At 34.9% G+C, this 57671-nt stretch carries 49 protein-coding genes (2 of these 49 only partly in view); 30 read left to right on the forward strand and 19 right to left on the reverse strand.

All coding sequences use genetic code 11. The features are described from left to right. The 8 genes from BW983_RS09390 to BW983_RS09425 all read left to right on the forward strand — a co-directional run. Nucleotides 1-604, forward strand: the 3' portion of a protein-coding gene (locus BW983_RS09390; RefSeq protein WP_076551701.1) for a glycosyltransferase family 2 protein. It extends 434 nt beyond the left edge of the window; only the last 604 of its 1038 coding nucleotides appear in the window; its start codon lies off the left edge, out of view; it ends in the stop codon at nt 602-604. Between the two features lie 4 nt (nt 605-608). Beyond that, on the forward strand, nt 609-1589 hold the full coding sequence (locus tag BW983_RS09395) for a WaaS/CpsH family glycosyltransferase (RefSeq protein WP_076551702.1): 981 nt from the start codon (nt 609-611) through the stop codon (nt 1587-1589). 21 nt (nt 1590-1610) lie between these two features. Continuing rightward, entirely contained in the window at nt 1611-2711 is a 1101-nt protein-coding gene (glf, locus tag BW983_RS09400; RefSeq protein ID WP_076551703.1) for a UDP-galactopyranose mutase, read from the forward strand. A gap of 1 nt (nt 2712) precedes the next feature. Further along, nucleotides 2713-3564 (forward strand): glycosyl transferase family 90, encoded by an 852-nt coding sequence (locus BW983_RS09405; protein WP_076551704.1) that lies wholly within the window; start codon nt 2713-2715, stop codon nt 3562-3564. Then, a complete protein-coding gene (locus tag BW983_RS09410) occupies nt 3561-4460 on the forward strand; it encodes a glycosyltransferase family 2 protein (RefSeq protein ID WP_076551705.1) in 900 nt (299 codons plus the stop codon). The genes BW983_RS09405 and BW983_RS09410 overlap by 4 nt, the downstream gene beginning before the upstream one ends. Nucleotides 4461-4472: 12 nt before the next feature. Beyond that, nucleotides 4473-5345, forward strand: coding sequence for a glycosyltransferase family 2 protein (locus tag BW983_RS09415; protein ID WP_076551706.1), 873 nt, complete (start codon nt 4473-4475; stop codon nt 5343-5345). Between the two features lie 198 nt (nt 5346-5543). Continuing rightward, the gene (gene gltX / locus BW983_RS09420) at nt 5544-7052 is read left to right on the forward strand and encodes a glutamate--tRNA ligase (RefSeq protein ID WP_076551707.1); all 1509 of its coding nucleotides are present in this window, start codon (nt 5544-5546) and stop codon (nt 7050-7052) included. Nucleotides 7053-7101: 49 nt separating this feature from the next. Then, nucleotides 7102-8058, forward strand: a complete 957-nt coding sequence (locus BW983_RS09425; protein ID WP_076551708.1) for an acetyl-CoA carboxylase carboxyltransferase subunit alpha — start codon at nt 7102-7104, stop codon at nt 8056-8058. Nucleotides 8059-8115: 57 nt separating this feature from the next. Here BW983_RS09425 and BW983_RS09430 read toward each other — a convergent pair whose 3' ends face one another. Further along, a complete protein-coding gene (locus BW983_RS09430; RefSeq protein ID WP_076551709.1) occupies nt 8116-8880 on the reverse strand; it encodes a DUF6759 domain-containing protein in 765 nt (254 codons plus the stop codon). 143 nt (nt 8881-9023) lie between these two features. Here BW983_RS09430 and tsf point away from each other — a divergent pair, with 143 nt between their 5' ends. The 8 genes from tsf (at nt 9024) to BW983_RS09470 (ending at nt 23053) form a co-directional block, all read left to right on the forward strand. Further along, entirely contained in the window at nt 9024-9848 is an 825-nt protein-coding gene (gene tsf / locus BW983_RS09435) for a translation elongation factor Ts (protein WP_065395353.1), read from the forward strand. Nucleotides 9849-10041: 193 nt separating this feature from the next. Further along, nucleotides 10042-13395 (forward strand): T9SS type B sorting domain-containing protein, encoded by a 3354-nt coding sequence (locus BW983_RS09440; protein ID WP_076551710.1) that lies wholly within the window; start codon nt 10042-10044, stop codon nt 13393-13395. A gap of 78 nt (nt 13396-13473) precedes the next feature. Continuing rightward, nucleotides 13474-16299: a T9SS type B sorting domain-containing protein gene (locus BW983_RS09445; RefSeq protein WP_076551711.1), complete on the forward strand. Its 2826-nt coding sequence runs from the start codon at nt 13474-13476 to the stop codon at nt 16297-16299. A gap of 112 nt (nt 16300-16411) precedes the next feature. Continuing rightward, entirely contained in the window at nt 16412-19807 is a 3396-nt protein-coding gene (locus BW983_RS09450; protein WP_076551712.1) for a T9SS type B sorting domain-containing protein, read from the forward strand. 174 nt (nt 19808-19981) lie between these two features. Beyond that, on the forward strand, nt 19982-20776 hold the full coding sequence (locus tag BW983_RS09455; RefSeq protein ID WP_076551713.1) for a hypothetical protein: 795 nt from the start codon (nt 19982-19984) through the stop codon (nt 20774-20776). A gap of 237 nt (nt 20777-21013) precedes the next feature. Further along, nucleotides 21014-21787 carry a DUF6759 domain-containing protein gene (locus tag BW983_RS09460; protein ID WP_076551714.1) on the forward strand — a complete coding sequence of 258 codons (774 nt, stop codon included), beginning with the start codon at nt 21014-21016 and terminating at the stop codon, nt 21785-21787. 100 nt (nt 21788-21887) lie between these two features. Then, a complete protein-coding gene (gene trmB / locus BW983_RS09465; protein WP_065395359.1) occupies nt 21888-22565 on the forward strand; it encodes a tRNA (guanosine(46)-N7)-methyltransferase TrmB in 678 nt (225 codons plus the stop codon). Between the two features lie 44 nt (nt 22566-22609). Further along, on the forward strand, nt 22610-23053 hold the full coding sequence (locus BW983_RS09470; RefSeq protein WP_076551715.1) for a DUF6759 domain-containing protein: 444 nt from the start codon (nt 22610-22612) through the stop codon (nt 23051-23053). A gap of 199 nt (nt 23054-23252) precedes the next feature. Here the strand turns inward: BW983_RS09470 and rpsB are convergent, their stop codons facing one another. The 3 genes from rpsB to rplM form a co-directional block, all read right to left on the reverse strand. Then, a complete protein-coding gene (rpsB, locus tag BW983_RS09475; RefSeq protein ID WP_045501217.1) occupies nt 23253-24014 on the reverse strand; it encodes a 30S ribosomal protein S2 in 762 nt (253 codons plus the stop codon). Between the two features lie 207 nt (nt 24015-24221). Beyond that, nucleotides 24222-24608, reverse strand: coding sequence for a 30S ribosomal protein S9 (rpsI, locus tag BW983_RS09480; RefSeq protein WP_047373582.1), 387 nt, complete (start codon nt 24606-24608; stop codon nt 24222-24224). A 6-nt stretch (nt 24609-24614) separates the two neighbouring features. Further along, nucleotides 24615-25070 (reverse strand): 50S ribosomal protein L13, encoded by a 456-nt coding sequence (gene rplM, locus BW983_RS09485; protein WP_027375420.1) that lies wholly within the window; start codon nt 25068-25070, stop codon nt 24615-24617. Nucleotides 25071-25485: 415 nt separating this feature from the next. Between rplM and BW983_RS09490 the strand changes: the two genes are divergently transcribed. Beyond that, the gene (locus BW983_RS09490; RefSeq protein WP_076551716.1) at nt 25486-26586 is read left to right on the forward strand and encodes a DUF3667 domain-containing protein; all 1101 of its coding nucleotides are present in this window, start codon (nt 25486-25488) and stop codon (nt 26584-26586) included. 38 nt (nt 26587-26624) lie between these two features. On the opposite strand, the gene BW983_RS09495 is transcribed toward BW983_RS09490, so the two are convergent. After that, nucleotides 26625-26957 (reverse strand): hypothetical protein, encoded by a 333-nt coding sequence (locus tag BW983_RS09495; protein ID WP_076551717.1) that lies wholly within the window; start codon nt 26955-26957, stop codon nt 26625-26627. 256 nt (nt 26958-27213) lie between these two features. Here BW983_RS09495 and BW983_RS09500 point away from each other — a divergent pair, with 256 nt between their 5' ends. The 4 genes from BW983_RS09500 to BW983_RS09515 all read left to right on the forward strand — a co-directional run bounded on the left by BW983_RS09500 (nt 27214) and on the right by BW983_RS09515 (nt 33522). Next, nucleotides 27214-30561 (forward strand): methylmalonyl-CoA mutase family protein, encoded by a 3348-nt coding sequence (locus BW983_RS09500; protein ID WP_076551718.1) that lies wholly within the window; start codon nt 27214-27216, stop codon nt 30559-30561. Between the two features lie 141 nt (nt 30562-30702). Then, a complete protein-coding gene (locus BW983_RS09505) occupies nt 30703-31428 on the forward strand; it encodes a hypothetical protein (protein ID WP_139329251.1) in 726 nt (241 codons plus the stop codon). 55 nt (nt 31429-31483) lie between these two features. Beyond that, nucleotides 31484-32194, forward strand: a complete 711-nt coding sequence (locus tag BW983_RS09510; RefSeq protein ID WP_076551720.1) for a Dph6-related ATP pyrophosphatase — start codon at nt 31484-31486, stop codon at nt 32192-32194. A gap of 218 nt (nt 32195-32412) precedes the next feature. Further along, nucleotides 32413-33522: a serine hydrolase domain-containing protein gene (locus BW983_RS09515; RefSeq protein ID WP_076551721.1), complete on the forward strand. Its 1110-nt coding sequence runs from the start codon at nt 32413-32415 to the stop codon at nt 33520-33522. On the opposite strand, the gene BW983_RS09520 is transcribed toward BW983_RS09515, so the two are convergent. From BW983_RS09520 to BW983_RS09530, 3 genes are read right to left on the reverse strand one after another with little or no spacing between them, the layout of a single operon-like run. Continuing rightward, nucleotides 33506-34120, reverse strand: coding sequence for a hypothetical protein (locus BW983_RS09520; RefSeq protein ID WP_076551722.1), 615 nt, complete (start codon nt 34118-34120; stop codon nt 33506-33508). The genes BW983_RS09515 and BW983_RS09520 overlap by 17 nt on opposite strands. Nucleotides 34121-34175: 55 nt before the next feature. Then, entirely contained in the window at nt 34176-34907 is a 732-nt protein-coding gene (locus tag BW983_RS09525; protein WP_076551723.1) for a hypothetical protein, read from the reverse strand. After that, nucleotides 34904-35227 (reverse strand): PadR family transcriptional regulator, encoded by a 324-nt coding sequence (locus BW983_RS09530; protein ID WP_065395369.1) that lies wholly within the window; start codon nt 35225-35227, stop codon nt 34904-34906. The genes BW983_RS09525 and BW983_RS09530 overlap by 4 nt, the downstream gene beginning before the upstream one ends. 81 nt (nt 35228-35308) lie before the next feature. Here BW983_RS09530 and BW983_RS09535 point away from each other — a divergent pair, with 81 nt between their 5' ends. The 4 genes from BW983_RS09535 to BW983_RS09550 all read left to right on the forward strand — a co-directional run bounded on the left by BW983_RS09535 (nt 35309) and on the right by BW983_RS09550 (nt 39597). Continuing rightward, nucleotides 35309-35833: a 2'-5' RNA ligase family protein gene (locus tag BW983_RS09535; RefSeq protein ID WP_076551724.1), complete on the forward strand. Its 525-nt coding sequence runs from the start codon at nt 35309-35311 to the stop codon at nt 35831-35833. A 78-nt stretch (nt 35834-35911) separates the two neighbouring features. Further along, a complete protein-coding gene (ruvC, locus tag BW983_RS09540; RefSeq protein WP_076551725.1) occupies nt 35912-36466 on the forward strand; it encodes a crossover junction endodeoxyribonuclease RuvC in 555 nt (184 codons plus the stop codon). 183 nt (nt 36467-36649) lie between these two features. Continuing rightward, complete coding sequence (locus BW983_RS09545) at nt 36650-37720, forward strand: DUF4407 domain-containing protein (RefSeq protein WP_076551726.1); 1071 nt, start codon at nt 36650-36652, stop codon at nt 37718-37720. Continuing rightward, the gene (locus tag BW983_RS09550; protein ID WP_228408991.1) at nt 37720-39597 is read left to right on the forward strand and encodes an ATP-dependent metallopeptidase FtsH/Yme1/Tma family protein; all 1878 of its coding nucleotides are present in this window, start codon (nt 37720-37722) and stop codon (nt 39595-39597) included. The genes BW983_RS09545 and BW983_RS09550 overlap by 1 nt, the downstream gene beginning before the upstream one ends. 153 nt (nt 39598-39750) lie before the next feature. Here the strand turns inward: BW983_RS09550 and BW983_RS09555 are convergent, their stop codons facing one another. The 8 genes from BW983_RS09555 to BW983_RS09590 all read right to left on the reverse strand — a co-directional run bounded on the left by BW983_RS09555 (nt 39751) and on the right by BW983_RS09590 (nt 48255). Then, nucleotides 39751-41649 (reverse strand): GEVED domain-containing protein, encoded by a 1899-nt coding sequence (locus BW983_RS09555; RefSeq protein ID WP_076551728.1) that lies wholly within the window; start codon nt 41647-41649, stop codon nt 39751-39753. A 373-nt stretch (nt 41650-42022) separates the two neighbouring features. Next, complete coding sequence (gene guaB, locus BW983_RS09560) at nt 42023-43483, reverse strand: IMP dehydrogenase (RefSeq protein ID WP_076551729.1); 1461 nt, start codon at nt 43481-43483, stop codon at nt 42023-42025. A 170-nt stretch (nt 43484-43653) separates the two neighbouring features. After that, nucleotides 43654-44157 carry a DUF4252 domain-containing protein gene (locus tag BW983_RS09565; RefSeq protein ID WP_076551730.1) on the reverse strand — a complete coding sequence of 168 codons (504 nt, stop codon included), beginning with the start codon at nt 44155-44157 and terminating at the stop codon, nt 43654-43656. A gap of 11 nt (nt 44158-44168) precedes the next feature. Continuing rightward, a complete protein-coding gene (locus BW983_RS09570; protein ID WP_076551783.1) occupies nt 44169-45455 on the reverse strand; it encodes a DUF4252 domain-containing protein in 1287 nt (428 codons plus the stop codon). A gap of 16 nt (nt 45456-45471) precedes the next feature. Further along, nucleotides 45472-46155 (reverse strand): hypothetical protein, encoded by a 684-nt coding sequence (locus BW983_RS09575; RefSeq protein ID WP_076551731.1) that lies wholly within the window; start codon nt 46153-46155, stop codon nt 45472-45474. Further along, entirely contained in the window at nt 46130-46639 is a 510-nt protein-coding gene (locus BW983_RS09580; protein WP_076551732.1) for an RNA polymerase sigma factor, read from the reverse strand. Before BW983_RS09580 ends, BW983_RS09575 begins: the two co-directional genes overlap by 26 nt. A 99-nt stretch (nt 46640-46738) precedes the next feature. Beyond that, nucleotides 46739-47899: a GlmU family protein gene (locus tag BW983_RS09585; RefSeq protein WP_076551733.1), complete on the reverse strand. Its 1161-nt coding sequence runs from the start codon at nt 47897-47899 to the stop codon at nt 46739-46741. Nucleotides 47900-48003: 104 nt separating this feature from the next. Further along, nucleotides 48004-48255, reverse strand: a complete 252-nt coding sequence (locus BW983_RS09590) for a type B 50S ribosomal protein L31 (RefSeq protein WP_076551784.1) — start codon at nt 48253-48255, stop codon at nt 48004-48006. A gap of 184 nt (nt 48256-48439) precedes the next feature. Between BW983_RS09590 and BW983_RS09595 the strand changes: the two genes are divergently transcribed. From BW983_RS09595 to BW983_RS09615, 5 genes are all read left to right on the forward strand, one after another. Next, nucleotides 48440-49849 (forward strand): hypothetical protein, encoded by a 1410-nt coding sequence (locus BW983_RS09595; protein ID WP_076551734.1) that lies wholly within the window; start codon nt 48440-48442, stop codon nt 49847-49849. Beyond that, nucleotides 49849-50175, forward strand: a complete 327-nt coding sequence (locus BW983_RS09600; RefSeq protein ID WP_065395382.1) for a nucleotide pyrophosphohydrolase — start codon at nt 49849-49851, stop codon at nt 50173-50175. Before BW983_RS09595 ends, BW983_RS09600 begins: the two co-directional genes overlap by 1 nt. Before the next feature lie 73 nt (nt 50176-50248). Continuing rightward, nucleotides 50249-51472 carry a 3-phosphoshikimate 1-carboxyvinyltransferase gene (locus BW983_RS09605; RefSeq protein ID WP_076551735.1) on the forward strand — a complete coding sequence of 408 codons (1224 nt, stop codon included), beginning with the start codon at nt 50249-50251 and terminating at the stop codon, nt 51470-51472. 87 nt (nt 51473-51559) lie between these two features. Next, complete coding sequence (locus BW983_RS09610; RefSeq protein WP_076551736.1) at nt 51560-52048, forward strand: hypothetical protein; 489 nt, start codon at nt 51560-51562, stop codon at nt 52046-52048. Between the two features lie 188 nt (nt 52049-52236). Beyond that, on the forward strand, nt 52237-53229 hold the full coding sequence (locus tag BW983_RS09615; protein ID WP_228408992.1) for a phosphatidylinositol-specific phospholipase C: 993 nt from the start codon (nt 52237-52239) through the stop codon (nt 53227-53229). Between the two features lie 196 nt (nt 53230-53425). On the opposite strand, the gene BW983_RS09620 is transcribed toward BW983_RS09615, so the two are convergent. The 3 genes from BW983_RS09620 to BW983_RS09630 all read right to left on the reverse strand — a co-directional run. Next, nucleotides 53426-55252 carry an alkaline phosphatase gene (locus BW983_RS09620; RefSeq protein ID WP_076551737.1) on the reverse strand — a complete coding sequence of 609 codons (1827 nt, stop codon included), beginning with the start codon at nt 55250-55252 and terminating at the stop codon, nt 53426-53428. Between the two features lie 122 nt (nt 55253-55374). Then, nucleotides 55375-56883 (reverse strand): RagB/SusD family nutrient uptake outer membrane protein, encoded by a 1509-nt coding sequence (locus BW983_RS09625; RefSeq protein WP_076551738.1) that lies wholly within the window; start codon nt 56881-56883, stop codon nt 55375-55377. 25 nt (nt 56884-56908) lie between these two features. Continuing rightward, nucleotides 56909-57671, reverse strand: partial view of a SusC/RagA family TonB-linked outer membrane protein gene (locus BW983_RS09630; protein ID WP_076551739.1) — the end only. 2126 nt of this gene lie beyond the right edge of the window; 763 of the gene's 2889 nt are visible here — the last part of the coding sequence; the start codon falls outside the window, past its right edge; its stop codon occupies nt 56909-56911.

Below are 57671 nucleotides of genomic sequence, written 5' to 3' on the forward strand. Positions count from 1 at the left end.
GGAAGTTCTTATTAAAAATATGATTGAAGGCTTAAGTCCTATTGCTCCGAACAAATTATATAAGGCTGATTTCCTTAGAAAAAACAATATTAAATTCTTAAGTGGTATTTATCATGAGGACGAACTTTGGTTCTTTGAAGTCATGCTCACTGCTGAAAAAGTAACGTTCATTCCTGAAATCACTTATCATTACACTAAAGATAACACACAATCTATTACTCAAAAAAACGGTGATAAAAATCTGTTAGGTTATCTGAGTGTACTCAAAACTATTTACGAAAAATATTACCAGAAGTTTCCTGAACGTGGCATTATTGCTTATTATATCGTTTATCTGAAAAAGATCATCATAGGAAATTATAAACACCATGGTAATTATTCTTCAGAAGCTATTGAACAGATGGAAAAAACTTTCAAAGAAGTAAATCCTAAGTTTAATGATCATATTGAGCTTGATAGTACAGCAAAAAAGTACTTTAAGTTCCTTAATAATATTAGCTTAAAAGACGCTCAGGCAATAAAGAACGAATACTTCAATTATCCTGTCAACAGTCTTCGCAAGCATTATAAAATTCTCATGTTCAGTCTTTTAAATTCAAATTAAAACTGTGAAAAAAAAAAGATTTCTTTTAGTAATGCCAAATTACTCGGATTTTCCTAAACTATTTCTGAAAAACCTGGAAATAGAAGGATTTGACACCTATCTGATTACTGACAAAGTATCAAAATTCAAATATAAAGGAACGGAAAGCATTCAGAATTTTTTTATTAAAAACATTCTCAGAAACAAGCAATACAAACAAAATCTAATCAGCAGACATACGCTTGAAGATCTTAATAAAAGTCTTTCGGAAATTGAAGGAGAGCTGGATTATATATTAATAATCCGTCCCGATAACTTCCCTATTCCTTTCGTGAAGAATTTAAAAGCAAGAACAAAAAAATTAATTGCCTATCAATGGGATGGCATGGAAAAATATCCTGAAGTAAGAAATTATATTCCTTTGGTTGATAAATTTTTCTGTTTTGAAAATACGGATGTAGAAAATCATATCTACAAAACCACCAATTTTTATTTTGAGATAGAAAAGCCTGCGTATAAGCAATATAATCTTACTCATCCTCTACTCTATTTTGTAGGGCTAGATTTGGAAAACAGACGAAAAAAAATAGATGGCTTCATTAAAAATATCAGTGATTTCAATATTGATCTTCAGTTTTTCTTGCAGGAATTTACACCTAATGAAAATAAAAACCCTAAAATAAAGTACATAAAAGATAGAATTTCGTTTGCAGAAAACCTGAATTATGTAAAAAATGCTGATCTACTACTTGATTTCGTAGACCCAAGGCAAGATGGTCTTTCCATCAGGTTTTTTGAAGCTTTGTATTATAAGAAAAAGATAATAACGGATAATTTAGTAGTAAAAAATTATGATTTTTACCATCCTGACAATATCTTTGTTCTGGAAAACGAGAATTATAAAAATATTGAACAGTTTATAAGTACACCTTACTTTGAACTTCCGGATGACATTGTAAAAAAATACGGTTTCAGTAACTGGATCAAAGAAATTATCAAGGATTAAACTGCTCTTAAATAAGAATCAATGAAGAAATATTTAATTATAGGAAGTGGCTTCTCAGGAAGTGTTTTGGCTCAACAGCTTTGCGAGAACAATATCGTTCATGTGGTAGAAGAAAGAAGTCATATCGGGGGTAACTGTTATACGGAAAAAGATGCTGAAACAGGTATTACACTGCATCAATACGGTCCGCACATTTTTAATACGGATAATGTAGAGGTATGGAATTATATTCAACAGTTTTGTGAAATGGTTCCATTCATCAACCGTGTAAAATCTATATATCAGAATCAGGTTTATTCCCTCCCTATTAATCTTCATACCATTAATCAGTTTTTCAAAAAAGATTTTTCTCCTAAAGAAGCTAAGTCATTTATTGAATCATTAAGCGATACTTCCATTGATGTTCCTCAGAATTTTGAAGAACAGGCATTGAAATTTGTAGGAAAAGACCTTTATAAGGCTTTCTTCTATGGATATACTAAAAAACAATGGGGCTGTGAACCGTCTGAGCTTCCAGCAAGCATATTGAAAAGACTTCCTGTAAGGTTTAATTATAATGATAATTATTACGCAATGCCTCTTCAGGGAATTCCAAGAAACGGATATACTGAGATCTTTGAAAAGATGCTGAACCATCCTAATATCACTGTAACATTAAATAAAAAATTAACGGCTGAAGAAATTGACTTCTCAGAATATGATCATGTGTTCTATTCAGGACCTATTGATGCTTATTTTGATTATAAATATGGCAGATTAGGCTACAGAACCGTATTTTTTGAGAAATTCACTGATGAAGGTGACTTCCAGGGAAATGCAGTGATCAATTATGCAGATCAGGAAACTCCACATACGAGAATTCACGAGCACAAGCACTTCACACCTTGGGAAGAGCATGATAAAACTGTATACTTCAAAGAATTCAGTAAAGAAACGGATGAAAAAGATATTCCTTATTATCCTAAAAGATTACAAGGTGATATGGAAATGCTTGAAAAGTATTTTGAAGAAAAAGACAAACTTTCCAATATTACTTTCATAGGAAGACTTGCTACATACCGTTATATGGATATGCACCACGTAATTGCAGAAGCACTGGAAACAGCTAAACAATTCCAATAATATGTGGTGGAAAAAGAATAAGGTGCAGGAACCACCAAGGGAATTACTGAATATCACCACTAAAAATGGGCAGATTGCATCTGTAGAAAACTACAATTCCTTTCAAACCAGAGCAGAATCATCCCTTAAGCAAGTTCTGGATGCCATCAAATTAGGCATTCCTCAACATGATATCAAACTGAGTCTGCATACAGGAGACTTTCCTACCGAACAATTAATCAAAGGAAATTTCTATTATTGTTGTGATAAAAAGGAAGACCTGGATTTTGTTTTTCCGGATTTTATATTTGATCATTGGCAACAGGCGGGGATTCCTGAGTTTAATAAAACGGTAACGAAAATTAAGGAAGCAGCAGAAAAAAAATATATTCACTCAAAAATGTTGTGGATTGGAAATACCCAAACCCATCTCAACAGAAATAAGATTATAGAATATTCTGAGCAGCATCCTGATATCATTGAAGCTTACAATACTTACGTAGATCAGGCTGTAAGCGGGAAAAAGGATATCCCTTATATTTCATTAATAGATCATGCAAAATATAAATATCTCATAGATATTGAAGGCAGAGGATACAGTGGAAGGATAAAAATGCTTCTGTTTACTAAAAGGCTTCTGTTTATTCAGGATAGACAATGGAAATCTTATTATCATTTTGAACTGGAACCTTATAAACATTTTATTCCTGTAAAAAATGATCTTTCGGATCTGATGGATCAGATAAAATTTGTAGAACAACAAGGCGAAGATTATTATAATACCATTACTCAAAATGCTTATGACTTTGCCGTTGAAAATCTTCAATACGAAAAAGCCGTTCAAAGAATACAAAAGTTAATTTCAAACTTATGATTAATCCCAATTCTGTCTGTGCTGTTGTAGTGACCTATAACAGATTAGAGTTCCTTAAAGAAGGTATTCAGGGAATTCTGGATCAAACGACTCCACCAGACAAAATTATTATTGTAAATAATGGATCTACAGATGGCACAGATGCTTATCTTAAAACATTACATCAGCCTCAAATTGAAATTGTAACTCAGGAAAATCTTGGAGGCGCCGGTGGTTTCCATACAGGAATAAAAAAAGCTTATGAAGCCGGCTACGAATGGATCTGGGTAATGGATGATGACGTAGAACCTTTTAAAGACTGTCTTGAAAATCTTTTGAAATATAAAGAATTGTCACAATGTATTCATCCGTTGAGGATTTTCAGTGATAATAACGAAGTGTTTAAATGGGAACATTATTTCGATTACAGAATATGTATGCCTGTGCTGCACCATAATATATCTTTAGAAAACAAAGACTTCTGCTATGTAAATACGGCATGTTTCGAAGGGATGCTTATTCACAGAGATCTGGTTGAAAAAATTGGGTTTCCCAATAAAGAATATTTCATTGCAGGAGATGATACAGAGTATGGTATCTTAGCCAATCTTCACACCAATGTAATGTATACCAAAACAGCGGCAATGTATCGCAAGAGAGCTAATATCTCTTATAAAATCAGACCTTTGCAGGCGTATTATGAATACAGAAACATCTTTTTACTGAGAAAAAACATTAGACCTTATTTCCCCGAAAACTTTAGTTCAATGTTCTATAAGAATCTTTACAGAGACTTTTTCTCAAAAGTAATGATGATTATTAAAGGAAAAGAATATCCGTTTTCAGAAAAGAAGCTACTTATTTCCAAAATGTGGAAGGGAATAAAGGATGGCAAAAAAATATACAAAAACAAGTAATCTAAGCCCCTTATGAATCACTCCGTAAAGATATCTGTCATCGTTCCCTGCTACAATCAGGCGATCTTTCTGGATAGCTGTATTGAATCATTAATGAATCAGACCTATACGAACTGGGAATGCATTCTTGTCAATGACGGAAGTACAGATAATACGGAAGATATTGCTCTGAATTGGCAAAAGAAAGACAGCAGAATCAAGTATGTCAAAAAAACAAATGGAGGGTTAAGCTCTGCCAGAAATGTCGGAATTCAGAATATATCCGGAGATTTTGTACAGTTTCTGGATTGTGATGATTTTTTATATAAAGAAAAATTTGAAAAATCTGTAAGAAAAATTGATCAGCATACTAATGCGGTTGTTATTACAGATTTCCAAAGATTTGATAATGTAACACAGACGATAATTCCTCCTCATTGTGTACTAAAATCAGAATATTTCAATCAGCGAGATATTTTATTGAAATGGGATAATACTTTTTCTATTCCTATTCACTGTGCTCTTTTTTCTAAAGATCTGGTGGAAAAATATAAGTTCGACGAAGAATTAAAAGCCAAGGAAGACTGGATTTTTTGGTTACAGGTATATGAAAACAACCCACAAACACATTTTATCAAAGAGTATCTTCTTGCGTACAGAATGAGCTCTTCGGGAATGACCTACAACCAGACTTTCATGTATGAAAGCAAAATGAAAGCTTTAGAAAAACTAGAGCAGGTAGTTTCTGATAAAGAGCTGTTAAGAGAATTTTTCAGAAATGAGCTTTTGGTAACAATGCATGAAAATATTCAATTGACAGAGAGAATAAAACTTCTGGGTTACAAAAGAACAATGAAATATAAAATCAATAAGGTTTTAAAGATAATAGGGATTAAAAAAGATTAATCCTTCAACAAAATAAGAAAGCTGTCTGAATCATCTGGCAGCTTTTTTTATTTCCAAATTAACGTCTCTTCATCAATTCATATGAGATTCTTAAAGAGAATCTAAACAGAAAAATTAAGAATAAAAATATCAGAACCCCTTCATAAATCATCCCGTAAACGCATAATTTTAAGTAAATTTGCAAAAATTAAAATTGAAATGGAGAAAGTAAGAGTACGTTTTGCTCCAAGTCCTACAGGACCATTACATTTGGGAGGCGTAAGAACTGCATTATATGATTACCTTTTTGCTAAAAATCAAGGAGGAGAATTTGTATTAAGAATTGAAGATACAGATACCGCAAGATATGTAGAAGGAGCTGAAGAATATATTGAAGAAGCTTTGGAATGGTGCGGAATCATCCCTGATGAAAGCCCTAAGAAAGGAGGAAAATTCGCTCCTTACAGACAATCTGAAAGAAGAGATATCTATGACAGATATACAGAGCAAATCTTAAAAACAGACTATGCTTATATCGCTTTTGATACTGCTGAAGAGCTGGATGCTGCTCGTGCAGAGTATGAAGCAAGAGGTGATGTTTTCTCTTATGACAATAAAACCAGAAACAGTTTAAGAAACAGCCTTGCCCTTTCTGAAGAGGAAGTTCAAAGATTACTGGATGAAAAAACTCCGTATGTAGTAAGATTTAAAATGCCTGTAGACAGAGTTTTGAACCTGGAAGATATCATCCGTGGAAAATCCTCTGTAAATACCAATACTTTAGATGATAAAGTTCTGGTAAAAAATGACGGAATGCCAACGTATCACTTCGCCAATATCATTGATGACCACGAAATGGAAATCTCTCACGTAATCCGTGGTGAAGAATGGTTACCTTCTCTTGGACTACACACTTTATTATATGAAGCAATGCAGTGGGAAGCACCACAGTTTGCACACCTTTCTCTAATTTTAAAACCTGAAGGAAAGGGGAAATTAAGCAAAAGAGACGGTGATAAATTTGGATTCCCTGTATTCCCGCTTGATTTCAAAGATCCTGCAACAGGAATTGTTTCCAAAGGATACAGAGAGAATGGTTACCTTCCGGATGCATTCATCAACATGGTTGCATTATTAGGATGGTCACCTGCTGATGACAAAGAAATTTTGTCTTTAGATGAAATGATTAAGGAATTCGACCTTCATAAAGTACACAAGGCTGGAGCAAGATTCAGCAAAGAAAAGTCTGAATGGTTTAACCACCAGTATATTCAGATGAAATCTGATGCAGAACTTCTTGAAATGCTTAAAAATTCAGGTCTTGATCTTTCTAATGCTACAGACGAAAAACTGTTAAAAGTAATTCCTCTGATGAAAGAAAGAGCTACTTTCCCGAAAGACATCTATGAAAACGGAAAATTCTTCTTTGAAGCTCCGACATCTTATGATGAAAAAGCATCTAAAAAAGCTTGGAATGACGAAACTTCGGCTATTTTAGGAGAATTAGCTACCCAATTTGAATCTACTGACTTTGTTGCAGAAAAATTAAAGCAGACTATGCATGATTTCGCGGAAAACAAAGGTCTAGGTATGGGTAAAGTAATGATGCCTCTTCGTTTATCCTTGGTAGGAGAATTGAAAGGACCAGACGTTCCGGATATTCTGGAAATCATTGGTAAAGAGGAAAGTATCGCTAGAATAAGCAATGCTATAAATAATTTTAAATAAAATTACCATAATTTTTCATACATTTGAAAGATTTAATTTACTTCAAGAAATGGAATATTTAAGTTTCGAACTTCCTATCAAAGAATTGATGGACCAATACCAGACGTGTTCTTTAGTAGGAGAAGAAAGTGGTGTTGATGTAAAATTAGCATGCAGCCAGATTGAGGATAAGATCTTGGAAAAGAAAAAAGAAATCTATAGCAATCTTACACCTTGGCAAAGAGTACAACTGTCCCGTCATCCGGATCGTCCTTATACATTGGATTATATCAACGGAATGGCAGACAAAGGCAGTTTCTTAGAACTTCACGGAGACAGAAATTTCGCTGATGACCCGGCAATGATTGGAGGATTGATTACCCTGGATGGTCAAAAAGTAATGATCATAGGGACTCAAAAAGGAAGAACGACAAAGGAAAGACAGCACAGAAGATTTGGGATGCCAAATCCTGAAGGCTACAGAAAAGCTTTAAGACTAATGAAGCTTGCTGAAAAATTCAATATCCCTGTAGTAACATTAGTGGATACACCGGGAGCATATCCAGGATTAGAAGCTGAAGAAAGAGGACAGGGTGAAGCTATTGCAAGAAATATTTTTGAAATGGTACAGCTTAAAACTCCTATCTTCACTTATATCATCGGAGAAGGTGCGAGTGGTGGAGCATTAGGAATAGGTGTGGGTAACAAAGTATATATGTTGGAAAACACATGGTATACCGTAATTGCACCAGAAAGTTGTTCTTCTATCTTATGGAGAAACTGGGATCACAAGGAAGATGCTGCCAACGCACTAAACCTTACTCCACAGGATGCACTGAGAGAGAAATTCATTGATGGAATCATCGAAGAACCACTAGGCGGCGCTCACTATGATACGGAGACGACCTATTTAAACTTGAAAAATTCTATTTTACAAAATATCAAGGCTTTTTCTAAATTCACAGGACAAGAACTTGAAACCCAGAGACAGGAGAAATTCATTGCGATGGGTCAGTTTAAAGGATAAAAAACAAAAAAAGGTTAAGAAAATTTCTTAACCTTTTTACTTTAGTTTTCTTCTACGTTAATCAGCAACATTGAGAGCGATCTCAATATCCTGAGTAATTTTCTTTAATGATGAATATTTGGCATCGCACACCATAGTGGTCAGCACATATTCTCCTTTATCTATCAGAATAAAATTCTGTCCTCTCGCAGGAACACTTAGATTATAATATTTTTTACCACTGATTTTCACGATCAAATTACAGCTGGATCTGTTCTTAATATTAATATACGCTTCATTTTTATTAATATCATTATTAAAAAGATGAGTAAGCATTGCTGCTGTCTTCTTATTTTCTTCACTTGGTCCCGAATTGGAGGTTCCTGCACTTTTTGCAGACCCTGCTGAAGCATAAGCTACTCTCCTCTCTTCTTTCAGTGCATTGATTGCATCATTTATTTTATCAGTATTCTTTGTATTGTTTGTAGTAGCAGCTTTATTATTTGTGGCTACTGTCTTACCACTGTTCAGTTCGTTATTTTTAACTATTTTTTCAATTTTCTCCTTACTGATTGGTTTAATGGTAGGCTTTGCTTCAGGAGAATTATCTGCCATAATAATTTCCATCAGCCTTTTTTTAAAGTAATCTGTTCTGGCGTGTCCAGGATTCTGCTTTATAAAACCAGCAATTACTCTCGTTTCTTTGGAAGTTTCAGCTTCTTGCTCTGTATAAATAATTACTGTTTCTTTTTCTACGACAGCTTTAGATTTTGTTTTTTTCTTTTTTTGAGAAAAACCCAGAGAGAAAATGCTTATAAAAAGGAGAAAGAAGATTTTTTTCATTAATCAAATCTTTAAAATAGTATTAAATATATTAATAACGTGAAAAGTCGTTTTTTAGTTTATCATTAAAATCATTATCTTTGCACTGCTTTAAAATTAAGCTAAAAATTAATACTAATCTTAAATAAAAAATAATAGATATTATGTCTTATACACCAGTTGCTGCAGACGTAGCTAAATTAAGAAACCAAACAGGTGCAGGTATGATGGACTGCAAAAAAGCTCTAGTTGAAGCTGAAGGAGACTTCGAAAAAGCGGTAGATATCCTTAGAAAAAAAGGACAAAAAGTTGCTGCTAACAGAGCTGACAGAGAATCTACTGAAGGAGCTGTAATCGCAAGAGTAAATGAGGATAACACTTTAGGTGCTATTATCTCTTTAAACTGTGAGACTGACTTCGTTGGTAAAAACGAAGCTTTCATCGAGCTAGCTTACGAATTAGCTGAAATGGCAATCTTCGCTGCTACTAAAGAAGAATTATTAGCTACAGATTTCCACGGAATGACTGTTGCTGAGAAATTAATTGAGCAGACAGGTGTTATCGGTGAAAAAATCGAAATCGGTACATTCGAAAGAATCGAAGGACCATTCCTAGGAGCTTACATCCATGCTGGAAACAAAATTGCTGCAATCACTTCTCTTTCTGCAAAAGTAGACGGAGCTGATGAAGTTGCTAAATCTGTTTCTATGCAAGCTGCTGCGATGAACCCAATCGCTCTTGACGAAACTAGAGTTTCTCAGGAAACTATCGACAAAGAATTAGAGATTGAAAGACACAAACTTACTGAAGAAGGTAAGCCTGCAAATATTATCGACAATATCTTGAAAGGTAAAATGCAGAGATTCTACAAAGACAACACTTTGGTACACCAAGATTTCATTAAGGATTCTAGTATCTCAGTTGCTGACTATGTAAAATCTGTAAATGCAGATCTAAAAGTAACAGGATTTATCAGAGTAAGCTTATAATCCATACTTCAAAAAATATTTGATCCCGATGATTTTTTATCGGGATTTTTTGTGCGTATTTCTCATGAATATGAACACAAAATGAAGCGAATTTTAAATATTCGTTATTTTCTTAATAAACTATAAATCAAAGTATTTTTTCTTCAAAAAAGCAGTTATTATTACTTAAATTTGCGCCCCATTATAATAACGCATGAAAAAATTTCTACTAGCTTTTTGCTCTTTTATTTGTTTAATTGTTAATGCACAATTAGACTCAGAACATTGGTTTGCTCCAATGTCGGCAAGTTCTCTTCAGGGAAATGCCCAACCTCGTTGTTACTTATATTTATCAACTAACGAAACTACTCCGATTCCTGTTCAAGTTTTTAATAACAATACTGTATTTGCAAACGTTCAGGTAAGTAAAAATAATCCTGTTGAGCTTACTATTCCCAGCAATTACATGATTGCATCTACTCCCAACAATCTTTTTACACAAAATACGATGGGATTACATGTAAAAGGACCTAAAAAGTTCTATGCTAATTTTAGGTTCTCGGTTCCTCAACAAGCTGAATTTATTACCTCCAAAGGAATGGCTGGTGTAGGAAAAACATTTTTCATAGGAACAGCTCCTACTACTTCTCCAAAGGAGTATGTAAATTCCACAGTAGGGGTAACTGCTACGGAAGACAATACCACTGTAACCGTATCAGGGTATAATCCGAGTATTGTTTTTGCTGACGGTAGTGTAATGGCTACCAGAACATTCACTCTTGCTAAAGGAAAGTCTTATATCCTTGATGTAAACAGTGATATGGGAGGTGTGGCTAACAGAAGAGGGTTACTGGGGGCAAAACTTGTTGCGGATAAGCCAGTATCAGTTACCAACGGAAATTTTAATGGACTTTACACTGAACAGAATAGTACAAATGTAGATATATTGATGGATCAGTCTGTTCCTATTGAAAGGCTTGGGAAAGATTTTGTAATGGTAAAAGGAAACGGACCTAATTCGGTGGGGATGGAAAAAGCAATGATCATTGCTACTGAAAACGGAACTACTCTTACCGTTAATGGAGTTCCAATTGGCGGAACACCTCTTAATGCTGGAGATTATCGCATGATTGAAGGTAATAAATACATCAATAAGGGTAATGGAAATTACAATATGAGTATTTCTTCAAATAAAAATGTCTATGTATACCAACTTCTTGCAGGTGCTTCAGGTAATACGGTTTATCAGACAGGAGGAATGAATTTCATACCCCCATTAAGTTGTTTCTTACCTAAAGAGATCAATGAAATTGGACATATCGACAAAATAGGTAATGATACTTACAATACTAAACTGAATATCATTACACAGGCAGGGGCAACAGTAACCGTTAACGGAACACCTGTAACAGGATTTGTAACGGTAGATGGCAATCCTAATTGGGTAACTTACTCCAAAACAAATAATATAACAGGAAATATCACTGTAACTTCTACTAAACCTGTGACAGCAGGAATTGCAGCAGGAAACGGAGCTGTGGGATATGGTGGATATTTTGCAGGTTTTTCTTCTATCCCTGTAATTACTAAAACCGGAGACTGTTATAATGGGGTGTTGCTGGAAGTAGATCCTGGTCACGATGGTTATCAATGGTATCTTAACGGAAACTTAATTCCTGGGGAAACGAATCCAACAATCAATCCTGATTCCCATGGATCCGGGATATACACTTGCTATATTACTAAAAACAATTGTGAATCAAGATTTACTGCTGAATATGATCATACAAAGTGCCCTCCTATTACAACAACGACTTATGACATCGGTTCTTGTAATACTAAGGTCATCAATCCTGTATTTACGAATTCAACGCAGCCTCCCGTTCCTGCTAACACTAGTATAATTGTACAACCTACCAACGGAGCGGTTTCCATTAATCCTACTACAGGGCAAATTATTTATACTCCGAATGCAGGGATTACAGCGGATATTACAGATACTTTCACTTATTATATTCAAGGAAACGGAAATCCTGCTGCATTTGAATATTTTAAAATTATAGTTAATACACATGTACTTCAAACAACCAATGATGTAATGTTTTCTTGTTCTGATATCAACGGGAACGGAACTTTCAACCTGAAAAGCGCTAATGTAGCTCCAGATCCTACATCAACAGTAGATTATTTTACTAATGCTAATTTAACAGGACAGATCACCAGCCCAACTACCTATTCAGGACCGGCAGGAACAATTTATGTAAAGGTAACCTCTATCTACGGATGCTCACAGACAGCCACTATTACATTAAACACCTATCCTACTCCCAATATTAATACAGGTAATTATAATGCTAATATTTGTGATGAAGATCTTGATGGTGTTGTAAATATTAATTTTAATAACGTAACACCACAGATTGTAACCAATTCTGCAAATTTCACAGTACGATATTATCTTAGTCAGGCTGATGCCAACGCAGGAAATGGAAGCAATCTTCCTCCTAACTGGTCTTATACAACAAATACAACAGTATACGTAAGGGTAACTCCTAATGTGGGAGATTGTCCTCCGGCTCTTGGGCAGATCAATTTCACTATAGGAAACAAAATCCCTTTATTTACCAATAATGCAAAAACTGATGTTTGTGATAATGACATCAACGGATCAGAGCCTGTAAATCTTAATGACTATAAAGGACTATTCACTACTGATCCTGCTGTTATTTTATCATTTCATACTACACAAGCCAATGCACAGACTGGAATCAACCCTATCGCTGCTTCACAAATCATTACTGCTGCAGGTGGTACTTTTTATGTAAGATTCCAAAGTACTACAGGATGTCCTAATACTGCTGTTTTAACGATTAACTTAAAAACTCCTAAAAAATCTGGAAAACTTAAAGATCTGATCATCTGCTCTGATGAAAAAATACTTTTAGACGCAGGTCCCGGATTCTCATCATATCTATGGAGTAATGGAGCAACTACTCAAACAATTATTGCATCAGCAGGAGATTATTATGTAGACCTTGGATTCAACGGATGTGTGTATCGCCAACATGTAAATGTAGCTACCGCACAAGCTCCGGCAATTTCAAGAATAGAGGTTACTGGAACTACAGCAACAGTATATGTGACAGGGGGAACACCTCCATACAGATATTCCTTAAATGGTTTTGATTATCAATCATCCAATATTTTCACAGGGTTATCAAGAGGGATTCATACTGTATATGTGTTGGGATCTGACGGATGTCGTCATGTAAGTAAAGAATTTTTAGTCATAAATCTTATCAATACGATCACACCGAATGGAGATGGTATCAATGATGTTCTTAATTATTCTGAACTAAAGATCAAACAGAATGTTGTAATAGAAGTTGCAGACCGATATGGAGCTTCAGTCTATAAATCTACTGACAAGAATTATATTTGGGACGGTAAATCCAATGGAAGAAGTTTACCTACCGGAACTTATTGGTATGTAATCAGATGGACAGAACCGGATTCCCAATTACAGGTTTCATACTCAGGATGGCTTTTAATTAAAAATAGAGAATAATTACCAACATTTATTTACAATTTTTCAAACATATTTGAATTTTTATTTTATTTTTGTAGAAATCCTAATTCCTTATTCATGAAAAGATTTTTACTCAGTCTGGCATTAATTTTTTTATCAATTAATACCCTTTTTGCACAGAGGGATACTGAACATTGGATAGCTCCTTATTTTGTGGACCCCAATGTATCGGATACTTATAATAATAGATTATATATATCTACCGATTCAACAATCCCTTTTCCTGTTCAAATTTTTAGTAATAATATGCTTCTCACAACAATTACTGTGAGTAAAGGAAATCCACAAACCTATAATGTAGATAGGGCGAGAATATCTTCAGCAGCAGACGCGGATGCTTTTGCCATCATCAATAAAGGTTTATACCTAAAAGCAGAAAAACCTTTTTATTGTAGTTTAAGAATGGCACAATCTGTTCATGGTGAAATCATTACCAGTAAAGGAAAAGCTGGAATTGGTAAAAAGTTCTATGTAGCAACAAGCCCTAGCACGTTCAATAACCTTACAAATCAGTATTATAATTTTACTGCAGGGATTCTTGCCACTGAAGATAATACCCTTGTTACAGTATCATGGGATAACCCTGTGACTTTCACCAATAATACAACAGTTACAGGAAATACTCATTCATTTACATTACAGAAAGGGCAGTCTTTCATCTTTACAGGAAATGATAACCCTTCAGCAACCAGTAAAGGACTTTTTACCGGAGCAAAAATTATTGCAGACAAGCCGGTAGCCCTTACCAACGGAAGTTGTAATGGTAACTTTACAAATAGCCCAGGTGGCTCTGATCCTATTCTTGACCAAGCTGTTCCTGTAGATAGACTTGGAAATACTTTTGCTATGGTAAAAACCAAATCTACCGCCCCAGCCTTAAATATGGAAGGTGGGCTTATCATTGCAACAGAAGACAACACAGATATTTACATTAATGGTTCTACCACTCCCGTTGCAACTTTAAATGAAGGGAAATATTATAGAATTGATGAGACCAGCTATGCACTTCAACCTGGAGCCGGAAATCATTCTAATATGTATATTTCGGCATCTAAAAATATTTATCTATATCAGTTTATAGGAATTGATGGTAATGACGCTACCAATGGTTTCAACTATATCCCACCATTGAACTGCTTCTTACCCAGGAAAATTGATGAGATCGGTAAGATTAATGAAATGCCGGGTATCACAAGTAGTATTAGTTTAAAACTTAATATTTTAACAGAAACAGGAGCCACTGTATTGGTGAATGGTAACCAGCCAACTGCAGACCAAGGACCGTTTCCTTTAACAGGAAATACTCAATGGGTAACTTATGCTATACCAAATGTTGTAGACAATCTTGTTATCACTTCTACCAAAGCTGTAACTGCTGGTATCAATGGAGGATATAGCTCTGCTGGTTATGGAGGTTACTTTGCTGGTTTCTCTTCCATCCCGGTAATTTCTAAAAAATCAGGAGAATGTGTTCCTGGTCTTATTCTGGAAGTTGATGATGGATATGAAACTTACCAATGGTACCGAAATGGAGTAGCTATTCCAGGTGCGACCTCTTACACTTATACCCCTACGCAATCAGGAAATTATACGGTAAAAGTAACTATGGGGACCTGCCCACCTGTTACTACACCTATTTATAAAGTACAGAACTGTCTGAAATTAACTAAGCAGACACTGGCTATCTGTGCCACAAAGATTATTACACCAGCTTTCACCTCTTCTACTCAGACTCCGGTGGCGACTACTGTAAAAATTCTTACTCCTCCTACTAAAGGAACGGCGGTTGTAAACCCTAACGGAACAATCACTTACACACCAAATGCAAACTATGAAGGTCCGGACAAAATAGTTTACACCTTCTGTGGAGATAATGCTGAGTTTACAGATTGTGAAGAAATTACGCTTGAACTCACTGTAGTGCCTTTCGTTGTAAAAGATGCATCTATAACAGCTTGTTGGTATGACGTAGATCCTTATGCTTATTTTGATCTTACTAAAGCTAATGTTACAGATTATACAGCTGTCACTAAAAAGTACTACCGTACATTAAATGACTTGAATGCAGGAATAAATGAAATCACTGCTCCAGATAAATTTCCGGCAACCGGAGGTGTTGTATTTGTGAAAATAACAACCAACGAAGGATGTACTGCAAATGCTAGAATTGAACTCGTTCCTCTTCCTATTAAAAAATCTCCTGTTCTGGTAGATCAATATATCTGTATAGATGCAAGAACGAATCTGGATGCAGGACCTGGATATGATTCATACTTATGGAGCACAGGAGCTACTACTTCAGGAATAAGAAATGTGGGCGTTGGTGAATACTCAGTATTACTAAGTAAAAACGGATGCTTCCTTACTCAGGTTGTAAGAGTAAACAAAGCTCAAGACCCTGTAATTCAAAGTATTGAAATTAACAATAACAATGCCTCCGTAATTGCAGCAGGTGGAAAAGCACCTTATAAATTCGCTATTGACGGAACAGGTAGCTGGCAAGACTCTAATACCTTTACGGGATTATCCAGAGGGCAGCATACATTCTACGTAAAAGATGCTTATAACTGTACTCCAGTTGCAGTAGAAATTACAATTCCGAATCTATTAAATGCTATTACCCCTAATGGAGATAACATAAATGACTTTATAGATTACAGCGAATTGTCTTATAAAGATAATCTTACATTCGTAGTATATGACAGATATGGAAATATGGTATTTACCGGAAATAAATTCAACAACTACAAATGGGATGGAAAGCATTTCGACAAGAAGATGGTAACCGGTACTTACTGGTATCACATCAATTGGAATGAATCCAATAAAGAAAGAACCCCAGTAAAGTATACAGGTTGGGTCCTTGTAAAAAACAGAGAATAACAATTCGAATATAAAATTTCATAAACCACGATATACAAATCGTGGTTTTTTATTATATTTTCAACAGTACAATATATTTTATTATTAAATTTGTGACAAATACCATCACTGAATGAAGAAATTTCTATCTTTTTTACTATTATTTTATTTTTTCTCCTCTACATTCGCTCAATTGGATAGAGAACATTGGTTTGCTCCAATGGTAGATAGGTCCGGTGCCCCCAATCCTTATCAGAAACTTTACCTTTCTACCAGCAGAACCACTCCGTTTCCTGTAAGTATTTATAACAATAATGTACTGATTGGAACCGTCAATATCAGTAAAAATAACCCTCAGAAATTTGACGTTTTAAGAAATTATATAATCACAACTCAACAAACCGATTTGTTTACTCCCACAACGAAAGGTTTATACTTAAAGGCAGAGTTTCCTTTTTATGCTAACTTAAGATTTTCTGTATTTAATCATGCTGAAATCATTACGTCTAAAGGAATTCCTTCTACAGGAAATAATTTCTTTGCTGCATCCGCTCCCATTTCAGTAAGTTATGACATTCTTAATTTCATGACCAGTGTTCTGGCTACGGAAAACAATACTACAGTAACTATTACAGGCTACAGTCCTTCAGTTCAGTTTTCAAATGGCACAACCGGAGCTACTAATCCTACAATAACCTTTACTTTAAACAAAGGGCAATCCTATATCATAGACGGGATCGGAAATATCGCCGGAAACTTTGATGGATTTATCGGAGCAAAAATTACCGCAAATAAACCTGTAAATGTCACCAACGGAAACTTTAATGGTCAATATGCCGGAAATTTCTCTACCAGCTCAGATATTTTAATGGATCAAGCTGTACCTGTAAACAGATTGGGAAATGAATTCGCCCTTGTAAAAGGTAACGGAAACATCGGCGCGAATATGGAAGGTGCCGTCGTTATTGCTACAGAAGACAATACTCAAATTTATGTAAATAATGAAATATTACCCGTTGCCACCATTAATACCGGAAAATATTTTGTAATTCCTGACACCAAGTACAGCAATCAGGGAGGAGGTCACTTTAATTTATATATTAAAACATCTAAAAATGCTTATGTTTATCAGCTCTTAGCAGGAGGATCCAATACAGGAAATGAAGTTGCTACCGGAGGATTTAATTTTATTCCTGCTCTGAACTGTTATCTACCCAAGCAGATTAATGAACTAGGTTTTATTGATGAAAACTTTGTTCTTTCAAACGGAAACCCTACAGGAATTCTTAATATTCCTACCAAACTTAATCTTATCACTGAAAGAGGTGCCATCGTTAAAGTAAACGGAATAGATCCTCCTCCTTCCAGTGGTCCTTATAACATGACAGGAACAACGAATTGGGTAACCTATGGAATACCGAATACTACCGGGACAATAACCATCACTTCTACCAAAGCAATCACAGGAGGAATTACCGCTGGGAGTGATGCGGTAGGCTATGGAGGTTTTTTCGCCGGTTTCCCTACACAACCTGTCATTTTAAAATCAGGTGGAGATTGTGCCCCAGGAATAGAGCTTACAGTGGATCCTATTATTTACGATACTTACCAATGGTACAGAAACGGAATACTCATCAACGGAGCTACCGGATCATCCATCAGCCCTACACAATCCGGATACTATACCTGCTCTGTAACTATGGGAAGCTGTGCACCTTTGGTAACTGAACGATACAAAGTACTAAATTGTACCAAATTAACAAATACCGCTTATAATGTCTGTAACACACAAGTTATTACTCCAAGTTTCAGTAATTCAACACAAACACCAGTAATAAATACTATTGCAATTACAACTCCACCCACATCAGGTACTGCTGTAATTAATCCAGCTACCGGAGCAATTACCTATACCGTAAATACACCAGGCGTAACAGGGAATGATACATTTACTTATACTTTCTGTGGGAACGATCCTGACTTCCCTGATTGTGAAACTGTAACAGTAAATATTAATATTACAGCAATTGCTGTGACGAATGCAACCTTATCTGCCTGTGATATCAATGGACAAGGAACATTCAACTTAACAACTGCAAATGTAACTTCTGCCTCTCCTGTTACCATCACTTATTATCCAACACTAGCCGATGCCCAAACAGAGAATCCTGCAACATTAATCACTGGTAATACCTCTTATACCGCACCTAATGGGACGATCATTTATGCCGTAGTAAAAAATAGTCTTGGATGTAAAAGTATTGCACAGATAACCCTTTCTCTTTATAATAAAGCCATAGTTGTTGATAATTACACTGGAACATTTTGTGATGACAACCTTGATGGAATAGTAGAAATTACATTGTCTAATTTAACGCCCATTGTCCTGAATAATCCTACTTATTTTACAGTAAGATACTATCAGGATATAACCAATGCCAATGCCGGAAATAACAATACTCTCCCTAATAACTGGAGCTACACAGCACCTACGACAATTTACATCAGAGTAGATTCTCCTGATGGATGCGCAACAGTAATCAAACCTTTACAGCTTAGTATCGGACCGAGAGTTCCTTTATTAACAAGAGCTGTAACTCAAAGTGTATGTGATGATGATTTAGATGGTCTAAAGTCTGTAAACCTTACACAATTTATCCCTCAGTTTACATTAGACCCTGGTGTAACATATACATTTCATGAAAGTCTTGCCAATGCACGAAACAATATCAGCCCAATTGCACCAACAGTAAATATTACAAACTCTCAGACATTCTATGTCCGTTTTGAAAAAAATGGTATCTGTCCGGAAGTTGAATCTATTAAAATTAATATTAAAATTCCTAAAAAATCAGATGTGTTAATAGATCAGAGCATCTGCCCTAAAGCAACCACTAAACTGGATGCAGGACCTGGATTTGATAAATACTTATGGAGTACCGGAGCCACCACACCTTCTATCAATAATGTTCCCGCAGGAAGTTATTGGGTAGAGCTTACCTCTAATGGCTGTACTTACAAGCAATTTGTGAATGTTACAGAATATCAGCTGCCCGTAATCAGCTCCATTGAAATTGATGGCACAACAGTAAAAATAGGCGTAACCGGTGGTAATCCTCCTTATGAATATTCCCTTGATGGCGTAATATGGCAAACCTCAAATATTTTCAATAATGTTCCGAGGGGAGCTCACGAGGTTTTCGTTAGAGATTCTAAACTGTGTGCAGAAGTAAAAAAAGAATTTGCTATTATTAATCTTATCAATACTATTACACCTAATGGTGACGGTCGTAATGAAGCTATAGATTACTCTGCTTTAATGGCAAACGACAACCTTGTCTTCAGAATTTTTGACAGATATGGAGCAGAAATTTTCAGAGGAAGCAGAGACAACAGATATACCTGGGACGGAAGAGTGGGTGGAAGATATGTTCCTACTGCCACTTATTGGTATTTCATTAGCTGGACAGAGTTTGGATCTACAGTTTCCGTGAAGTATTCCAGTTGGCTACTGGTAAGGCACCGATAAAGGATAAGGCTGGAATACTATTTTATTTCAGCCTTATTCTTTATATTTTTAACTTCCATAAACTTTTATAACACTCATTAACAAATTAATGCTAAAGTTTAATATAACTTTAACCACTATTGTTCATCTAAATAAGCACAAATTGCTGTAATTCTATGTAATTTTGCCAATTATATGAAGAAACTGTTTACTCTGTTGTTATTGATTTTTCTTACAAAAATCAGTGCTCAAACATACTCTGGAGAGGTATTCTTAAGAGATAATTCAATCCTGTATCTTAATCAGGTATATGTTACCAACCTGAACACTCAAAAGACTGTTCTTACTGACTATAACGGCAATTTCACCGTTCCTGCAAACCCTGGGGACGTTATCCGATTTACATCTATTGTCACTGAAAGAAAAGATATAAAACTGACTCCACAATTGATGGAACAGAAAAACCTGGTAGAACTTAAGATTGCCTATTATGAAATTCAGGAAATTGTACTCAGCAGATTCAAACCTACCGGAAACCTTAGATATGATGTTAACTCACTCAGAAAAGAGGATAAAGGACTTGCTATCAAAAAGGTTATTGGACTTCCTCAACCTAAAGGTGACGGAACTTCACCGGAACTTCCTGTTGCCGGATTAAGGGATGGCGGACTTACTTTAAGCCTCGAAAGTATTTATGATGTACTTTCCGGGGAAAGAAAGAAAAAGCAACGTTATCTTGCCTATGAAAGAATGAACAACTCTGTTACCCAGATTAAAAACTATCTTGGTAAAGATTATTTTACAAGATTTAAAATCCCTGAAAATCTGATAGATAACTTCCTGCAATTCGTTTATAGCTCAGAAAACATTGAGGCTTATGTGCTTGCCGGAAATTTTGAAGCGATAAAAATTCCTATTGAAAAATATCTCCCGATTTACCAGAGAAGATTAAGGAATTCTCATCTTCAGGAAATTGTTGACAGTAAATAATTCCACAAATATTTATATATAAAAAATCCATGTATATACATGGATTTTTTTGTTGCATAATAATAATTACTTAAACTTTAGCAAATACTTTTAGTGAATATTCAAAAATATGCGTAAATTTATATCACAATCAAGTGTTTAAAATAAAAACAATACTATTTCGTTATCATAGAAAAAGACTAATAGACCTAAACACAGATTAAGAAAAGTACACCATTTTTAACTTAATATTTATTAATGAAAAGAATACTTTTACTTATTGCCTCAGTCCTGTTTTTTAGTCTGTCTGCCCAAAAAAGAGGGAAAGACTATAGTGATATTATCAAAAGTAATAATATCTATGAAATCAATGCTTTCCTGAGAGATGCCCATCCCGATGATCCAAGGCGTTCTGTACTGAAACCAAGGGTAATGGAACTGATGAAAGAGTATATCAAAAATGCTCATCCGGCAGACCAGAAAGTAAAAGATATGCAGGAAATGCTTGCTTTATTACGAAGAAGACCCTCTACAAAGATTACTTTTGATGAAATGAATGCGATCATCAAGCAAAAACAGATCGCAAAATACAAAGCCGAGCTAGCTGCCAAACAATCAACCACGGTATACACTCCCAGTAATGCCCAGAATACATTTGTTGTAAATACAGCTTCAAATGCTGCTATTCCCAATGCAGAAGCCGAAGAATTCAATATGCTAATGAATATATCTCCGATTGAGCATCAGAATAAAACGGTAAAAATTCTTAATTCCTTATTTGACAATGATCCTAATGCAAAAGAATGTATTGTAATGATCCAGAATCAATCCGACTGTAATATTATCGTAAGAATGGAAGGTGTAGGAACAACCAAATATAGACTTGCCATTCCTGCTCACAGTGACAACTCAATTGTTATTGAGAAAGGACAATACCTTTTTAACAGTTTAGTTTGCGGTGCACAGTATGCTTCACAAAAAACCATTCAAGCAGCTATTATGGTAGCACTCGGAAGTACAACAGCAAAATAATCAAATCAATATAATATTTTCAGCATTGGTCTTTTAGTTTTAAAAGCCCTTAATTCTATGTAAATTTTAGTATTTTTGCAGTCATTTTATAAATGACTCAATGGGCAAGAATAAATTAGCAAGATTTGCAGAAAACAAGATACTACCAAATGTAATTCAACCTACAAGGGAAGATGCTTTAGAAGGTTTTGAATTGAAAGGAAAATGGAGAGATAATTTCTTCAAAAATGATAATCCTATCGTTCTTGAATTAGGTTGTGGTAAAGGAGAATATTCTGTAGGATTGGCAAAAACGTTCCCTGAAAAGAACTTTATCGGGGTTGACATTAAAGGAGCAAGATTTTGGTTTGGAGCTAAGGAAGCTGTGGACAACAATATGAACAATGTGGCGTTTTTAAGAACACAGATTGAGCTTGTTGATTATTTCTTTGCAGAAAATGAAGTGGATGAAATCTGGATTACTTTTCCAGATCCACAAATTAAATATAAAAGAACAAAACATAGATTAACTCACCCTGATTTCCTAAACAGGTATAAAAAGTTTCTTAAACCAGGAGGGATTGTACATTTAAAAACAGATTCAGAGTTTCTTCATGGCTACACTTTAGGATATTTACAGGGAGCCGGATATGAGATCATTTCTGCTCACCATGATATCTATGGAGCACCAGAATATGATCCTAACACGGAGCATTTGAGAGACATCAAAACATATTATGAAGAACTGTTCTCTTCCAAAGGCAAAACAATTACTTATATCAAATTCCGTATCAACTAATGAACTGATTCAGTTTATTATCTAACAAGGAAAAATAAAACGGTATGAAAAAGCTATTCATTCTCGCAGGAGTATCACTGATTCTTACCAGCTGTAATGTGAATTACGGTGGTTACCCTATAAGGAATCCTTATCCTACCAATAATCGTGGTAATGCCGGTAATGCTGCCAATGCGGAAAGAGAATATAATGAGCTTATCAAAACTTATAAGCCGGAGACCGCAGATGTTTTGAATGATCTACTTAATGATGATGATCCCGGTAATCCCCGAACCTCAATTTCTGTGGAAAATAAGTCACGTTGTAACATGGTACTGACAGTAAGTGGAAATAATTTCTTTAAAAAGATTCCTATAGGTTCAGGAAAAATAGGATATACAATGGTTCCTAAAAATCAAAACTATAGGTTGTCCGGAATGCTTTGTAATTCATCTTATCAATCTACAAAGTTTATTACCAGTTCATACTCAATAAAGCTTACCAATTAAAATAAAAAACCCACAGAATATACTGTGGGTTTTCTTTTTCAGAAGTTACACGGTCAATGGCAATGTTTATTTTATTAATAATACTTATAAACCATTAATATCTGACATCGTAAAAGACAATGCTTAAATTCATTTCGTATAAACAAAAAAACGCTGGACCGAAATCCAGCGTTTTTCCTATATTAAAGAAAATCTTTAATTATTCTGCATCGAAATCAGCATCTGTATCAGCAGACACCTTTTCTCCTTCTTCTTTAGATTTTTCTTTATCAGCTTTTCTTTGAGACTGACCTTCTTTGATAGAATCAGAAACAATGCTTAAGATCATATCGATAGATTTAGAAGCATCATCGTTTCCTGGGATAACGAAATCTACTTTTCTAGGATCAGAGTTTGTATCAACGATACCGAAAACTGGAATACCAAGTTTCTTAGCTTCAGTTACCGCGATGTGCTCTCTTAAGATATCAACTACAAAAATTGCAGAAGGAAGTCTAACCATGTCAGAGATAGAACCTAAGTTTTTCTCTAAGTTAGCTCTTTGTCTGTCAACTTGTAATCTTTCTTTTTTAGATAAAGTTTCGAACGTACCGTCTTTTTTCATTTTGTCGATAGAGTTCATCTTCTTTACCGCCTTTCTGATAGTAACGAAGTTCGTTAACATACCTCCAGGCCATCTTTCTGTAATATAAGGCATATTAAGTTCAGAAGCGTGTTTTGCAACAACTTCTTTCGCTTGCTTCTTAGTAGCTACGAAAAGAACTTTTTTACCTGCAGAAGTTAATTTTTCTAAAGCGCTGCACGCTTCATCTAATTTAACTGCTGTTTTATGTAAGTCTACAATGTGAATACCGTTCTTCTCCATAAAAATGTATGGAGCCATATTTGGATTCCACTTTCTAGTCATGTGACCGAAGTGTACGCCAGCCTCTAAAAGGTCTTTTACATTTGCTTTTGCCATGTTTTCTGTTTTTGTTAGTTTACTTTCCGTTTTTTAAACAATCAACAACTTCTTTAGATGGGAGAAGCGTTTGGATGCTAAACGTAACGGGCAATGGGCGGTCTGCTTATTGCTTTTGGCAATGGGCTTTTCGCCGAGATTAAGTTTAAATAAAATGTAGTACATTTCTGTAGCCAATAGCCGATAGCCATTCGCCAACAGCAAATCTTAACGTTTTGAGAATTGGAATCTCTTTCTTGCTTTTTTCTGACCTGGCTTCTTTCTTTCCACCATTCTTGCGTCTCTTGTAAGTAAACCAGCTGGCTTTAATGCTAATCTGAACTCAGCGTTGATTTCGCATAAAGCTCTTGAAATACCTAATCTGATAGCCTCTGCCTGACCTGTATTTCCACCACCGAATACGTTTACGGTAACGTCATACTGACCAACAGTCTCAGAAAGGATGAACGGTTGGTTTAATTTGTAAACCATCACGTCTGTAGAGAAATATTCTTTAGCATCTTTACCGTTTACTGTAATGTTTCCAGAACCTGGTCTTACATAAACTCTTGCTACAGAAGTTTTTCTTCTTCCGATTTTGTGAACTATAGACATAATTAATTATTTAAATTCGTTAACATTAATTGTTTTAGGCTGTTGAGCTTCATGTTTGTGCTCAGTTCCTTCATATAAATAAAGGTTCTTAAGGATAGCAGCTCCTAATCTGTTTTTAGGTAACATACCTTTTACAGACTTCTCTAATACCTTTAAAGAATCTTTCTTTTGAAGTTCAGCCGCAGTCATAGACTTCTGTCCACCAGGGTATCCTGTATGCCAGATATAAGTCTTATCAGCCCACTTGTTTCCGGAAAGTGTAATTTTCCCAGCATTCAAAACGATTACGTTATCACCACAATCTACGTGAGGTGTAAAGTTCGTTTTGTGCTTACCTCTCAAAATCTTTGCAACCGTAGAAGCTAGTCTTCCTAACGGCTGTCCTTCAGCGTCTACCACAACCCATTCTTTATTAGCAGTAGCTTTGTTCGCTGAAACAGTTTTGTAACTTAATGTATTCACACGTTTTAGTTAAAGATTAAACATAATTTACCCCTAAAAGGGTGTGCAAAGGTACAAATTATTTTCGTAACCCAAAAACATATTTCATTTAATCTATATAATATCTGCTATTCAGCCTTCTACCATTAGATTTTAACACTTTTTATATTTTGGCATAAATCTTGTAAATTGTTGTTGCGATGAAAAAAAACGCTTAGATGATTCTAAGAACACAAATATGATAAAGCAAGAGTTTATTCCCTCAACTCTTTCTTTATTACATTCCCCCCCTTACCATTTCTCTTTTATATTTATTCTTAAAAAAGATGTATCTCAATAATACATTTTATATTTATATTAATAATTTCTTCAAAAAGCTATTAACATCTTTATTTATTTCATGAAATAATTATCTTTGTCGCAGAAGAAACTACCCATGAGTCACGGAAAAATTAGAGACGATAAAACCTGTCTGAACTGCGGACACCACGTTGAAGAAAGATTCTGCCCCCATTGCGGACAGGAAAACACTGAAAGGCGACAACCTTTCTATTTTCTTTTTACCCATTTCATTGAAGATTTTACCCATTACGACGGGCAGTTTTGGGGAACAGTAAAAAATTTATTATTTAAGCCAGGTAAACTCACAAATACTTATCTTGAAGGAAAGAGACAAATATTTGTACCTCCTGTAAAGCTTTATATTTTTGTCAGCTTTATCACATTTTTTGTATTTGCGCTGTTTCCTATGGTAAATATAGGATCCAGTGATAAACATAATGAAAAACAAGGCGAGACGGGTCTTGTAAAAATTATGAAACCTATTAAAGCTATTGGAGGAACACAGAAAATAATAGATAGTATAAAAGCTAAAAAAATACTGACTGAAGAAGATTCTCTTGCTATTGAAAAGCTAAAAATGGTTCCTGATTCTGCCGAAGTAGAAAAAATACTGGACATGGACCGAACAATAGATTCCGGTGACGGAAACTATAAATCAAAAAAATCCTACGATTCAGCTAAGGCTAAAAATCCAGGATTCTTAGATTTTGTTGAAAGACCTATTATTCATAAATACTTCGAGCTTAAGGATCATGGCATTACTAAAAAGGAACTTTTAAGCAATATGATAGAAAAATCTTTTCACAATCTGCCTAAAGCTCTATTCATCTATCTCCCTTTATTTGCATTCTTTTTATGGGTATTTCATAATAAGAAGAAATGGTGGTATTTTGATCATGGAATTTTCACCCTGCATTACTTCTCTTTCTTATTACTTATTATTTTATTTATATTCCTGTTTGGAAAACTTACAAAACTAACAGAAATTAAATCCCTTAATGCTCTTCTCTACTTCGTAATGACTATCATTACAATCTACAGTATGGGATATTTCTTTATTGCTCATCGACGGGTTTACCGCTCACATGGGCTGGTAAGCATTATAGTCGGGATCATATTATTTGCTATAAACTTCTTTGCATTCATGTTTTTACTTGCAGGGCTCGCGCTGGTAAGTTTTATGATGCTCCACTAAAATAAAAAAGCTGTCAGATAATGACAGCTTTTTTTATTTTATTTTCTTAATGACTTCGTTGCCCTGAAACTTGCAATCACATAATAGGCTACAAATACCATTGAAAACTTCAGTATAGATGGAATAGCCAGCTCAAGTTTAAAAATTAAAGTTCCTATAAAAACAAGAATAGCCATTACTATAAAAGACAATCCCAGCTTTTTAGGCAGTGTAATATCCGGAGTATCCAAATAATAAGCAATACCCCATGCTGCACCAAAGGCAACAGCATAATAAACCTCCAGAGCTATACTCTCTGAACTTATAAAGAAATAATTGATAAGGAAACTTACAACGGTTCCTAACGCGAAATATATTAGAGCTTTTTGCATGTCTGTAAAATATGGTGCAAAAATAAAGATTTTAATTCTAGTAATTACCGACCTGTTGATTTCTAAACAAAATCCGACAATTCTTTTTAATTCTGTAACTACCGAACCTTAGCACTTTGAAATCATTAAACATAAAATTGGAGATATTTTATTAAATAACCCAATATAAAACAATGATAATCAATACCATAAAATCAAACACAAGGTTCTTTTTTTATTATTATATTTGAAAACTTAGAAACTTTCTAGAATTTTTATGGAAACCCAAAAATATACTCCAACCAACAAGGTAAGAATCGTAACAGCTGCCTCATTATTTGACGGACATGATGCTGCGATCAATATTATGCGTCGTGTCATTCAGGGAACTGGATGTGAAGTTATTCACCTAGGACATGATAAATCAGCAGAAGAAGTTGTAAACACAGCTATTCAGGAAGATGCAAATGCTATTGCTTTAACATCCTATCAAGGGGGTCACAATGAATATTTCAAATATATCTATGACCTTTTGAGAGAAAAAAACTCACCACAGATTAAAATTTTCGGCGGCGGCGGAGGTGTAATTCTTCCGGAGGAGATCAAAGATTTAATGTCTTATGGAATTGACAGGATCTATTCTCCAGACGATGGTCGTGAGCTTGGTCTTCAGGGAATGATTGATGATTTGGTACACAGATCAGACTTCGCTACTGGAAAAGATGTTACAGCAGAAGACCTGGATGCAATCAGCTTTGAAAATTCAACAAGTATTGCAAGAATCATTTCTGCAGTTGAAAACTTTTCTGATGAAAAACCCGAATTGGTAAAAGCTATTGACGAGAAATCAAAAGATTTAAATATTCCGATCATTGGTATTACAGGAACCGGGGGTGCCGGAAAATCATCTTTAACGGATGAATTGGTAAGACGTTTCCTACGTGCCAATACTGATAAAAAGATTGCAATCATCTCTATTGACCCTTCTAAAAAGAAAACAGGAGGAGCTTTATTGGGAGACAGAATCCGTATGAATGCCATCAACGACCCTAGAGTTTATATGCGCTCTATGGCAACCAGAGAAAACAACGTTTCCGTTTCTCCGTTCATCCATTCTGCTTTGAATGTATTGAAACTGGCTCATCCTGACGTGATCATTCTTGAGACTTCAGGTATTGGACAATCTGGATCAGAAGTTTCTGACTTTGCTGATGTTTCCATGTATGTAATGACTCCTGAATATGGTGCTTCTACACAGCTGGAAAAAATCGACATGTTAGATTATGCAGATTTGGTTGCTTTAAATAAGTCTGACAAACGTGGGGCTCTCGATGCACTTCAGGCGGTAAGAAAGCAATTCCAGAGAAACCACCTTTTATGGGAAAGTCCATTGGAAGACATGCCGGTATATGCTACAAAAGCATCTCAGTTTAATGACCACGGAACAACGGAGCTTTACAACAGATTAGTTTCAAAAGTAAATGACAAGTTCGCAGATTTAGGGCTTAAAACTTTCGTTGAACAGGAGATCACTGATGAAGTAACTATTATTCCTCCGAAAAGAGTTCGTTACCTTTCCGAAATCGTTGAAAACAACAAACAATACGATGCAAATGTTGAAAAACAAGCTGTATTAGCAAGAACAATGTATCATATTGAAGGTGTAAAAAATATTCTTTCCAATGAAGCTTTAGATAACGAATATCAAAAGGCAGAAAAAGAACTTCAGCAAGAAAATATCGATTTCTTACAAACATGGGATGATACGAAAAAAGCTTTTCAAGCAGAGTTTTATTCTTATTTTGTAAGAGGAAAAGAAATTAAGGTAGAGACTTCAACAGAATCTTTATCTCACTTAAGAATTCCAAAAATAGCATTACCAAAATACAACGACTGGGGTGATCTGATCAAATGGAAAGGACAGGAAAACCTTCCGGGAAGTTTCCCTTACACAGCAGGAATTTATCCGTTCAAGAGAACTGGTGAAGATCCAACAAGGATGTTTGCGGGAGAAGGAGGTCCGGAAAGAACCAACAGAAGATTCCACTATGTATCTGCTGAAATGCCTGCAAAACGTTTATCTACAGCTTTTGACTCAGTAACATTATATGGACAGGATCCAGCTTTACCACCGGATATCTATGGTAAGATTGGAAATGCCGGAGTTTCCATTGCAACTTTGGATGATGCCAAAAAATTATATTCAGGTTTTGACTTGGTAAATGCGTTGACATCTGTTTCAATGACCATCAATGGTCCTGCTCCAATGCTATTGGCTTTCTTTATGAATGCAGCTATCGATCAGAATGTTGAAAAATACATTAAGGAAAACGGTTTAGAGGCTAAAGTTGAAGCTAAGCTTAAAGAAAAATTCGATAACAAAGGTTTGGAAAGACCTAAATATAACGGAGAACTTCCTCCTTCCAATAACGGTTTAGGATTACAGCTTTTAGGCTTAACAGGAGACGAAATAATCCCTGCAGAGGTATATGCTGAAATTAAAGCTAAAACCATTGCTACCGTTCGTGGTACTGTTCAGGCTGATATTTTAAAAGAAGACCAGGCTCAGAATACCTGTATCTTCTCTACGGAATTTGCCTTAAGATTAATGGGTGACGTTCAGGAATATTTCATCAAAGAAAAAGTAAGAAACTTCTACTCTGTTTCTATTTCCGGATACCATATTGCCGAAGCAGGTGCTAATCCTGTTTCCCAGCTTGCTTTCACATTGGCAAACGGTTTCACTTACGTGGAATATTATTTGTCAAGAGGAATGGACATCAATGATTTTGCTCCAAACTTATCATTCTTCTTCTCTAATGGTATTGATCCTGAATATTCAGTAATCGGACGTGTGGCAAGAAGAATCTGGGCTAAAGCAATGAAATTGAAATACGGAGCAGACGAAAGAAGCCAGATGTTGAAATACCATATCCAGACTTCAGGACGTTCTCTTCACGCTCAGGAAATTGATTTCAACGATATCAGAACTACACTTCAGGCGCTTTATGCGATCTATGATAACTGTAATTCACTTCACACCAACGCTTACGATGAAGCGATTACTACACCTACAGAACAATCTGTAAGAAGAGCAATGGCAATCCAGTTAATCATCAACAAAGAATTAGGTCTTGCTAAAAATGAAAACCCACTTCAGGGATCATTCATTATTGAAGAGCTTACGGATCTTGTAGAAGAAGCTGTATATGCAGAGTTCGATAGAATCACGGAAAGAGGTGGTGTATTGGGAGCAATGGAAACCATGTACCAGCGTTCTAAGATTCAGGAAGAATCTATGCATTACGAATGGTTGAAACATACTGGTGAATATCCAATCATCGGGGTAAATACTTTCTTAGGAAAAGATGGTTCTCCAACTGTACTTCCGGGAGAGGTTATCCGTTCTACTGAAGAAGAAAAACAGGCACAGATTGAATCCCTTCATAATTTCCAGAAAGCTAATGACGAAAAATCTGAGGATGCTCTGAGAAAACTTCAGCATGCTGCCATCAACCAACAAAACTTATTCGAAGTGATGATTGACGCTGTAAAATTCTGCTCTTTAGGACAAATCACCAACGCTTTATTTGAAGTAGGTGGTAAATACAGAAGAAATATGTAAGTCTTCTCATTAATACTTACAAAAATCATATACCAAAACCTCAAGGATTTCTTTGAGGTTTTGTATTTTTAGGGTTAATAAAGACTTTTAATGACCAAAAAATTTCAAATTAAAGAACCGTGTAAACAAAATTGGGAGGATATGCAGAATGTACCAGATGGTAAATTTTGCGAGGTATGTACTAAGAAAATTTGGGATCTTGACCGTTTTTCCGAGAAAGAGATTGATGAGATTTTAGAAAATGAAAAATCTATCTGCGGAAAGATTTCTTTTTTAAAACCAGCTTTATCAAGCGTAATGTTAGCTTTAACTTTAACATCGGCAACCTATATTCAGGCACAAACGAATGTTCCCGGTGTAGAAAATACCTACCAAAAAAATATTACCATAAGCGGTAAATTGATTTCTATAAACAATTTAAAACTCAACTCAGGAGAAATTTCTCTAGTAACATTGGGAAAACTGTATACAGCAAAGGCTAATGAAGAAGGAAACTTCACTTTAACTTTTCCCGAAAAAGTTTTAGTAAAACAAAATATCATCAGAATAGATTATTCTGTAATGGGTTCAAATAATAAAGAATTTATAGATTACACCACTTCTATTCTACAACCAAATGAACTATTGAGTAAACAGAATTTTGAAATTGAAAAAAAATATGTCACTATTGGCGCGATTTCAATTACAGATCCACAACCTCCCGATTATTATTTTTTCGATGGAAAAAAAGTTGGAAAAAGAAAATTTGAGAGGATAAGACAAGAACATCCCGAATATAAGTATCTGGTTTTTTATGATAAAGTAACTGCAAAAGAATTATCCGGTAAAGGCTTTATAGAAAATCTGTATTTACTATATTCTCTATAAACAATTAACTATAAATGAAATCTCCTTATTTTTGGGAGATTTTTTATTTTTGAACATGAAACCAAAAGCGTTATTCAACTGGAGCAGTGGAAAAGATTCTGCATTGGCACTTTATAAAATATTGCAGGCAGACCAATATGAAGTTAGTACTTTGCTCACCAGCGTTAATAAAGAATTCCAAAGGATTTCTATGCACGGTGTTCATGTCTCTCTTTTAGAGCAACAGGCTTTTCTTCTTGGCATTCCTCTTACTAAAATGGAACTTCCAAAGGAGCCATCCATGGAAGCATATCAGGCAATCATGAGTAAAACAATGTCTGAAATACAAGCACAGGGTATCACACATTCTATTTTTGGAGACATTTTCCTCGAGGATCTACGTAAATACAGAGAAGAACAATTAAATAGTATTGGAATGCAAGCCGTATTTCCTCTTTGGAAACAAAATACATCAGACCTCATCCAGGAGTTTTTACAGTTAGGATTCAAAACTATTGTAACATGTGTCAATGGTTCATATTTAGACAAAAATTTTGCAGGGCGAATTATTGATCAGCAATTCCTTGATGATCTACCGGACAATGTAGATCCTTGTGGAGAAAATGGAGAGTTTCACACCTTTACTTTTGACGGTCCTATCTTTAAGAATTCTGTTCAGTTTGAAATTGGAGAAACCGTAAAGAAAACTTATCCCAAACCTAAAGCATCACCGGAAGATGAAGACGGGGAATATATTTTTTGGTTTTGTGATTTGCTTTCAAAATAACGATCTATTTAGCTACTGATGTATTAATAAAATGATTCACTGTATATAAACGATCTGTATTTAGTTTCTTCAATCACATAAGGAGCATAGAATATATTCTCTGAGTGTTTATTTTATCTGCAAAAATCCTTGTTAGCACGCATTTTGCATCCTACAACGCTCTTAAAAATTTCAGTATCTTTAAGAGTATCAATTTTAATTTCAAAAAATAAACACCCGTGATCAAAAATTTAGTATTCCTTCTGTCTTTTTGTTTTTTACTATCATCTTGTAAAACAGAAACGTCTCCCTCTCCTATCGATAAAAAAGTAATTGTAGACTCTACCATTACAGCTTTTCAGAAAACCCTTTTAGAACAACAGATCGATTCTGTCTTTAAAAAGTATCATTTTAATGGAAGCATTGCTGTTTTTAAAGATTCTATTCCTCTTTACAGAAAAGAAAACGGATATTCTGATTTTAAAAGAAAAGTAAAAATTGACAGCAATACCATCTTTGCCATTGGGTCGGTGAGTAAGCAATTCACTGCTGTAATGATCTTACTTCAGATGGAACAGGGAAAACTGAATGTTACGGATAAAGTTTCAAAATATGTAAAGGAATTTCAGCTTAAAGAATATGAGAACATTACGATTCACCAGCTTTTGAATCATACTTCCGGGCTGAATATGATGGGAGGAAAGCTTATGTTTAAAAGCGGTTCAGACTTCTATTATTCTAATGATGGATTTAATGCGCTTGGAAAAATTGTAGAAACAGTAACCGGAAAATCATATGATGAAAACGCTGTTGAACTTTTCAAAAAAGCGGGAATGACTCATTCATCGACAGGCGATATTTTTAAAGGAAATAATTTTGCATCCGCTTACGTGGGTAATGGCAATACAGCTCAAGAGGTTCCGAATATGCCCAAAAGATTAGGTGGAAAAGAGATAGGTACTCCTGCCGGTGGTATACTTTCTACCATTGATGATCTTCACACCTGGAATAATGCTTTATATGGCGGAAAAATACTCAAACCAGAAACTCTAGCCCAATTTATGGCAAAAAGCGCGGAAAGACGTCATGCCATCTTTGGAAAAATGGGTTATGCCTACGGAATTATGCTGAATATCGGAAAGCCCAATTCTTACTTCCATAGCGGATACATAAAAGGGTCTCCGTCTCTGAACATTTACTATCCGGAAACGAAGACCTCAGTGATTATTCTTTCTAATATTGCAGATGAGGAAAAAGGCAAAGGATTAGTCTTCAAACCTCATATTGAAGTAAAAAAAATTACGGATAATCTTGAAAATACGCTAACACAACTTAAATCAAAACATTAGTCTTTTTCACATTATAATAAAGAAGTTGAATTTTAACAGCCATAGCATACAAAAAGAAAACTTTCATCACAGCGCTTCCGGCAACTTTAATATCATTATATAAAAAGTAGATCACCGAAAACAGCAAAATCCCGACAATGGCATTCTTTATCAGTAAAGGATGAAAGCTGAGTTGCATATAGTTATACAATTTCATTCTTCGGGAAATAAAGTTATATCCTACCAGCACACTCATCATTCCTATCATAATGATCTGGGAATATATGAACATATCTAAATTAAGATACATCAATACAGATAACAACAACGAAAAAACAACTGAATATACTATTATGTTCCTGAATTTTCTCTGAAGTATTTCTTTTTCAATTTTTGTCACCTTTCTAAATGAAAACAGATCTGCCCTCACAAGTTCAAGTTCATCTTTCCAGCTCAGTTTTACATCTGAGAACGCTTTATAAAAGTCTAAACTTTGTTCTTCCATAAGAGTAGAAATCTGTTGAATAAAATGATCTTTGATTTCCAAAAATAATCCATGACTTAATTTTTTTGTGAGAAGAAATTTTATAATTTCTCTTTCTTGTAGTAAAGTTATCATATAAATGTGTTATAAGTTTTTAAGGTTAATGATCTGATGTTAAAATCAAGATATACTATTTTGAAGATGTATTGATGCTAAGAAAATCCTGCATTTTCAATAAGCTCTTTTTATGCTCGAAAAAATTAAGTAAAGTAAAAATTACGCCTGTCTGAAGTACAAACGGTACAATCAATGTGATGATGACCATCAATAAGCTTGCTCCATTATGTTCTCTGAAAAACTGATAGGCATAATGTCCGTTTTTAGTAATGATTTGGAACATAGAAATAGTACAGATTAACATTAATCCCATATTTTGCTGATACATCGTATAAAAACATCTGCCTCTGTATTTAAAATCTGTTTTCAGGTATTTCCAGATCTTAAAATTCATGATCCATACTGTTCCAAGAATGAATAAAAATAATCCGTTAAATAATTTAAAAAAAAGGGTATAATTTTCTTGGCTCTTGGAAAGAAAAATCAGTAATATATTGACTATAAAAGCTACTGAACCAGCCAGAAAAGAGGTTTTCATAAATCTGTTATATTTTCCCCTGATTATTTTCTTTGCAATAAAAGGAATGGGCGTTGAAAAAAACATCCAGTAGCTCACGGGAATAAACTCTTCATTCCAGGATTCTTTTACCTTTGAAAATGCTTCTTCAAAGTCAAGTTTTTCTTCCAATTGTAAATCCATAATCTGGTTGATCATATGGTCTCTGATCTCCACGAGAAGATCCACTGAAAGCTGTTTGGAAACCAGATAATCTGTTATACTGTTTTCCTCTGTCTGGGTCATCATATACTGAAGATTGTTTGCAGGTTTACCAGATAACTTTTCATTTCATTCTCCTGATCTACCTGCTGTTTCTTTCCTTTCTCAGTAAGCAGATAGTATTTTCTGTCTCTTCCATTGATCTTTTGAACTTCTGAGGTAATCATTCCATCACTTTCCAGTTTATGTAGCAATGGATATAAGGCGCCTTCAGTCATTTCAAGTTCTCCTTGGGTAAGCTCTTTTGCTCTTTGGGTAATTTGATAGCCATACATTTTAACTTCTTTTGCAAGCAGCTTCAAAATGATATTCTGTAAAGTACCTTTGTAAAGACTATTCTTTTTCATGGAATTATATTAATACATTGCAAACATATGCATAATTTTCTTATGTATAAAAATTTTATGAAATTTATTTAAATTACCGTCATGAAAAAGAGGTACTTTATTGCCATTTACCCCCCAAGGGAAATTATAGAAGAAGTCAAAGTTTTTAAAAGAGACTTTGCTATTTCATATGACAACTCCAAGGCATTAAGCAATGAGGCACATATTACTCTTTTACCTCCCTTTCTCAGAGAACTTGAACTGGAAAACGATATCCATATTGCTTTTCAAAAAATAGATACGCAGATATCACCATTTGAAGTTGAGTTGAACGGATTTGGAAGTTTTCCCAACCCTAATAACCCTGTGGTCTTTGTACATCCTGAAGAAAATATTCATCTGACTGATCTTCACAACAGAGTAAAACAGCAGTTCAGTTTTGCCCATTTTTCTTTTAATCCACATATGACCGTAGGCTACAGAAATCTCACATGGGAAAATTACCTTAAAGCATGGGAAAAATATCAGAGCAAAGAATACAAAACTAAATTCATAGTTGATAAAATTTTACTACTACGCCATGAAGGAACATGGACTCCGATAGCAGAGAAAAGTCTTATTGGCTAAAATTCCAACGGTATATACAACGTTTGTAACACTTCTTCTGCTTCAAATATTATTTTATAAAGTCATATCTTTGAACCAATGATTTCAGAGAAAATAATTTTAGGTATTGACCCAGGAACAGCCGTTATGGGATTTGGTCTTATTTCCGTTAAAAAAGGTAAAATGGAAATGATTTCCATTCATGAATTAATTCTAAAAAAATATCCCAACCACGAAACCAAACTTAAATATATTTTTGAGAAAACATTAGCACTCATCGATGAATATCATCCTGATGAAGTTGCTTTGGAAGCCCCATTCTTTGGAAAAAATGTACAGAGTATGCTGAAGCTGGGACGTGCCCAAGGTGTAGCTATGGCAGCAAGCCTTTATAGAAATATCCCTATCACAGAATATTCTCCGAAGAAAATTAAAATGGCTATTACAGGAAATGGTAATGCCAGTAAAGAACAGGTCGCAGGAATGCTTCAAAACCTTCTTAAATTAAAAGAATTCCCAACAAAATATCTGGATGCATCGGATGGTCTTGCCGTTGCCGTATGTCATCATTTTAATTCCGGAACGATTACAGATACAAAATCTTATTCTGGGTGGGATAGCTTTTTGAAACAGAATCCTGATCGTTTGAAGTAAAATAAATTACTCCACTTCTATTTATAAAATTAAAAATTATTTATTTTTTCGAATAAATAAAATACTATAAGGCTTCTTTTTGATCCCATAAATAATAGTATTTCTGAAATTACTTGGTAAAACATAATACTATCTTTTACATTGGTATGATTTTTAATACTACCTTTGTATAAATTTTCAGCTATGAAAACAAACCAACAAACTATAAATCAAGTGAATCATAAAATAAATTGGTTCCAGAAGTTTCTGATGCTCTGCTCTGGCGGAAACATCCATATCTTAAGAAAAACCCCAAGCGAATGGAATAAGTTCTCAGGAATTGGAGGAATTGTACTCTTTACTGCGGTATTTGCGACATTATCTGCAGGCTATGCCATGTATACGGTATTCGATGATATCTGGGCATCTGTAGGATTTGGAATTTTATGGGGATTAATGATCTTTAACCTGGATAGATATATCGTTTCCTCCATTAAGAAAACCGGAACATGGTGGAATCAGATTCTAATGTCTATTCCCCGTTTGATTCTTGCGACCTTTTTGGGAATTATTATTTCAAAACCTTTAGAGCTTAAAATATTTGAAAAAGAGGTAAACAAACAGCTCAATACAATTATCCAGAGAAATAAAAAACAGCTTCAAGGTGAAATGTCCGGAAGGATTCTCCAGCAAAGCGGACCTTTTGAAACGGAAAAGAAACAGATTTCAGAAAAAATTGCTGTATATCAGAAAGCATATGATTCTGCGTCTGTAGAGCTTGAGAAGGAAATTTTGGGAAAACAATCTGGTTTGACGAGTGGTAAAGAAGGTTTTGGATCCAATGCCAAACGTAAACAACAATTAAAAGAACAACGTAGACAGGATCTTGAAAACTATCAGAAACAATCAGCTCCAAGACTAGAATACCTTGATAAAGAAATTTCAAAAGTATATACAAATCTGGAAACGGAAAGAAAGTCTACCGAAACCTTTGAAGATAAGTTCAATGGTTTTGCAGCGAGACTACAAGCATTGGATGAATTGGGGAAAAGCTCTGCGATAATAGGTCTTGCTGCTACATTCATCATGGGATTATTCATCTGTCTTGAGATTTCTCCGGTTCTGGTAAAATTAATTTCTCATGTAGGTCCTTATGATTATCTTTTAGAAAAAACAGAAAATGACTTTAAACTTTATTCTAAAGAAAAAATTGAGAAAGGAAACGCACTTACGGATTTCCGGATTGAAGATTTCAAGGATAATTTAAAAAATTAATGTATTTTTCATACATGATTATTGATAAAGAAGAAATTCAGAAGAAAAAGAAAAAGCTAGACGATTGTAAAGCTTTCCTAAAAAAAGAGTTCATCGGAATAGATAAAATTATCGATGACCTGATGGAGTATCTCCAGATTTGGTATTTAATGCCTGAAATCCTGACAAGACCTGTTGTGATCAACTTATGGGGAATGACAGGTGTAGGAAAAACAGACCTTGTGAGAAAGATGGTCCGTTTTCTTGATTTCCAAAATCGTTTTGTAGAAATAGAATTAAATAATACGGATGAAACTTCCTGGAGCAAAAGCGTTTCAGATATACTACAAAGCAATGGATTAAGTGATGAAAAGCCTAGTATAGCCCTTTTTGATGAAATACAACGTTTTTATACGATAGATCCTGACGGAACTCCTGTTTCACAAACCAAGTTCACTGATTTTTGGGAACTTTTGAGTGACGGACGTCTAAGTAAAAAGGAACGCGATGATCTGGAACATTATCTGTTCTCTTATCTTTTCAGAAAAAAGGAGAATGATAGACGAAAGCGTAATGGTGAAAGTGAAGTGGATGAAAATCCGTATCTCAACATGTGGGATGCAAAGGAACTTAAGAAATACCTCAGCATGGATGATGATGTAATGAGCATCATTGATATGAAAGAGGAGGATATGATAAAACTGATTCGCAAAAAACAAAAAGAAAAGAAAATCTACGAACCTGTGGATTACAGCAAAATGCTTATCATTATCAGTGGAAACCTCGATGAAGCTTTTCAAATGTCAAGAGAAACCAGTGAAGCTGATGTAGACGCCAATATTTACCATGCATTTACCAAGAAAATAACCATGGTGGATATTAAGAATGCTCTTGCCAGAAAATTCCGTCCTGAACAAGTGGCAAGATTTGGAAATATTCACCTGATTTATTTTTCTTTAAAGACTGAGGATTTTCAAAAACTTATTCAACGTGAAATCAACAATCTGAAACAAAAGACAAAGAATAAGTTTGGAGTTTCATTAAAAATAAATAGAAATATCAACGATCTGATCTATAGAAACGGAGTTTTTCCAGTGCAGGGAGTACGTCCTGTGTTCAGTAGTGTAGTAGATATTTTGGATACCAATCTAAGCAAATTTCTGTTTGAAGCCATTATCCATGATGATAAAAACATAGAAATAGATTATTTGCAAGATAAAAAAATGATTATCGGGAAAATTGATGCAAGAGTAATTGAAATCCCTTATTTAGGGAGAATTGACAGTATACGACAGGCTAATCAACAGGACGCGGTGGCAAATATCAGCGTTCATGAATCTGGTCATGCAGTCTCTTATATGTTGTACACAAGTTTTGCTCCATTACAGCTGAAAAGTAAAGTAGCGAGTAGCTATGCAGCAGGTTTTACGTTTCCTCACCAAATCCATGATACTAAAGAAAGCCTTCTGGATAGAATTAAGATTTATCTTGCGGGAGGAATTGCTGAAGAAATTATTTTTGGAGATAAAAATGCCAGTATTGGAAGGAGCCATGACAGAGAACAGGCTACAAGTCTTGCAATAGATTACATCAGAAAATACGGTTTTGATGATGATTATCAGGCAACTTATAATCTGGAAGACTATTCTCACCGTATGCAACAGCATATTACAGATGATAAGATAGAAAAACTGATGCAGGAACTCGCAAAAAAAACAAAAGAAGACCTCATTTTACATATAGATCTCTTAAAAACAATGAGTATAACACTCAGTGAAAAAGGAAGTATGACCCCAAAAGAAATTTATGATATTGCCACTCAACATAAATTAAAAGTAAGTATCAAAGAAGAAGGATATCTTCACATAGCAGAGTATCATAATTTATTGAATTCCTAGATCATTTATTTAAAACATATTTCAACCTTTCAGTGTATTCTGGAAGGTTTTTATTTTTCTAGAAACTGAAATATTAAGGCTTCCACATTGTAAGACTAAATAAAAAACACCTCCATTGAATGGAGGTGTTCCTATATATGTATCAGATCAAAATTATTTAATGATCAGTTTAGATGTCTTGCTGTCTTTACCATTAGAAATCTGGATCATATAAACTCCTTTTTCTAACTGTTGGTTCACTTTATAGATTCCATTTCTTTCTTCAGCTACAGCTGGGCTTGCTACTAATCTTCCTGCCATATCAGAGATTGAAACTTTTAAGTTCTTACCGTTTTTAGCTTTGATGAAAATTTTATCTCCAGTTGCAACCGGGTTAGGATAAACTACTAAATCATCATTATTAGCTTTTACTTCGTTTGTGCTCAAGCTTGTTACAAATGTTACTGAGTAGTCCTCTATTTGTCCATAGTTCAAGGTTCCACAAGCAGTAAGAGGTCCATTGATATCAGCTAAAACTCTCATACGAAGCGGTGTATTCATCGTTGCTGTTGCAGGTGGAGTGAAAGTAGCTGTGAAGCTTCCCCATCCGTCAGCTCCTGCAGGAACATTATTTCCAGAAGCTATCAATTCATTAGACTCAAAAGTTCCGTTGTTATTATAATCAATCCAAGCTCTTATTGACTGATCAATATTTGTTCCTTGTACAAAACCTATTTCAATAGTTTGCTGTTGCCCTATCAATAGTGGTGTATGAGAATTCGTTAAACAATTTTGAGTTGTATAATCAATATAATATCTTAAATCTCCAGGCCAAGCTGCTGCAGATGCATTATTAATATTACCTAATTTTACTGATGTAGGTCCAGCAAGAGATACTATTCCATTTGGTGCTCCCACACTTGGGTTAGTAACTCCAGCAGGGTTACATGTAGCAGCAATAGGAGTAGTTGACACACTAGATGCAACTGGTGCTGTTGCTCCTTTTGAGGTTGTTAAACTATTTCTGATTAACATAAAGAAGTCATTTATTCTCTGCCCTTGTCCTGCCGTAAATTTCTGTGCAACAGAGTTAGTATAGTTCATCATATTATACTGTACACCTTGATAGTTTACCCCTGTACAAGGATTCAGTGTAGAGTTGGAAGGAATAACTGGGTAGAATGTGTATGCACTACCTGCTTTTTCAGTGTCACATACTTCATCGTTATCCGTTGCACAATTATCCGTTGCGCCTACTGGAGGAGGACAATAATCTGCATCTCCAGGAACCGCATCATATCTACCACCATCAAACGTATGGTATAATCCCATTGCATGCCCAAACTCATGAGCAAATGTGGTATCATGTGGGTTTGTTACAACTCCAGTTTTCATAAAAGATTCATATCCTGCATTACTACTGTTTGGGAATGCAGCAAACCCCATCAGACCAGCATTTGGAGTAGTACTTCCGTCAAAAGTAGTAATTACATAAATATTGAAGTATGCTGTTTCAGGCCAGTGTGGTGCTAAGTTTTTAATAGCAGTTCTACTGGCTCCGTTTGAAGTCTGATAAGCCATTCCCGATGTAGTATACCCTGGCAGTGATGAACCATTATATCTTACAATACCAGTGGTTTCCGTACAATTGGGAGATCTCTTTGCCAATACCAACTTAATTGGAAAAACAGCAGAAGTTCCGAAATCACTAGGAGTACCCGCTGCCGGCCAAGGATATGTCCCTGCATACATTTTATTAGCATTATCTATCCAGGTTTGGATCTGAGCATCTGTTCTTGTATAATTAGCATTCGTTCCTTCAATAACGTGAACAACCACAGGAATTTCATAAACTCCATTTACCGTTTTAGCAGACTGAGCTAATGGATTAGCCTTTCTATCAGCCTGAATTTTTCTAACTACTTGATCAAATACTTGTCTTAATCCAGGGTTTTCTCTATCCTGAATTTGTAAAGCTTCATCAAAACCACATATTCTGGCTTGGTGCTGCTGTTGCTGTGCTGTCAACGAAAGCGAAAATAACATCGCTCCATAAAGGAAATTTTTCTTCATTTCAATAATTTTTAAAAAGTTTTTAAATTTACAATATTACAACAATATAACACGGTTTTAAATTATTTTTTTAAACGAAAAACCAAATAAAATTAAAATATCACTACAGTTAGTATCAAAAAATACTTTTTTGTTACAAATACAAAAATAAAAACTCAATATTAAATTAAAAAAATAATTAAATAAAACAATTAAAATAAGTAATTTTTATAAGAAATAAACATACGATATGATTTTTCAAAATCACAAAACAATCCAACAGACACCTATAAATCAGCACAAAAAAAAGCAATACATAAAATTAACTCTAATTATTAAAAAAATAAAAGCCACACAAATGTGTGGCTTTTACAATATGAATTAAAATCTTTTCTTATAAAGAATAATTCGGAGCTTCTTGAGTGATAATTACATCGTGCGGGTGAGATTCTTTCAATCCACTACCTGTAATCATTACTAGTTTAGAATCTTTTTGTAAAACTTCAATATCTTTAGCTCCACAATAACCCATACCTGCTCTCAAACCTCCTGTTAACTGGAAAATTACATCTTCTAATTTCCCTTTGTGCGGAACTCTACCTTCAATTCCTTCCGGAACGAATTTCTTAGCTTCACTTTGGAAATATCTTTCTTTCCCTCCTCTCTTCATTGCAGAAAGGCTTCCCATACCTTGGTAAGACTTGAATTTTCTTCCTTGGAAAATAATTTCTTCTCCCGGAGCTTCGTCTGTACCAGCTAAAAGAGATCCAAGCATTACTGCTCCTGCTCCACTTGCAATAGCTTTTACAATATCTCCTGAAAGTTTGATACCACCATCAGCAATTACTGTTACATTTTTAGATTTTGCGTATTCGTATACGTTATAAATAGCTGATAACTGAGGAACACCAACTCCTGCAACAACTCTTGTTGTACAGATAGAACCTGGTCCTACACCTACTTTAAGAACATTTGCTCCTGCTTCGATAAGATCTTTAGCAGCTTCTGCAGTTACGATATTTCCACCTACGATATCTAAGTTTGGATACGCTTTTCTTATTTCAGAAATTTTATCCAATACTCCTTTAGAATGCCCGTGAGCAGAGTCAATAGCTATAATATCCACTCCAGCCTGAACTAAAGCTTTAATTCTTTCTAATGTATCTTCTCCAACTCCAACTCCGGCTCCTACGATAAGGCGACCGTTTCCATCTTTATTGGCATTTGGATATTCCAATTGATTATCAATATCCTTGATCGTAATTAATCCAACAAGTTTGTTATCTTTATCTACGATAGGCAGTTTTTCCACTCTGTTTTTAAGAAGGATTTCTTTTGCCTTTTCAAGGTTGGTATCTTTGTCTGAAGTGATCAAGTTATCTTTTGTCATGATCTCCTCCACTTTGATATCAAGATTTTCCTGATATTTCACATCTCTGTTGGTAATGATTCCGATAAGAACATTATCAGAATCTACCACTGGTAAACCTGAAATTTTGAACTTAGACATCATTTCCTTAGCTTGTCCTAAAGTATGATCTTTAGAAAGGGTAACCGGATCAGAGATCATTCCGTTTTCGGAACGCTTCACTCGGTTTACTTGTGCTGCCTGCTCGGCAATCGTCATGTTTTTGTGAATAAAGCCTAAACCTCCGACTCTTGCCAGGGCAATTGCTAAATCACCTTCAGTAACTGTGTCCATAGCAGCGGAAACTATCGGAACATTCAGCGTGATTTTGTCGGTAAGTCTTGATTTTAATGAAACCTGGTTAGGTAAAACTTCTGAATAAGAAGGGACTAGAAGAACGTCATCGAAAGTGATGGCTGTCTCTACAATTTTGTTATGAATAGACATCTTTACTTTCTTTGCAAAATTAGGTTATTTTGACGAGATATGAAAATCCTTTTTGATAGTTTAAATAAAATTTAATAATCAATAACTTAAATCGAAAAACCATCCCTTTACAGGAACGGCTTTTCTTCACAAAATAATTTTGGTATGTACGAAATACTTGCTTTATTTTTTTATTTATAGCTAACGGAATTGATCATTTTTGAGATATCATCAGGAGTAAAATTCCCTTTTACATCTACAAAAACCAATTCTTTATTCTTGGAATCCACTGTAAGCAGCATATTCTCTATCACATCTCCATCCTGTTTCACTCGTATATTAATATTATCACCGTCATGTTTAATGGTTGCCCATTCTTCATAATGATTATCACTTAAATATTGCGCATAGTTATTCAGCAGATCTGAGTTTCCATTGGTTACAGTAAGAACTTTTATTTTTGACGCTTTCTTTACAAGCTTAATTGTCTCCTCACTTTCTCCTTCTTCTCTTAATGCTTTTTTAATATAAGACTTTGCCAAAAACATCGGAACATTTACACTCATAAATTTCGCTCCTTTAAAATCCTGTTTTGAATTGGCAAAGAAATCGATATTAGGTTTCTCTGAAACAATACATGACTGAAGCATACCTATTGTCAATACAATGAGAAAAATGTTTGTAAGAGTTTTCATAGTTTTTGTTTTTATTTAACCTGTTTAAAGCTTCCTCCTGACACTTTGTCTATTCTTGCATCCAGTTCAGGATCACCTTTCAGCTTAACAGCAGCGCCGGAGGATACACTTACTTTCAATTTATCCGTTACGAATAGAGAAAGACTTGATCCGGATGTAGATTCTACTACTGCTGTGTTTATTTTAAGCTCTTCTGCCTTACATGAAGAACCACTGCTAACATCCATATGGGCTGTATTTACTGAACCTGATAGATTAACACTTGCTCCGCTTGAAATATCTAAATTGATTTTAGGAACATTAATTTCAGTTTTTAATATAGAACCAGAGCCTATCACAACATTAGCAGCCTGATTGATATTAAACTTTCCTTTAATAATGGAACCTGATTCTGCATCTATGTTCACAGCATTTTCAGCAATAGGATTCACAGCAGTAAATACACTTCCTGAAGAAGTTTTTATCCCGTTTAGATGAGGAGATGAAACATTTACATTCAAATTTTTAAATCTTAGATTTCTTGCTCCTTTATTATCTACATAGATCTTTAATACTCCGTTTTCAACTTCAGTAATTACATTTTGAAGCTTATCCGCATCAGCGATAACTTTTACACTTCTTGGACTCTCCTGCTTATAGACAACATTCACTCCCATGCTTACATCTATCCTTGAGAACTCACCTACATTTCTACTGTCACCATTAAGGTAAGAAGATGCATTTTCCGCTGTAAGATCATTTTTCAAAGCTGTTTTTGCCGGAACTGCTGCAATCTCTCCAGAGCTAATAATTTTATTAACATCGGACATTTTCATTTTCCCGTTAAGAATAAAAATAACGTTCTCATCTTCAGAATCCACATTGAACACAAGATTTTCAAGATAGTTATCCTTTTCTTCTTCAGCCAGGAATTTCATCGAAGTACCATCACTATTGAGCGTCATCAGTTCATTAAAATTCAGGGATTTCAATGCACGATTAACTTTTTCGCTTTGCTGAGCATTCAGTTTTATATTTTGACCATTTTCGTTCTTTAAATCATCCGGAAATGTTGCTTTTGGAATAATCAGAATTTTAAGTCCGTCAACCTCGTTCAAGATAGGTTTTATCTTTCCAACATATGCGTCGTTAACATCGATCGTGTTCAATAGTTTGAACATGGGCTTTTTTATGTTGATAGATGTAACTCCGCCATTCTTTTCAAAATCCTGAAAAAGTTTATTCAATTTATCAGTTTGCGCAGAATAAGTCGCAAAGCTGGTTAAAATCATGGCTATTATAAAAAATATTTTTTTCATGGGATTAATCTGGTTTTTAGTATTCGTTGTCAAGGTTTTCGTTTCTTTGAGAAGATGCTACGGTCTTTTTAAACTCGTTTCCAAGTTTCATAAAGGAATATTTTGTAACATCAATCGCTTCTTTTTCACTACTGATCCTTTTTCCGTTTACAATTACATAAGAGTCGTTATACATTGTAGAGTCATTAGAGGTTTTGCTAATATTGGAAGAATTGTCTGCATATCTTGGCTTTCTTTCTTTTTTCAGCCTTCCTCTTTTTGGCAGGATTTCATCAAGAACATCTTTTTCAGCAACTGGATTTTCCTGAAATATGGAATCCTTTTTTGTACCAGAAATAGAATCCGTATGATTCACTGCTACTTGTGCTTCGTGATCTTTGTTTTCTTCAATGAAGCTTGACTTCTGTCTTAACACTTCATCTTTCACCAGTTTTTCCTGATCCAGTACACCTGCATCGGAATCCCTATTATTAAGGAATAACCCGATACCGAAAACCAACATCACACTGGCTGCCATCCAGAACCATTTAGGAAAAGACGGTTTTTTCTTTTCTTCCAGCGGAATAATAGGCGTTATATTTTCTTCAGGTTCTATACCTTCTGCTTTTTGAAGGAAATCTTCAAAACTCCAGTCCATTTTTTCTTCCTTTATATCCTGGAAGACTTTGTCGTATTTATCTTGTAATTGATCTTTTTTCATAGCTCATCAGTTGTGAGATTTGTTCTTTTACTTTTTGTCTCGCTCGCATAAGGTTTACCCTTACTGCATTTTCCTCCATTTCCAGCATTTCAGAAATTTCGGAAACATCATAGTCTTCTACGTCTTTCAAGTGGATGACCATCTTCTGTTTTTCCGGGAGCTGATTGATAAATCCTATAATATGTTCCTTAAGGTTATCAACTTCCATACTATAAAGCTCCGATCTGTGAAGCTGCATATCCGCAAAGCCGATCTTTACGTCGTGATGCTTCAGCCGGTTCAGACATTCGTTCCGGACGGACTTCAGTGCATAGGATTTAAAGTTTCCAAACTGCCCAAGCTCATCCCTTTTCTGCCAAAACTTCATCATGAGATCCTGTACCACATCTTCTGCTTCATCACTGCTCATGACGAATCGCTTCGCAAAACGATACATCTCGTCTTTGAGAATAAACACCGTATTCTTGAAAGTTTCCTGGGTCATGAGTTTTGTTTCTTATAGGTAAGACAACTAAAGTTTCAAATCTATTACATCAAAAATAAAAAAACTTCAAAAAAAATTGAAGTTTTTATTATAATCAGATTAATACGTATCAAAAATATGTTTAAGGATAGACTTATCCTCCTCTGTTAAAGCTACTTTTCGTCTTGCCATAGCTCTTTCTGCCACTTCATAAACTTTATCAAGTTTAAATCTTTCATCATCTTTCAAGCCGCCCCATGAAAAGTTCTCCACAAGGTTTGGTGGAAAACCTGGTTTAAAGATATTAGATGCAACTCCAATCACAGTTCCTGTATTTAATTGTGTATTGATTGCCGTTTTGGAATGATCTCCCATAATAAGCCCGGCAAACTGTAAGCCTGTATCTTCAAATGCTTTGGTTCTATAGCTCCAGAATTTCACATTTCCGTAGTTATTTTTCATGTTTGAAGAATTTGTGTCTGCACCGAAATTACACCATTCTCCAATGACTGAGTTCCCTACAAAACCTTCATGCCCTTTACTGGAATACCCGAAGATGATAATATTATTCACCTCTCCTCCTACTTTACAATGCGGTCCTATTGTAGTTGCACCGTAAATTTTTGCGCCAAGATTGAATTTGGAATCATCACAAAGTGCAATGGGTCCACGAAGATGGCAACCTTCCATCACTTCAGTATTTTTACCGATATAGATTTTACCGGTTTTCGTATTGATCGTTGAAAATTCAATAGACGCTCCTTCTTCGATGAAAAGGTCTTTTTTATCCCCTAAAAAGCCATTTGTAGAAGACAATTCCTGAGAAGTTCTTCCTTTAGTAAGAAGATCAAAATCAAAATCGATGGCGTGATGATTATAAGTAAAGAGGTCTTTAGGTTTTTTAAAGAAAATCAGTTCTTCTTTGATATCGGTCATCTTCTCGATCTGATTCAAAGAAAATCCTTTCATATTAATTTTTGCAGCTACCAATTCATCTTCATATACCAGTGCTTCTCCCTGTTTAAGATCTTTTATCTGTTGAATAACAGTTTCTGTAGGAATGAAATTTGGAACCAGAAAAAGACTTTCTTCATCTTCCGGACTTTTAAATTTATCCTGAAGATACGTTTCTGTAAAATAGGTAACTTCAGTATTCCCGAGGATCTTTTGCCATCTCTCAGAGAATGTAAGGATTCCGCATCGCATTGCGGCAACAGGTCTGGTAAAAGTAAGCGGAAGGAAGTCTTCCCAATATTGTGCGTCTGAAAATACTAATTGCATCACTCAGTTTTTAGTTTAAGGTTTAAAATTCAAGGTTAACAAATTTACAATAAAAAAGTCTCCCAAATAATTGGAAGACTTTTTTATATTTTAAATTACAAAAATTACTTAGCGATTTTTTTGTATTTGTTCATGAACTTATCAACTCTACCTGCAGTGTCAACTAATTTAACTTTACCAGTGTAGAAAGGGTGAGAAGTTGAAGAGATTTCCATTTTGATTAGTGGGTACTCTTGTCCTTCGAACTCGATAGTGTCTTTTGTTTCTGCAGTAGACTTGCAAAGAAACACCTCGTCGTTACTCATATCTTTGAAAACAACAAGTCTATAATTTTCTGGGTGAATTCCGTTTTTCATAATACAATTTTTAAAAAAATTAAAGTTTGCTTTCGAAATAGTAATGGATATTTCTCTGCTAATTTTAGGTTGCAAAAGTACAACTTTTTTTCTAATTTCCAAATACTGAATCCAATATTTTTTTAATGATAAGAAATTCAAAGTATTTTCGTTAAATTTGGAACCTACTTAAACTTTAATTTCGATGAAATTCAAATTATTACTGGCTTTTTCTTTCTGGATGCTACTTGTCGCAGTATCATGTAATAAGGATGACATTACGTTTGATACTCCTTCACAGCAGTTAAGTTTTTCAAAAGATACAGTATTCTGTGATACGGTTTATCATCAGGTACGTTCAGAGACTTATGTTGTAAAGGTATATAATAATGAAGATAAGGATATTTTAATTCCAAGGGTAAATCTTGAGAAAGGAGCAGCATCATTATATAGAATCAATGTAGATGGAAAACCTGGATATGATTTTAAGGATGTTCCTTTAAGAAAGAAAGACAGTCTTTATATTTTCGTTGAAATTGCACCACTGGCAACAGGACCAGAGGCTATTGCTGAAGACAGAGTTGTTTTCACAGGTCCTGCAGGGCAACAGCATGTGACTTTATTTTCTGTTGTTCAGGATGCTGAATTCTTTATTCAGACTCCTACAAATCCTAATGTTATCAGCAGTTCTACAACCTGGCATAATAATAAGGCTAAGATTATCTACGGAAATCTTACCATTGATGAAAATGTGACTCTGGATATAGATCCGGGTACCAAAGTATACTTCCACAAGAACAGTGGAATGAAGGTTGCCAAGGGCGGTGTTTTGAATATCAATGGAACAAAGGACGACCAGGTAATTCTACGAGGAGACAGAAATGATCCTTATTATGATACTATTTCTAAAAACTGGAACTCTATAAGGATGGAAGCCAACTCTATTCTTAATATGAATCATGCCAGACTTTTCGGAGGAACGAAAGGATTGGAACTGAGACAATCGAAAGCCAATATTACGAATTCATTTATTCATACATTCTTTGAATATGGAATTTACGCTGTAGGTACTACAATTGATGCAAACAATCTTGTGATGAACAACTGTGGACTATCCTGCATTGGAATTTTCAGAGGTGGAAAGCACAATTATACTCACGCTACGATTGCCAACTATTCCAAATCTATGGGAACGTTTGACAGAAATGGAATTTTCGCTACGAATGAATGGAAAAATGATGCAGGACAAACCGAGCAAGGAGCTTTACAGGAGCTTAATATAAGAAACAGTATCGTCTATTCTGACAGGGATAATTCTGTACAGTTTGAACAGACTCCGGGACAACAATTTGAATTTTTAATTCAAAACTGTCTGTTGAAATATTCAGGAACTTCTGAAGCAGGTTTCCCTTTTGATAATAATACAAAGGTGATACAGAGTATTAAAAATGAGGAGCCACAGTTTATGAATTATTTTATGGCAAAAATGAACCTGAGAGTAAAACCTACATCTCCGGCTATTAATAAAGGAAATGTATCTGTTGCAGGAACTGTTCCTCTTGATATTGTCAATGTATCCAGAACTACTAATCCAACTCTTGGAGCTTATCAATAATGGAAATTACACAACTACAGCAACAAGTCGATGAATGGATCAAAACCATCGGCGTAAGGTATTTTAATGAGCTGACCAATATGGCAATGCTGACCGAAGAAGTAGGTGAAGTGGCAAGAATCATTGCAAGAAGGTATGGTGAGCAAAGTGAAAAGGAAAGTGACAAGAGTAAAGACCTTGGAGAGGAACTGGCAGATGTGCTTTTTGTAACATTATGCCTAGCCAACCAAACGGGAGTGAATCTACAGGATGCTTTTGACAGAAAAATGAAGATCAAAACGGACCGCGATAAGGACCGTCATCAGAATAATGAAAAATTAAAATAATTATAGATTATGAGTTATCAATCATCACGATATTGCTAACTCATAATTTTTTAATTTAATGCAGTAAACAACAATGAAGAAGCTGGAAAAATCAAAATTAACAGGAAATAAGACGGTACAGATCAGCGGTTCGAAAAGTATTTCGAATCGTTTATTGATTTTGGAAAGTTTATTTAAAAATATAACAATTGGGAATTTATCTAATTCTCAGGATACTCAATTACTTAAAAAAGCATTATCTGAAGTTACAGATGTTGTGGATATCCACCACGCGGGAACTGCAATGCGTTTTCTTACTTCATATTATTCTATTCAGGAAGGAAAAACAACTGTACTTACTGGTTCTGGAAGAATGAAGGAAAGACCTATTAAGAATTTAGTAAGTGCTTTAAGAGATCTTGGTGCTGAGATTGAATACATGGAAAATGAAGGTTTTCCGCCTTTAAAAATCACAGGAAAAAATATTACACAGACTTCGGTGAATGTTCCTGCTAATATTTCCAGCCAGTTTATCACTTCTTTGCTCCTTATTGCCGGAAAACTTGAAAATGGTTTGGAGATTCATCTTGTGGGTGAAGTAACTTCGAGATCTTATATTGAAATGACTCTTGATATTCTGACAAGGTTCGGAATTAAAAACAGTTTTGAAGGAAATACAATTAAAGTAGAGCCTTTCAATCCGGATAATGGATCTACAGCAGATAATTACGAGGTAGAAAGTGACTGGAGTTCGGCGTCTTACTTCTACTCTATTTGTGCTTTGGGAAGAGAAACCATTCACCTGAAAAGTTTTTATAAATCTTCTACCCAGGGAGATTCTGCAATTGCAAAAATATATGAAGACTTCTTCGGAATTAAAACGACTTTTACTGAAGATGAGCACAAACTAACTTTAGAACCTCAACAAGGTTTTGTATTCCCTGAAAAGATTGTTCTGGATATGAATAATTGCCCGGACATCGCACAAACACTTTGTGTAACGGCAGCAGCATTAAAGATTCCTTTTGAAATCTCAGGACTGGGAACGTTAAGAGTAAAGGAAACTGACAGGCTTCAGGCATTATATAATGAACTGAAAAAATTGGGTACTGAGACAGAAATCACAGACCTTACCATTGAATCTGTAAGCTTTGGAGAATCTGAAGATAATATTTCCATTAAAACATATCAGGATCACAGAATGGCAATGAGTTTTGCACCTTTTTGCCTGGTCAAAGAACTTAATATCGAAGATGAAGATGTCGTAGAAAAATCTTATCCGATGTTTTGGGAAGACCTTGCCGATGTGATGAATTAATTTGAAAACTTTATAAATGCAGTAATCTGAAAAAGAGAAATTATACTTTTTAAATTACTGCATTCATTATTATATATACACCCTTTCATGAAAAAGTATTTCTTTTTATTTGCCTTAGCGCTTCCTTTGTCGCTTTGGGCACAGTATCTTCTTCCTAATGAAGAAATTATTTATTCTTTTGAGACAAAAGCCGGAAAGAAAATGACTTTGGTAAAGGATAAACAAGATGAGTATATTCAATATCGATTCGGAAGTAAAAATCATGTAGACATGGAGTTTCCCGCTGAAAGAACAAAGGACAGCTGGAAAAAATTCAAATACAAATCTTATATGCGTGGTGGTGGCAAACAAAATGCTGCGATGGAGCTTAATTACTTAACCTTTACTAACAAGGGTTATCAGTATCAGCTCTATAAAACTTATTATGCAGAAGATGGTTCTTACAATACAGGAATAACTGTAACTGATAGTAAGGGCAAGGAAACTGAGATTCCCGGAATTTATAAAACAATAAAAGGCTGTATATGTAATCTGGAGGAATCTGCATTGATAGAAAAAGAAGATACGGGATTATAATTCATAACGATTCACATAAAAAAGCATCCCGTTATGAAATACTTTCCGGGCTGAAAGAAGATTTTATATTTTAATTTGATTTAAACATTCTGGTCACCTCCCAACAACTTAATCATCTTTTAAAGTTAAATTAACTCCTATCTGTTTGAAATATTATTATTTTTAAAATACAATTAAAAATATAAACTATGTTCAAACACCACATGAAATATGTAAAAAATTTTACACTGAGTATCGCAACAGCAACTGTTTTCTTTTCTTGTTCGGAAAGTACTCTTGATAGAGATTCAAATGAAATGTCTACTATTCAAAAGGCAAATTATAAGGTTTCTTCTCGAGCTGCAATTGAAATGAACAGCTGGATGTCCGGTTTACAGGATAATATTTCAATTTCAAAAATTTCAATTCCGGGAACGCATGATTCCGGAGCTCGTGTAGATGCTCCCGTAGTATCAGGAACTGCAAAAACCCAGGATCTTAGTATTGCAGAACAGCTGAATGCAGGTGTTCGTTTTCTTGATATTCGTTGCAGACATATTGATAATTCTTTTACTATTCATCATGGTGCTATTTATCAGAATTTAAATTTTGATGATGTTCTTAATGCCTGCTATTCTTTTCTGGAAAGTCATCCTTCGGAAACAATTATTATGTCTGTAAAGGAAGAGCATGATCCTTCAAATAATACCAGAAGTTTTGAGAAAACCTTTGATGCTTATGTTCAGAAAAACTCGGCAAAGTGGAATCTTGGGACAAATATTCCAACGCTTGGAGAAGTAAGAGGGAAAATTAGATTGTTAAGAAGATTCTCTGCTGAAACAGCAAAAGGAATCAACGCAACATCATGGGCAGATAATACAACATTTGAAATCAATAATCCAGGTGCTCAACTAAAAGTTCAGGATTATTATAAGGTAACGAACAATGATGATAAATGGAATGGTATTTCCAATCTGCTCAACGAAGCGAAAAGCAATAATAGCGACAGACTTTTCATCAATTTCACAAGTGGTTATAAACCCGGAATATTCGGAATTCCAAGTATTCCTACCGTTTCAAATAATATTAATCCAAGACTTAAAACATATTTTCAATCCAACACGAAAGGGTCTTTTGGAATTATGCCAATGGATTTTGTTAATGCAGAATTATCCGGGCTGATTGTAAAAACCAATTTCTAAATTAATTTATTTGTTAGATTTATTGTAAGGCTGTCTCTGTTTGGGGATAGCCTTTGTATATTTAAAACATGTTTTTTCATCAGCTTAAAGAAAGCAAAACGAACAATTGTGGATAACTTCTATGTTATTAACAATTCCTCATAAAAAATGACTGCTTCAAAAATGAAACAGTCATTATTATCTTTGAAACGGAAAACTATTTCTGAATCCCGTAAGCGGCAAGTATTTTATTGAAAATCTCGGTATTTTCAAACAGTCCTGTAAACTCTTTGGAATTCGGTCCGTACGCAAAAACACTTGATGGAATTGAAGTATGATCATTGGTACTGAAATTTCCAAATATCCAGCCATCTTTTAAGCTTCCATCTAAAAGCGTCAGACCTCCGGTTTCATGATCACCTACAACAACAACCAGTGTTTCTTTGTTTTCGTCTGCAAATTTCATTGCTTTTCCTACAACATGATCAAAATCCAGTAATTCGGTAACAAGTTGTTCTATATTATTACTGTGCCCACCACCGTCGGTTTGGGAAGCTTCTACCATCATAAAGAATCCTTTTTTATTGTTCTTCAGATCATTTAAAGTAAGATCAAAGGCATCAGCAAGCCAATTTCCTCTACCGTCTGTTATGCGTTTTGATGCCAAAGGATCAATAACAAGGGTGCGGTTGTTTATGTTACTCACAGATTTCAGGTTTTGATATAGATCTACTTTTGCATCTTTCAATTTTTGTTCTGTTTCCTTTGTTAATCCGCTTGTGGGACCACCGATCAATATTTTTGTTTTGGAAGTGGCAAAATCCTTAAGAATAGGCTCCGAGCTGTTTCTGTTGTCTGAATGTGCATAAAAATCCGCAGGAGTTGCATCTGTGACATCTCCCGTAGAAATCAGTCCTGAAACCAATCCTTTTTCTGCAACAATATCAGGAATCTGAGCCAGCGCTTTTCCCATATTATCTACTCCTACGAATGTATTTTTAGTCTTTATTCCTGTTGCAAAAGCTGTAGATCCCGGTGCAGAATCGGTAACATAAGCATTGGAAGAATTGGTTTTGGATAAACCTGTAGACTTCATGTTGAATACATTTAGTTTTCCTTTATTGGCTGTAAAAGCAGCGTAATATTGAGGTAAGGAAGTCCCATCAGGGATAAGGAGAATTACATTTTTTACTTTTTTATTTACTCCGTCCGTTTTATATGTAGGAGTATAAGGGGTATACTCTTTTGTATTTTTATAAAAATTCTTCGGAATGGTATTCATGAATTTTTTAAGATCGGGAATATGATCAGTGTTGATATAATCTACTCCCATATCCATTAAATTTACCCAAGCATTAGGAAAATCGGGAGCACCGTAGAAACGCATCGCCCTTTGTTGAGCATGAGCTTTTCCTACAGCATTTTTTATTTTTTCTGTTTCTTCATCTCTTGGAATACCTTTTCCGTTCCATTTGACCAATGCTGGTAAATCTGCGCTAAACATCCCTACTCTTTTGAGTTGATCGGCAGAATAATTTTTATCCAAATCACCATCGAAATAAAGATAGCTTGGATAATTTTTGAAATCAGAAGGCTCAGGTCTTCCTCCGGTAATCACAATTTTCACTCCTGAATTTCCAGTAATATCAGGATATTTTTTTAATGTACTGACTAATGCTGCAAGGGTTGTTTTATAATCCTGTTTAACATCTATCAGTAACTGTAATTTTCTATTTGTATCCTGATAGATATTCCCTTTATTCTTTTTTATCTGTTTTGAAATATTGTCAAGATAAAGATTCTCTAGTGTTTTGTCTGCTGACAACTCCTTCTCTGTATGAGCTATCCACAATTTGCCTTTTACCAGAAAAACATCTGCTTCAATGGAACCGAAATTAGCATAATAAGCATTCCAAAAAGGAATTTCCTGCATATAATCATTATGAGAATGTGCATTTCCCACATTATAATTCAAATAATTCTGAGCCTGACCTTCAGAAAAAAAAGCCAATGCCAATACTCCTAATATCTTTGATAATTTCATTCGGATATTTTTATTGTTTTATGGAACGCTTGATTGTTTATTTGCGTTTCATTGTTCTTTAAAAAACCATATCATCACAGAAATTCTGCGATGATATAGTAAATATGTATAAGTTTAAGATTTTACCAACCTTCATTTTGTTTAATAACTCCATGGCTATTCACGATCTCCACCTGTGGAACTGCCCAAACATTATGGATTGACGGATTGAAATTTCTTGCTGCCCAAACCACGTCTCCGTTAATAGCGTGTAAAGGTTGTGCATAAGCTGCCTGTGCATCTCCCCAACGCACAAGATCTCTGTGTCTGTCTGCCCATTCACCGGCAAGTTCGCAACGTCTTTCATGCTTCAGATCTGCCATTTTACAATTACTTTTTGGAGCTAATCCTGCACGTTGCCTGATCATATTAATTTCTACATCTCCGTTTTTCCCCTGCATGATCAATGCTTCAGCTTTAATAAGAATCACCTCAGCATAACGCATAATAGGAACGGCAAGGTCTGTACACGGATAATCTCCATTTGCACTTACATGCCCAACTTTTAAATCATATTTGAAAGCATCCATATATTTGTTAAACTGATATCCTGTACGGCTGTTATCTTTTTGATACACTCTTGGTTTTGCATTAAAGGTAAACTGATCTCCCGGTTTCAAAATAGTCACGCTTCTTCTAAGATCTCCAGTTTCATATTCATCGAACAATTCTTTTGTTGGCTGAAAATATCCCCAACCGTTATACTCTCCCCAACCTTTATTTTCAAGCATTACTCCAGGAAGAATACTTCCCCATCCAGTAAATTTAGGAGTACCCGGAACAGACCAGATATACTCTGAACTGTAATTATTTTCTGCCTTAAAGACATCGCCAAAATTCGGCAGTAAACTTCTCCCTCCTTTTGTCATCACTTCATTTGCCCAATATTCTGCATTCTGATAGTCTTTCATAAACAGATATACCTTTGCAAGAAGTGCCCATGCTGCTGCTTTATGAGGTCTTCCGTAATCCGTTAGTGGTAATTCAGCCTGACTAGGTAATAATTCTGCGGCTTTTTTAAGATCTGCTACGATATAATCATAGTTCATCTTAACATTAGCTGCTCTTGGAATCGGGTTAGGATCTGGTTCTTTCGAACGGTCTATAATAGGAATTCCTGCTTTTTCATTTCCATAATTAGATGCCAGCTCAAAATACATTCTGCTGCTCATGAACAATGCTTCTCCAAGATATTTGTTTTTAATTGCAGTTGAAGTCTGAATATTATCAATATTTCGGATAACACGGTTGGCAACCCCGATTACAGTATATCTTTTATTCCATTGAGTTTCAAGATCTCCGGATGCTATATAATTACTGCTGAAATTCTTTGCATTATCAGCCTCATTTCTAGTTCTTCCTGTTACCATATCATCACTTGCATTGATAAACCAGAAAAGTCCTCTTCCGTAAAACTCTTCATTGAATAAAGGTTGGTACATTGCATTCGCTCCGGTAATAAGGTCATTTTCTGTTTTCCAGAAACTAGCCTCTGTAGGGGTTCCTTCCGGTTGAATATCCAGTTCTCCCAAACAAGAGGTAAGCATTACAGCCATTCCTGATACTAAAAATATTTTGTTGAAAAATTTCATTTTTTTTACTTTTTTGATATTAAAACTATAATCCGACTTCCACTCCAAAGATGAATGAGCGGGACTGAGGATATCTTCCGGTATCTACCCCATAAGAATTCATTCCTACTTCAGGATCGAAACCTTTATATTTTGTAATAGTGAATAAGTTATTGGTTGTAATATAAACTCTTACTCTGCTTACATCTAACGATTTGTAAAGCTCTTTAGGCAATGAATATCCTATTGTAAGGTTTTTCAATCTCAAGTAAGATCCATCTTCTACATAAAAGTCTGATACTTTTGAATAATTTCCTGCAGGATCACCGTGTACTACTCGTGGAATATTGGTATTGGTATTTTGAGGAGTCCATGCATTCAGAATATCCCTTTCCATATTATAATTCTGACCTGTTCCCCCCGGATTCAGAGAAATAAATTTCAGCCCGTTAAAAATTTTATTCCCATATACTCCCTGGAAGAATACGTTCAGGTCAAAGTTTTTCCAGGTCATGTTATAGGAAAATCCGTAAGAAAATTTAGGATAAGGACTTCCCAGATTGACAAAGTCTGTATTGTCAAGAGTTCCTGTATTCCCATCTTTTTTCAGGAACTTAATATCTCCGGGTTGTGCATTAGGCTGAATCAGATTTCCCTTGGAATCTCTGTAATTATCAATCTCTGCCTGAGACTGGAAGATCCCTCCTGTCTTGTATCCATAAAAAGAATATAACGGATCTCCAACTTTTATGCGGGTAGGCTTCAGTACTCCTCGGATACCATTATCGTTTATAAATATCTCATCTACA

Source organism: Chryseobacterium ureilyticum (assembly GCF_900156735.1).
GTDB lineage: Bacteria > Bacteroidota > Bacteroidia > Flavobacteriales > Weeksellaceae > Chryseobacterium > Chryseobacterium ureilyticum.

Bases quoted from the DNA above. Each gene is read 5' to 3' on its own strand.
- glf (WP_076551703.1), top strand. From the start codon at position 1,611: ATGAAGAAATATTTAATTATAGGAAGTGGCTTCTCAGGAAGTGTTTTG.
- BW983_RS09405 (WP_076551704.1), top strand. From the start codon at position 2,713: ATGTGGTGGAAAAAGAATAAGGTGCAGGAACCACCAAGGGAATTACTG.
- BW983_RS09410 (WP_076551705.1), top strand. From the start codon at position 3,561: ATGATTAATCCCAATTCTGTCTGTGCTGTTGTAGTGACCTATAACAGA.
- BW983_RS09415 (WP_076551706.1), top strand. From the start codon at position 4,473: ATGAATCACTCCGTAAAGATATCTGTCATCGTTCCCTGCTACAATCAG.
- gltX (WP_076551707.1), top strand. From the start codon at position 5,544: ATGGAGAAAGTAAGAGTACGTTTTGCTCCAAGTCCTACAGGACCATTA.
- BW983_RS09425 (WP_076551708.1), top strand. From the start codon at position 7,102: ATGGAATATTTAAGTTTCGAACTTCCTATCAAAGAATTGATGGACCAA.
- BW983_RS09430 (WP_076551709.1), bottom strand. From the start codon at position 8,880: ATGAAAAAAATCTTCTTTCTCCTTTTTATAAGCATTTTCTCTCTGGGT.
- tsf (WP_065395353.1), top strand. From the start codon at position 9,024: ATGTCTTATACACCAGTTGCTGCAGACGTAGCTAAATTAAGAAACCAA.
- BW983_RS09440 (WP_076551710.1), top strand. From the start codon at position 10,042: ATGAAAAAATTTCTACTAGCTTTTTGCTCTTTTATTTGTTTAATTGTT.
- BW983_RS09445 (WP_076551711.1), top strand. From the start codon at position 13,474: ATGAAAAGATTTTTACTCAGTCTGGCATTAATTTTTTTATCAATTAAT.
- BW983_RS09450 (WP_076551712.1), top strand. From the start codon at position 16,412: ATGAAGAAATTTCTATCTTTTTTACTATTATTTTATTTTTTCTCCTCT.
- BW983_RS09455 (WP_076551713.1), top strand. From the start codon at position 19,982: ATGAAGAAACTGTTTACTCTGTTGTTATTGATTTTTCTTACAAAAATC.
- BW983_RS09460 (WP_076551714.1), top strand. From the start codon at position 21,014: ATGAAAAGAATACTTTTACTTATTGCCTCAGTCCTGTTTTTTAGTCTG.
- trmB (WP_065395359.1), top strand. From the start codon at position 21,888: ATGGGCAAGAATAAATTAGCAAGATTTGCAGAAAACAAGATACTACCA.
- BW983_RS09470 (WP_076551715.1), top strand. From the start codon at position 22,610: ATGAAAAAGCTATTCATTCTCGCAGGAGTATCACTGATTCTTACCAGC.
- rpsB (WP_045501217.1), bottom strand. From the start codon at position 24,014: ATGGCAAAAGCAAATGTAAAAGACCTTTTAGAGGCTGGCGTACACTTC.
- rpsI (WP_047373582.1), bottom strand. From the start codon at position 24,608: ATGTCTATAGTTCACAAAATCGGAAGAAGAAAAACTTCTGTAGCAAGA.
- BW983_RS09490 (WP_076551716.1), top strand. From the start codon at position 25,486: ATGAGTCACGGAAAAATTAGAGACGATAAAACCTGTCTGAACTGCGGA.
- BW983_RS09495 (WP_076551717.1), bottom strand. From the start codon at position 26,957: ATGCAAAAAGCTCTAATATATTTCGCGTTAGGAACCGTTGTAAGTTTC.
- BW983_RS09500 (WP_076551718.1), top strand. From the start codon at position 27,214: ATGGAAACCCAAAAATATACTCCAACCAACAAGGTAAGAATCGTAACA.
- BW983_RS09505 (WP_139329251.1), top strand. From the start codon at position 30,703: ATGCAGAATGTACCAGATGGTAAATTTTGCGAGGTATGTACTAAGAAA.
- BW983_RS09510 (WP_076551720.1), top strand. From the start codon at position 31,484: ATGAAACCAAAAGCGTTATTCAACTGGAGCAGTGGAAAAGATTCTGCA.
- BW983_RS09520 (WP_076551722.1), bottom strand. From the start codon at position 34,120: ATGATAACTTTACTACAAGAAAGAGAAATTATAAAATTTCTTCTCACA.
- BW983_RS09525 (WP_076551723.1), bottom strand. From the start codon at position 34,907: ATGATGACCCAGACAGAGGAAAACAGTATAACAGATTATCTGGTTTCC.
- BW983_RS09530 (WP_065395369.1), bottom strand. From the start codon at position 35,227: ATGAAAAAGAATAGTCTTTACAAAGGTACTTTACAGAATATCATTTTG.
- BW983_RS09535 (WP_076551724.1), top strand. From the start codon at position 35,309: ATGAAAAAGAGGTACTTTATTGCCATTTACCCCCCAAGGGAAATTATA.
- ruvC (WP_076551725.1), top strand. From the start codon at position 35,912: ATGATTTCAGAGAAAATAATTTTAGGTATTGACCCAGGAACAGCCGTT.
- BW983_RS09545 (WP_076551726.1), top strand. From the start codon at position 36,650: ATGAAAACAAACCAACAAACTATAAATCAAGTGAATCATAAAATAAAT.
- BW983_RS09550 (WP_228408991.1), top strand. From the start codon at position 37,720: ATGTATTTTTCATACATGATTATTGATAAAGAAGAAATTCAGAAGAAA.
- BW983_RS09555 (WP_076551728.1), bottom strand. From the start codon at position 41,649: ATGAAGAAAAATTTCCTTTATGGAGCGATGTTATTTTCGCTTTCGTTG.
- guaB (WP_076551729.1), bottom strand. From the start codon at position 43,483: ATGTCTATTCATAACAAAATTGTAGAGACAGCCATCACTTTCGATGAC.
- BW983_RS09565 (WP_076551730.1), bottom strand. From the start codon at position 44,157: ATGAAAACTCTTACAAACATTTTTCTCATTGTATTGACAATAGGTATG.
- BW983_RS09570 (WP_076551783.1), bottom strand. From the start codon at position 45,455: ATGAAAAAAATATTTTTTATAATAGCCATGATTTTAACCAGCTTTGCG.
- BW983_RS09575 (WP_076551731.1), bottom strand. From the start codon at position 46,155: ATGAAAAAAGATCAATTACAAGATAAATACGACAAAGTCTTCCAGGAT.
- BW983_RS09580 (WP_076551732.1), bottom strand. From the start codon at position 46,639: ATGACCCAGGAAACTTTCAAGAATACGGTGTTTATTCTCAAAGACGAG.
- BW983_RS09585 (WP_076551733.1), bottom strand. From the start codon at position 47,899: ATGCAATTAGTATTTTCAGACGCACAATATTGGGAAGACTTCCTTCCG.
- BW983_RS09590 (WP_076551784.1), bottom strand. From the start codon at position 48,255: ATGAAAAACGGAATTCACCCAGAAAATTATAGACTTGTTGTTTTCAAA.
- BW983_RS09595 (WP_076551734.1), top strand. From the start codon at position 48,440: ATGAAATTCAAATTATTACTGGCTTTTTCTTTCTGGATGCTACTTGTC.
- BW983_RS09600 (WP_065395382.1), top strand. From the start codon at position 49,849: ATGGAAATTACACAACTACAGCAACAAGTCGATGAATGGATCAAAACC.
- BW983_RS09605 (WP_076551735.1), top strand. From the start codon at position 50,249: ATGAAGAAGCTGGAAAAATCAAAATTAACAGGAAATAAGACGGTACAG.
- BW983_RS09610 (WP_076551736.1), top strand. From the start codon at position 51,560: ATGAAAAAGTATTTCTTTTTATTTGCCTTAGCGCTTCCTTTGTCGCTT.
- BW983_RS09615 (WP_228408992.1), top strand. From the start codon at position 52,237: ATGTTCAAACACCACATGAAATATGTAAAAAATTTTACACTGAGTATC.
- BW983_RS09620 (WP_076551737.1), bottom strand. From the start codon at position 55,252: ATGAAATTATCAAAGATATTAGGAGTATTGGCATTGGCTTTTTTTTCT.
- BW983_RS09625 (WP_076551738.1), bottom strand. From the start codon at position 56,883: ATGAAATTTTTCAACAAAATATTTTTAGTATCAGGAATGGCTGTAATG.